The following is a 57,671-nucleotide window of genomic DNA, read 5'->3' as shown; positions in this document are numbered from 1 at the left end:
TGCTTCGGCAATCAGATCCTGGGGCGCGCGCTCGGGCGCAGCACGTACAAGATGAAATTCGGCCACCGCGGCATCAACATCCCGGTGGTCGAGCACGAGACCGGACGCATCTCGATCACCGCGCAGAACCACGGCTTCGCGCTGGAAGGTGAACAGGGCGAACGTTTCGACACCCCGTTCGGCAAGGCCGAGGTCAGCCACATCTGCGCCAACGACGGCACCGTCGAGGGTGTGCGACTGGTGGACGGTCGCGCGTTCTCCGTGCAGTACCACCCGGAGGCCGCCGCCGGACCCCACGACGCCGCCTATCTCTTCGACCGTTTCGCCGGTCTCATGGAAGGAGCCTCCTGATGCCTCGCCGCGAGGATCTCGAGCACATCCTGGTCATCGGCTCCGGCCCCATCGTCATCGGCCAGGCGTGCGAATTCGACTATTCCGGCACCCAGGCGTGCCGGGTGCTGCGGTCCGAGGGACTGCGGGTGTCTCTGGTGAACTCGAACCCGGCGACCATCATGACCGACCCGGAATTCGCGGACGCCACCTACGTGGAGCCGATCACCCCCGAATTCGTCGAGAAGGTCATCGCCAAGGAACGCCCCGACGCGATCCTGGCCACCCTCGGCGGGCAGACCGCGCTCAACACCGCGGTCGCGCTGCACGAGAACGGGGTGTTGCAGAAGTACAACGTGGAGCTGATCGGCGCGGATTTCGAGGCCATCCAGCGCGGTGAGGACCGGCAGAAGTTCAAGGACATCGTCGCCAAGGTCGGCGGCGAGAGCGCGCGTTCGCGCGTCTGCTTCACCATGGACGAGGTCCGCGAGACCGTGGCCGAACTGGGCTTCCCCGTGGTGGTCCGGCCGTCGTTCACGATGGGCGGGCTCGGCTCGGGCATGGCCTACAACGACCGGGACCTCGACCGCATCGCAGGCGGCGGCCTCGCCGCCTCGCCCACCGCGAACGTCCTCATCGAGGAATCCATCCTCGGTTGGAAGGAATTCGAACTCGAGTTGATGCGGGACAGCCGCGACAATGTCGTGATCGTCTGCTCGATCGAGAACGTGGACCCGATGGGCGTGCACACCGGTGACTCGGTCACCGTCGCGCCCGCGATGACGCTCACCGACCGCGAATACCAGAAGATGCGTGACCTGGGCATCGCGATCCTGCGCGAGGTCGGCGTCGACACCGGCGGCTGCAATATCCAGTTCGCCGTCGATCCGGCCGACGGTCGACTGATCGTCATCGAGATGAATCCGCGCGTGTCGCGGTCCTCGGCGCTGGCCTCCAAGGCGACGGGTTTCCCGATCGCCAAGATCGCCGCCAAACTGGCTATCGGCTACACGCTCGACGAGATCGTCAACGACATCACCGGGGAAACCCCGGCCTGTTTCGAACCGACGCTGGACTACGTCGTGGTCAAGGCGCCGCGGTTCGCGTTCGAGAAATTCCCCGGCGCCGACCCGACACTGACGACCACCATGAAATCGGTCGGCGAGGCGATGTCGATCGGCCGCAATTTCTCCGAGGCGCTCGGCAAGGTGCTGCGTTCGCTCGAGACCAAGGCGACCGGGTTCTGGACCCAGGACGACGGGCAGTGGGCTCCGGTCGACAACAATGTCCAGGCCGCCGTCGAGGCGATCCTCGAGGATCTGCGCACGCCGACCGAAGGACGCATCTACCAGGTAGAGCGGGCGTTGCGCCTCGGCGCGAGCATCGAGGTGGTCGCCCAGGCGTCCGGTATCGACCCCTGGTTCGTCGCCGAGGTCGCCGGACTGGTCGAGCTGCGCGGTGAGATCCTCGACGCACCGGTACTGGACGAACCGCTGCTGCGTCGCGCCAAGCATTACGGACTGTCGGACCGTCAGCTCGCCGCGCTGCGCCCCGAACTGGCCGGCGAGACCGGCGTGCGCGTGCTGCGCCATCGGCTCGGCATCCGGCCGGTCTTCAAGACCGTCGACACCTGCGCCGCCGAATTCGAGGCCAAGACCCCGTACCACTACTCGGCCTACGAACTCGATCCCGCCGCCGAATCCGAGGTCGCGCCGCAGCGGGAGCGCGACAAGGTGATCATTCTCGGCTCGGGACCGAACCGCATCGGCCAGGGCATCGAATTCGACTACTCGTGTGTGCACGCGGCGCAGACGCTGTCGGCCGCCGGCTACGAGACGGTCATGGTCAACTGCAATCCCGAGACCGTCTCCACCGACTACGACACCGCCGATCGCCTCTACTTCGAACCGCTGACCTTCGAGGACGTGCTCGAGGTCTTCCACGCCGAATCCGAATCCGGCACCGTCGCGGGCGTCATCGTGCAGCTGGGCGGTCAGACCCCGCTCGGCCTCGCGCAGCGGCTGACCGACGCGGGCGTTCCCGTCGTCGGCACCAGCGCCGCCGCCATCGACCTGGCCGAGGATCGCGGAGAATTCGGTGAGGTGCTGGTCGCCGCCGGACTGCCCGCGCCCAAGTACGGCACCGCGACCACCGTCGCGCAGGCCAAGAAGATCGCGGCGAGCATCGGCTACCCGGTGCTGGTGCGGCCGTCCTATGTGCTCGGCGGGCGCGGCATGGAGATCGTCTACGACGAGAATTCGCTCGAGGGCTATATCTCCCGCGCGACCGAACTCACCCCCGATCGCCCGGTGCTGGTCGACCGGTTCCTCGAAGACGCCATCGAGATCGACGTCGACGCCCTGTGCGACGGCGAGGAGGTCTACCTCGGCGGAGTCATGGAACATATCGAGGAGGCCGGTATCCACTCCGGCGACTCCGCCTGCGCCCTGCCCCCGATCACGTTGGGGCGCAGCGATATCGAGGCGGTGCGCCGGTCCACGGTGGCGCTGGCCAAGGGGATCGGCGTCAAGGGCCTGCTGAACGTGCAGTACGCGCTCAAGGACGACGTGCTCTACGTGCTCGAGGCCAACCCGCGTGCCAGCCGCACCGTCCCGTTCGTCTCCAAGGCCACGGCGGTGCCGCTGGCCAAGGCGGCGGCCCGGATCACCATGGGCGCGACCATCGCCGAACTGCGCAAGGAAGGCATGCTGCCCGGCGAGGGCGACGGCGGCCACGTTCCGCTGGACGCACCGGTCGCGGTCAAGGAAGCGGTGCTGCCGTTCCATCGCTTCCGCCGCGCCGACGGCAGCGGGGTCGATTCGCTGCTCTCCCCGGAGATGAAATCCACCGGCGAGGTCATGGGCATCGACGCCGATTTCGGTACCGCCTTCGCCAAGAGCCAGGCCGCGGCCTACGGCTCGCTGCCCACCGAGGGCACCGTATTCGTCTCGATCGCCAACCGTGACAAACGGGCCATGGTCTTCCCGGTGAAACGCCTGCACGACCTCGGGTTCCGCATCCTCGCCACCGAGGGCACCGCGGAGATGCTGCGCCGCAACGGCATTCCGTGCGAGCAGGTCCGCAAGCATTCCGAACCGGATACCGCCGCCGACGCCGGGGATCGGCTGCCCAGCATCGTCGACCAGATCCGCGACGGTGAGATCGACATGGTGTTCAACACCCCGTACGGCAATTCGGGGCCGCGCGTCGACGGTTACGAGATCCGCACGGCCGCCGTCGGCGTCGACATCCCCTGCATCACCACGGTGCAGGGCGCCGCCGCGGCCGTGCAGGGCATCGAGGCGAGTATCAACGGCGGTATCGGGGTGCGCTCCCTACAGGAGCTGCATTCGGTGCTGCGTGGCTGATTCCGACCCTATGAAGGAGGCGGTTCGATGAAGACGTTCGGTGACCGATTACTGCGCGCCACGGCGCATTTCGGCCCGGTCTGTGTCGGCATCGATCCGCATCCCCAGCTGCTGGAGGCCTGGGGCCTGACCGACGACGCCGACGGCGTGGAGAAATTCGCGGAGATCTGCGTCGAGGCCTTCGACGGCACCGTCGCGCTGGTCAAGCCGCAGGTCGCCTTCTTCGAGCCCTACGGTTCCGGCGGTATCGCGGTGCTGGAGCGGACGATCGAGGTGCTGCGCGCCTCGGGCACGCTGGTGCTCGCCGACGCCAAACGCGGCGATATCGGCTCGACCATGGACGCCTACGCCAGGGCCTGGCTCGGTGACGGATCCCTCGGCGCCGACGCGGTGACGGTGTCGCCCTATCTCGGATTCGGATCGCTCTCGCCCGCGCTCACGCTGGCCGAGGCCAACAACCGTGGGGTGTTCGTGCTGGCCGCGACCTCCAATCCGGAGGGCGGTCAGGTGCAGCGGGTGGTCGCGGCGGACGGGCGGACCATCGCCCAGTCCATCGTCGACGAGGCGACGCTGTGCAATGCCGGTGCGGAATTCGGGTCGGTGGGCGTCGTCGTCGGTGCGACGTTGACCGAGGCTCCCGATGTGTCGGCCCTCAACGGCCCGATCCTGATGCCCGGTGTCGGTGCGCAGGGCGGCGGCCCCGACAGCGTGCGCGCGCTGGTGCCCGAGGCGATGCTGCGTTCGGTGCTGCCCGCGGTCTCGCGCGAGGTCCTGCGCGAGGGCCCGTCGGTATCGGCACTGCGTGCCAGGTTGAACGCGATTCAGGACGAGTTCGCGTTCCTGCGTTCCTGAGCTCCCCACTGCCACGTCGCGGCCCTCTGGCGGGCAGCCAGGTGGCACTCCGGGCCGGTTGGGCGCGCTCGCGGACCACGTGTGGTCGGCGGTGCCCGCCCGTCGGGCTCGGTGGACGCCTCGACGCATCGAATACGTGGATGCAAGGCCCCGGATTCCTCGGAATCCGGGGCCTTCGTCGTCTCGGATCCGGCTCCCGGAGAGTGATCCAGGACACGTATGGGGACATGTGTTCGATCCGACACGCGGGAAGTTGCGCCGACACGCCGACAATTTCCAGAAAGTTCCTGGTCGGGCGGGTGTGTGGTTGCTGGGGGTCCGCGCAGCGCTACCGCTATCGCTCCGCTATCCCTCATATTTCCGGTATATCCCCAGGTCGCGGGGTGTTTCATGGGAATGGCGGTACGATCACGGCAGCGAGCGAGGCATTGTGCGGATTCGACCGCTCGCGCCGAGGTGACAGTCGGAATCATGCGCTGACCTGGGGGGCGGGTTCGCAATTGCAGGACGTCGTGGGTACGGTCGCTGAGACTGTCGGGTTACCGGCAGGAGTTTATGCAATGAACGATGAGACGGAGGAACCGTGGCCCTTCCCCAGCTGACTGACGAGCAGCGCGCCGCTGCTTTGGAGAAGGCGGCGGCCGCTCGCCGCGCTCGGGCGGAGCTCAAGGAGCGTTTGAAGCGTGGTGGCACCGACCTGAAGAGCGTGCTCAAGGATGCCGAGACCGATGAGATTCTCGGCAAGATGAAGGTTTCGGCGCTGCTGGAGGCCCTGCCCAAGGTCGGCAAGGTCAAGGCAGCCGAGATCATGACCGAACTGGAGATCGCTCCCACCCGCCGTTTGCGCGGGCTCGGCGATCGGCAGCGCAAGGCGCTGTTGGCCCGGTTCGACTTCGACGCCTGATTACGAGGGTGGTCGAACACACGCGGAAGGGTCGACTGGTTGTACTGGTCGGCCCCTCGGCCGTGGGCAAATCCACGGTCGTGCGGTGCGTGCGGGAATTCCTGCCCGAACTGGTCTTCAGTGTGTCCGCGACAACCCGGGCCCCCCGGCCCGGGGAAGTCGACGGACTGGACTACCGGTTCGTCTCCCGAGCCGAATTCGACGCCATGATCGAGGCGGGCGAACTGCTCGAATGGGCGGAGATCCACGGCGGACTGCAGAGGTCGGGCACCCCGGCAGGTCCGGTACGCGAGGCGCTGGCGGCGGGCAAGAACGTGCTCGTCGAAGTGGACCTCGAAGGTGCCCGTTCGGTACGTCGGGCGCTGCCCGAAGCCATACTCGTCTTCCTGGCCCCGCCGAGCTGGGACGAACTGGTCTCCCGGCTCACCTCTCGCGGGACCGAATCCCCCGAGGTGATCGCACGTCGGCTGGAGACCGCGAGGATCGAATTGGCGGCCTGTGACGAGTTCGACATCGTGATCGTGAACGACGAGGTGACCAGCGCCTGTGAGCAGTTGGTATCGTTGTTCGTTAGCACTATTTCGAGATAGGCTGCGCGCTCTTCGTCGTCGTCGGCACGAAACCGGGCCGACGACCGTCGGGCCGCGATCCCGAGACACGAGCACCCGCTGATCTCAGTACCCATCGATTTCACCGACGAACCGCAGGAGCCTCCTCAGTGAGCGAAAAGACCGTGCACGTGTACGACACTCCGATCGGCCTGACCAACCCCCCGATCGATGAGCTGCTCGAGCGCACGTCGTCCAAGTACGCGCTGGTGATCTACGCGGCCAAGCGTGCACGTCAGATCAACGATTACTACAACCAGCTCGGCGACGGCATCCTCGAATACGTCGGCCCGCTGGTCGAGCCGGGTCTGCAGGAGAAGCCGCTGTCGGTGGCCATGCGTGAGATCCATTCCGATCTGCTCGAGCATTCCGAAGGCGAATAAGATCGTCGTTCTCCCCGCCGTAGGCGGGGAACAGCCACCCGGAGGGCCAGTGACCACACGGATCGTCGTCGGTGTCGGCGGAGGAATCGCCGCATACAAGGCGTGCGCGCTCGTCCGTCGTTTCACCGAGACCGGGCACGAGGTGCGGGTGATCCCCACGGAGTCGGCGCTGCAATTCGTCGGCAAGGCCACCTTCGAGGCACTGTCGGGGAACCCGGTGCACACCGACGTGTTCACCGATGTGCCCGAGGTGCCGCACGTGCGCCTCGGCCAGGAGGCGGACCTCGTCGTCATCGCCCCCGCCACCGCCGACCTGATGGCGCGCGCCGCCCACGGCCGCGCCGACGACCTGCTGACCGCCACGTTGCTGACGGCCCGATGTCCGGTACTGATCGCGCCCGCGATGCATACCGAGATGTGGGAGCATCCGGCGACGGTGGCCAATGTCGCGACGCTGCGCGAGCACGGCGCGATCGTCATGGAACCGGCGTCGGGACGGCTCACCGGAACCGATACCGGTCCGGGCAGGCTGCCCGAGCCCGAGGAGATCTTCGGGCTCGCCATGCTGTTGCAGGAACGCCCCGACGCGATTCCGCGCGATCTGGTCGGCCGCCGGGTGGTCATCACCGCGGGCGGTACCAGGGAACCGCTGGATCCGGTGCGTTTCCTCGGCAATCGCAGCTCCGGTAAACAGGGCTACGCGCTGGCCAGGGTGGCTGCCCAGCGCGGCGCTCAGGTCACCCTCATCGCGGGCAACACGATCGAGATGGCCGCACCCGCCGCCGTCGACCTGGTGCACGTCACCACCGCCGAACAGCTGAAAACCGCCGTCGACAAGCACGCGGTCGGCTCGGACGCGGTGATCATGGCCGCCGCGGTCGCCGATTTCCGGCCGACCAATGTCGCCGCCGCCAAGATCAAGAAGGGCGCGGGCGAACCGGATGTCATCGCGTTGACCAAGACCGACGACATCCTCGCCGGTCTGGTGCAGTCGCGACGTGACGGCCAGCTGCCGGGCACCTCGATCGTCGGATTCGCCGCCGAAACCGGTGACGAGCAGGGCGATGTACTCACCCACGCGCGCGCCAAACTCGCGCGCAAGGGCTGTGACCTGCTGGTCGTCAACGCGGTCGGCGAGGGCAAGGCGTTCGAGGTCGACACCAACGACGGCTGGCTACTCGGGGCCGACGGCACCGAACAGGCCCTCGATCACGGATCGAAGGCCTTGCTCGCCAGTCGGGTGCTCGACGCGCTGACGGTCCTGCTGCACGCCTGAGTCGCGACGATCGATATCGTTGCGACGCCGAGGATCCCGGCCACGGGCGTCCGGTCGGGATCCGGGGTTGTGGATATACGGCCGGAAACCCGCGCGTGAACCGTCTGGGTCGGACGAGGTAGGTCCACACTTTGCGTCGAAGATTTGGAATAGTCTGAGTTCAAGGGTTGCGCTGTGGCGCGGTCGCACTACTGTCGTGGCCCGATACGAGAAATCCGTCGAGGAAGAGGGAACAACTGTGCCCACGTCTGGCAGCCGCCTATTCACCAGTGAGTCCGTGACCGAGGGTCATCCGGACAAGATCTGTGACGCCATCAGCGATTCCATCCTCGACGCCTTACTCGCGCAAGATCCGCGCAGCCGGGTGGCGGTGGAGACGCTCGTGACCACCGGCCAGGTCCACGTCGCCGGTGAGGTCACCACCTCGGCCTACGCCGATATTCCGAAAATCGTCCGCGACAAGGTCCTCGAAATCGGATACGACTCGTCCGCAAAGGGTTTCGACGGGAACTCCTGCGGCGTGAATATCGCGATCGGCGCGCAGTCGCCCGATATCGCCCAGGGCGTCGACACCTCGCACGAGGCCCGTGTCGGCGGCGAGGACGACGCCATCGCGCGTCAGGGCGCCGGTGACCAGGGGTTGATGTTCGGTTTCGCGACCGTCGACACCCCCGAGTTGATGCCGCTGCCGATCGCACTGGCCCATCGGCTCTCGCGCAAACTCACCGAGGTGCGCAAGACCGGTGTGCTGCCCTACCTGCGCCCGGACGGCAAGACCCAGGTCACCATCGAATACGACGGTGATCGCCCGGTCCGGCTCGACACCGTCGTGCTCTCCACCCAGCACGCCGCCGATATCGATCTCGACAATATGCTCGCCCCCGATATCCGCGAGAAGGTCGTCGACGCGGTGCTGGCCGACCTGAACGTGCCGACCCTCGACATCTCCGACGTGCGGCTGCTGGTCAACCCGACCGGCAAATTCGTGCTCGGCGGCCCGATGGGTGACGCGGGTCTGACCGGCCGCAAGATCATCGTCGACACCTACGGCGGCATGGCCCGTCACGGCGGCGGCGCGTTCTCCGGCAAGGATCCGTCGAAGGTCGACCGCTCGGCCGCCTACGCCATGCGCTGGGTCGCCAAGAATGTCGTCGCGGCCGGACTGGCCGACAAGGTCGAGGTCCAGGTGGCCTACGCCATCGGCAAGGCGGCGCCGGTCGGTCTGTTCGTGGAGACCTTCGGCACCGAGAAGGTCGATCCGACGCGTATCTCCACCGCCATCACCGAGGTGTTCGACCTGCGTCCGGGTGCGATCATCCGCGATCTGGACCTGCTGCGCCCGATCTACGCGCAGACCGCCGCGTACGGCCACTTCGGCCGCACCGACGTCGATCTGCCCTGGGAGAGCACCGACCGCGCGGACAAACTGCGCGCGGCCGTCGGCCTCTGAAACCAGCAGGTACGGGTCGTCCCGGAGTGAAGGGGGCCGTGGCGAAAGCCCCCGGCCCTCCCTCGGACCCCGGGTCCGAGGGAGTCACGCCGACCACCACATCGACAGCAGCGGGACTACCCATCGCACGGGTACTCCCGCTGTTGTCGCCTGCCCACCTCGACCGGGATTTCGACTACCTGGTCCCGCCCGAGTTCGACGACATCGCCCAGCCCGGCGTGCGCGTCCGTATCCGTTTCGCGGGCAGACTCGTCGACGGGTACCTGCTGCGTCGGCTCGCGCACACCGAGCACACCGGGAAAATGGTGAAACTCGAGCGCGTGGTCTCCGCGGAACGCGTGCTCACTCCCGAAATCCTCGACCTCGCCACCGCCGTCGCCCATCGCTACGCCGGCACCCGCGCCGACGTGCTCCGCTTGGCCGTTCCGCCCAGGCACGCTCGGACCGAGAACGGTGGGAGCGCGAAGAAGAGCGCCCCCGATCCGAGCGTGCCGGTGGAGGACCCCGAGTTCCACGAGCAGCAACGGGACTCCGGCGATCACGAAGCATCGCCGCACACGCTCGACGGTTCGACTGTGGAGAATGTCCCGGGTGCCACCGAAGAGGCCGTCGATGGCATATCCGATAGCGCTGACCTGGACGACGATGACCGGGTAGCTCGGCAGCGGTCGGTGGCGAGTCCGGCCGACGCCGCGCTCGCGGACGTCGGGATCCGAGGTGTGGGATCGGCGAGTGCGGGCAACGCCGCGCTGCCGGGAACCGAGACCTCGGATGCCGCGACGGCCAATCCGGACCACCCCGCACCTGCGGGAATCGGCACTTCCGATCCGGTGACCTTCGATCCGGAGCCGTGGGACCGCTACGTCCACGGCCGGGCATTTCTCGCGGCGCTCGGGCAGGGCAAGGGGGTGCGCGCGGCGTGGCAGGCGCTCCCCGGCGAGGACTGGGCTCGACGGCTGGCCGAATTGGCGGCCACGGTCGTCGGTGCCGGGCGCAGTGCGATCCTCCTGGTGCCCGATCAGCGGGACCTGGACCGGGTGCTGGCGGAATGTACTCTGCTGCTGGGGGATTCGGCGGTCGGACTGGCGGCGGGGTTGGGCCCGGCGGCGCGCTACCGGCGCTGGCTCGCGGTGTTGCGGGGGAGTGCGCGGGTGGTCGTCGGCACGCGTGCGGCGGTGTTCGCCCCCGCCGCCGACCTGGGATTGATCGCGATGTGGGACGACGGTGACGACACCTACGCCGAACCGCGCGCGCCCTATCCGCACGCGCGTGAGGTCGCGATGCTGCGCGCGCACGAATCCGGCGCCGCCTTCGTCGCCGCAGGATTCGCCAGGACCGCCGAGGTGCAGGCGGTGGTGGACTCCGGCTGGGCGCACGATCTGGTCGCCGACCGGTCGGTGTTGCGCAAGCACACCCCTCGGATCAGCGCGCCGGGTGATTCGGATCTGGCGCTCGAACGCGATCCGATCGCACGCGCCGTGCGCATTCCCGGCATCGCCTTCGCGGCGGCGCGGTCGGCGTTGAAGGAAGGCGCGCCGGTCCTGGTCCAGGTGCCGCGTCGCGGCTATGTGCCCGCGCTCGCCTGCACGAAATGCCGGACCCCCGCGCGTTGCAGGCATTGCAACGGACCGCTCGCGCTGCCCGAAACCCGTGGCGGCCGCAATGATCCGAACGCGGCGCACAGTCCGAGTTGCCGGTGGTGCGGGATCGTGGAGGCCGGGTTCCGCTGTCCGGTGTGCGCGTCACGCGCGCTGCGCGCGGTGGTGATCGGCGCGCAACGCACCGCGGAAGAACTCGGGCGCGCTTTCCCCGATGTGCCCATCCGTGGTTCGAGCGGCGGCGCGCTGCTCGACACGGTGGAACCGGGTCCGCAGGTGGTGGTCGCCACGGTCGGCGCCGAGCCGACGGTGCGCGGCGGCTACGGCGTGGCGCTGTTGCTGGACAGTTGGGCGCTGCTCGGCCGGGCCGATCTGCGCGCGGGCGAGGACGCGTTACGCCGTTGGATGTCGGCGGCGGCCCTTGTGCGCGCGCACGGGCAGGTGATCGTGATGGCCGAACCGTCGATTCCGACCGTGCAGGCCCTGGTCCGCTGGGATCCCGTCGGACACGCGCGCGCCGAGGTCGACAGTCGCGCCGAGGTCGGATTTCCGCCCGCGGTCCGGTTGGTCGCGATCGACGGTTCCACCGAAGCCATCGCCGAATTGCTCTCCACCGCGGCACTACCCGATCATGTGGAAGTGCTCGGCCCGGTACCGCTTCCGCCCTTCGCCCGGAAACCGTTCACGGGTGATTCACCCGTCGAGGTCGAACGCATGATCCTGCGCGTCGATCGTCGCGAGGGTGCGGCCCTGTCCAAAGCGCTGATCACCGCGCAGGCCATTCGCAGCACGCACCGCACCGATGCCCCGCTGCGCGTGCAGATCGACCCGGTCGATATCGGCTGAGCGGTCCGGACGCGTTGCTACGGCGTGCCGACCGGTCTGCCGGTGAGAAACGCGGTCATCGCCTCGGCGACGGCTTCCGGACGGTCGAGCATCGAGAGGACGTAGGCATCGTCGATCTCGACGAGTCTCGCATTCGGGATCAGGTCGGCCAGCCGTCGGCCGTGGTCGCGTGGCATCACCTTGCCCGCGGACGACCACAGGATCAGCGCGTCGCCCGAGAAATGCCGCAGTGCTTCGGTATGGGCGACGAGCTCGGCCTTGTGGAATCCGGATCTGGTGTAGGAGAGCACATCCCGGCGAATGCGCTTGTCGCGCAGCCCGGGTTCGGTCCAGCCGCGCACCAGGTCGTCGGGCAGGCTCCGGCGCGTCATCCAGCCGAACAGCACCGGGGTGTCACGCAACCACCGGACGCGTAATTGCCGCAGGGCCAGCGAGACTCCGCCGGGCAGATAGCTGGCCACGGTGGCGGTCTTACCCGGCAGGCCGGGTGGGAAGTTGTCGAACGCCTCGCAGGGCAGCACGATCAGGCGGCCGACGCGTTCGTCGAGTCCGTAGGCCGTCAGGAACAGGCCGCCGCCCCAATCGCTGTGCACCAGGGTCGTGTCGCGCAGGTCCAGGGCGGTGAGGAATTCCGCGATGAGCACGTTCAATCCGCGCATGCTCAGATCCGCGCCGGGAAGCATCGGTTCGGGATGCGCGCCCAACGGCAGATCCGGCATCAGATAGCGGAAGCCGTCGGGCAACCGGTCGATGACGCCGTCCCATTGCGTGTGATTGATGAGCAGTCCGTGCAGGAGGACGACCGGTGGGCCTTCTCCGCGTTCGGCGTAGTGGAGTGGACCCGCTGTGAGCTGGACTGTCGGCATGTGGACTCCATTCTGGGACCGCTGTCGGGCGATGCTCCGCGCGCCGTGTCCGCGAGCGGAGCTGCCCGGGTGGCAGGTAGAGCATTTGCTCTAGAGTGCTTACTCTAGTCTGGGAGTGTGACCGAGCAGATGTCAACAACCACCAGGGATCGCCTCGTGACGGCGACGGCGGAACTGATGCGAAGGCAGGGGTACTCGGCGACGACGGTCAAGCAGGTCACCGTCGCCGCACACGCCCCGATGGGATCGCTGTATCACCACTTCCCCGAGGGAAAACCACAGCTGGCGGCGTCGGCGCTACGCACATCCGGCGCCGCGTACATCCAGCTCCTGCCCCTGCTGATGGATCCGTACGACGACCTGCGCGAGGCGATCCCCGCCGCCTTCGCCGCGGCCGCCGAACAGATCCGGGACTCGGGCTGGATGAATATGTGCCCGGTCGGGACCGTCGCGGGCGAGATCGCCGACAGTGAACCCGGACTGCGCGAGGTCACCGCCGAGGTCATCGGCTCCTGGGTCGAATCGGGGTCGGACTATTTCGTGCGCCGCGGTCTCGCCGCCGCCGACGCCCGTGAGCTGATCTTCGCGGTGCTCGCCGCGTTGGAGGGCGCCTTCATCCTGTGCCGCACCCTCCGGTCGGTCGAACCGTTGCACGCCGCGGGGCGTGCGATGGCGTCGCGGGTGGAGGTGATGGTCGCGGCGTCGGGCGGCTGAACCCAGAGTGGGCGTCGTCACCGGGAATGATCCCCGACTTCCTTGCGTTCGATGCATTGTCGATATATCGTCGATAGTATGAAACGAACACGAGAGCCTGAGGAGGCCGAGATGAACACCCTCGACAATCAAGATTTCGGACGGCGTGGACGCCGTCACGGTCACCACCGCGCCGATATCGAATTCGGCCCGGATTTCCACGGCCGTCGCCGCGGCCCACGCCAGGGCTTCGGTCCCGGCTTCGGCCCGGGGTTCGGCCCCGGTTTCGGGCCGGGCCCGCAGTTCGGACGTGGACGCGGTCGCGGTGGCCGAGGTAGGCGCGGTGACGTCCGCGCCGCCGTATTGCTGCTACTGACCGAGCGTCCGATGCACGGATACGAGCTGATCCAGCAGATCCGTGAGCGCAGCGACGATGTCTGGCGTCCGAGTCCGGGATCGATCTACCCCGCGCTGGCCCAGTTGGAGGACGAAGGTCTCGTTCTCATCGAGAAGGTCTCGGGTCGTAAGACCGCGAAACTGACCGAGACCGGGACCGCGTACGTCACCGAGAACCGCGAGGATCTGGGCGACCCGTGGGCCGATGTCAAGACCGATGTGGGCGCCCAGGCCATCGACCTGCGCGGACTCGTCGGACAGCTGATGGGCGCGGTCGGGCAGGTCGCCGCGGCGGGTACGCCCGAACAGGCGGAGAAGGCGGCCGAGGTGCTGACCGAGGCGCGTCGCGCGCTCTACCGCATCCTCGCCGACGACGACGCTACCGAGAAGTAACCCCCGGACCTGTCCTGCGCGTGTGCCTTTCACGCCATTTCGGTTCATCATTGTGAGATGGAACAGCCGAAGGGTGTGTTGGGTTGGGGAGTATCACAGTGGGGCAGGTCGATGCTGATCTGCGTCATGGCCGGAGCCGTCCTGTTCGGCTCCGGCGCGGCGCGGGTGCACGCGGATCCGAGTTCGAACCACGCGCCCCCGGAGATACCGACCGCGAGCGCCCCCGCGCAGCCCGATCACCTGGCCGCGGCCGTCTATCAGAAATTCCATTGGAACGTCGTTCCCGCGGGCGTGAACAACGTCGACTGCGTACCCGCTGACCCGTCCTCGCGACCGGTGATCCTCGCGCACGGCACCGATTCCACCGCGTACTCCGATTGGTCGGCCATCGGCACGCTACTCGTCGACGCCGGAATCTGTGTTTTCGCATTGAACTACGGCGCGGCACCGGGCGCGAACACCTACGGCACCGAGGATATGCGGGTCAGTGCCGCCCAGGTCGGGGATTTCGTCGATCTGGTGCTGGCGCGGACCGGCGCCGACCAGGTCGATCTGGTCGGATTCTCCCAGGGCGCCAACGTGACTCGGTACTACATGAACAAACTCGGCGGCGCGTCCCACGTGCGGCAGTGGGTCGGACTGGCGTCGCCGAGTTACGGCGGGGTGATGTACGGGCTGGCTCCGGTCGCGCAGATGATCCCCGGGGCATTGGAACTGTTCGCGCGGGTGACCTCGCAGGCGGTGATACAGCAGGCGCAGGGATCGGCGTTCATGCTCGAACTCAACGCGGGCGGCGACACGGTTCCCGGACCGAGATACGTAACGGTCGGCAGCCGCGTCGACGAGATGATCCAGCCGTTCGAGAATATCGCCCTGCGGGGCACAGGCGCGGAGAACCTCGTGCTCCAGGATCTGTGCCCTGAGGATCTGACCGGGCATTTCCACATGGTCTACGACCCGTTCGTGGGGGAATTGCTGCTCGACATCCTCGACCCGGCGCGCGCCCCCGCGCCGGTGTGCCGTCCGGTGCCGCTCGGTACCGGCATTCCCGAGGTGATCATCGCGGGCAATTCCTGACCGCGACCGACGTGAACGGCCCCGTGATTCCGTCCGGAATCGCGGGGCCGTTCCGCGCGGGTGGGTCAGCAGTTGCTCGGCGCCGGTTCCCCGCGGAACCGTGCTTCGATGAAATTCCACGCTCCGGGGAATCCCGCCACCGCCGTGGTCATGTGCTCGGAGATGTCGTAGGTGACGAAGGTCAGGTGCGCCCCCGCCGCGCAGTATCTGTCGGCGACCTCGGCGGCGGATTGGAACGGCGTCAGTTCGTCGTAGATGCCGTGCCAGTAGTACAGCGGCGCGGTCGGCACGTCGGGAAAACGGCGGACGCTGTTCTCGCGCAACACCGCCCGCGCCTCCGGGTTGTCCATCAGGCTCTTGGTCGCGGCCATCTGCTCGGCATTGCGCAAGGCGCCGTTGGCCAGGATGAAACGCCTGCATTCGTCGTGGGTGAACTCCCGGAACCACAATCCGGTCTCGTTGAGCTGGGCCGAGATCGGCAACCGCGTCGGATACTCCCGCTCCAGGCCCATCGCCGCGGCGAAGGCGAGCCCGAAGCCGGGGTGCGGTCCGAAACCGATCCCGAGCGCCATCTCCTCGACATCCACCGGGATACCGCCCGCCGCGACGCCGACCAGTGGCAGATCGGGGGCGTAGGTCGGCTGCAACGCGGCGGCCCACGCGCTCGCCATCGCGCCGCCGGAGTACCCGGCCAGCGCGACGGGCGAATCCCCGAGTCCGAGGCCGGTCGCCCGCTTGAGCGCCCGCACGCTGTCGAGGGTGACCATTCCGCTCAGCCGTGCCGCGCCGTAGGCGACCGTCGGCCCCAGGTAGTCGGGCAGTGCGATGGCCCAGCCGCGCCCGAGCGGAAGTACCGCGCCGAGCGCGTCCAGGGTCTCCTCGTTGAACAGCGAATACGACGGATTGCATTTGGTGCCGAGCGAATTGATCAACGCCTGGTAGGAGACCAGCGGCGGGTTCACCGCGCCCTCGGGGATCAGCACGGTCGTCACGCCCATGATGGGATCGCCCGCCGAGTTGGTGGACCGGAACGCGACGTTCCAGTAGTCGACGCCCTGGAACGGGCCGGTGTCGACCTTGCGTGTGCGCACCACGTCGCCGGGCTGGAGCGCGGCGAGATCGTCGGGGGCGTGGAAGAACGGGTCGGGGTTCGGCGTCGGATAGAGGGGTTCGCTCGACGCCGTCGAATGGGTGGACATGGCGAGGCCGACGAAACAGACGGCGGCGATCAATGCCCTGAACCAGGTACCGGTCATGAGGTCGATCCTTGGAAGTCGGGGCCGGTCAGCAGTTGCTCGGCGCGGATTCGCCGCGGAAGCGGGCGTCGAGCCAGCTCACCGCGGACGGGAAGCCGAGTACGGCGGTGGCGAGGTGATCGGGGCTCGGATACAGCTCGGACCAGAGCCTGACCCCGGCCTGGCAGTAGCGGCGATTGGTGCGGTCGACGGATTCGACCGGGATCAGCGGGTCGGTCGGGGTGTGCCATTCGAAAACCGGCACGGTCGGGGTGCCGTCGAACAGTTCGAGACTGTTCTCGCCACTGACCTGCCATACCCGCTCGTCATCGATCAGCGACGTGGTCGAGGCGAGCGCGCCCGCGCTCTGCATGGCGCCGAGCGCGATGAGTTCGTAGGTGCAGGCGTTGGCCATCGACGCCCGGATCTGCTTGCCCTGCTCGTTGAGCTGATCGCTGATCGGGAGCCGGTCGGGGTATTCGCGCTCCAATCCGAGCGCCGCGCCCATCGCCAGGCCGAACATCGGGTGCGGCGCGAGGCCGAGCCCGCGGGCCATGAGATTGATATTCATCGGAACGCCGCCCGCCGCCGCGCCGACCAGACGCAGTTCGGGGGCGTATCGAGGTGCGAGCGCGGCGGCCCACGCGGTGGCCATGCCGCCGCCGGAATAGCCGAGCATCGCGGCCGGGCTCTCGGCGAGGTCGAGTCGGGGAACGCGCTGCGCCGCGCGGATTCCGTCCAGGGTGATCTGTCCGCCCAGCCGTGCCGCGCCGTAGGCGGCGGTGGGGCCGAGGTGATCGGGCAGCGCGATACTCCACCCGCGCAGCAACATGGTGTTGAGCAGCGGGACCGCGCGGTAGAGCAGGTTCGGGTCGTAGTCGTAGAGCCCGTGATAGACCGAGCATCGGGTACCGAGACCATTGATGATGTGCTGATACGACAGCAGGGGAGCCCCCGGTCGGTGCTCGGCGGGGGTCAGCACCGTCGTGGTCGCCGCGATAGGTCGGCCCTGGGAGTTCGTCGAACGGAATTTGATCAGGGTGACCGTCGCGGTCGGGAAGTACGGCAGCGGCGGCTCGGAACGCACATCGATGACGTCACCGGGCGCGGCGTCGGCGATGCCCGCCGGTGTGGCGAAGAACGGGTCGGGGTCCGGGTCCGGGTAGACGGGCTGGGCCATGACCTGGCCCTGACAGGTCAGCCCCGTCGCCGCACCGATCATCAACGCGCAGATCAGGATTCGGGTCCTAGTGAGCTTCATGGACGGTCCCTGTGGCAGTAGGTGCTATCGGGAAGCGGAGTCCGGTGGCCCGCTCGGATTCCTCCCACAACCGTTGCCGCAGTGCGGGATCGCGCGAGAGCGAACTCGACGGGGTCGCGGCGACCGGGCCTCGGGTGTGCATCAGCCGGGTGGGGCCCCAATAGGTTCCCGGGTCGGCTTCCGGTGCGGTGGCAGCGAACAGCATCGATCGCGCCGCGGCCGCCCTGGACTGTCCGACGAGTCCGATGAAGGGTTCGGCCACCAGATCCAGCGGCGTGCCGGTCCTGGCGACCAGCCCGGTGGGGGCGACTCCCGGATGGACAGCGTAGGACCTGGTGGCCGATCCGGTGCGTTCGAGTCGGTCCTGTAATTCGCGGGCGAACATCAGCGTCGCGAGTTTGGACTGCGCGTAGGCGCCCGATCGGGAATAGCGGCGGCGTTCGAACTGCAAATCATCCAGATGTAATGCGCGTATCCACTTGTGGGAAATGCTGGAGACCGACACGACGCGGTCGGTGATGCGGTCCAGCAGCAGTCCGGTCAACGCGAAATGCCCCAGGTGGTTGACGCCGAACTGCATTTCGAAACCGTCCGCCGTCCTCGCGAACGGGATGTTCATCAGACCGGCATTGTTGATCAGAACATCGACTTCGCCACGCCGGTCGGCGAATTCGCGAACCGACGCGAGGTCGGCCAGTTCGAGTCGCTCGACGACGATATCTCCGTCGATGTCGCGCGCGAATTCACGCGCCCGCTCGACGTCGCGGCATGCCATCACCACCGTCGCCCCGCGGTCGGCGAGCGTCGCGGTGACGACTCGGCCGAGACCGCCGTATGCCCCGGTGACGACGAAAGTTCGGCCCTGTTGGTCCGGTATCAGGCCGGGGTTCCACGTCATGGGGGCAGACACTATGGCAGCCTGCGAAACCCGAGCAATGGTTGCTGGGCAAGCCCCAGTGGCGTCACACCCGCCATTGTTGTGTCTCCCAAATACCCTGATTGCGAATGCGATTCGTCACGACCTGTCCTAGCCTGACGCACAGTGACACCGCAGCTCGCGCTGTGTGTCGCCCCACTTTGTCCGCTAACTGTGTCGCATCGACGGTGTCGTGCCGTCGCCGTCCGGCCGGTGCGACGCGATGGGGCCGGCGATTCGAATTCTGCCGCCGTCGTGTCTGGTTCCACGGTAATGACGCATGCCGTTACCGCTGATGCAGGAGATGTTTGCCCATGGCGAATGAGAACGAGCTTCGCGCCTATATGAAAAAAGCGATCAAGGAATTGCAGACCACCCGGGGGCGGTTGGCGGATCTGGAATCGAGGGCGCACGAGCCGATCGCGATCGTCGGGATGGCATGTCGCTATCCGGGCGGCATCGAATCGCCGGAACAGCTGTGGCGCGCGGTGGCCGACGGCGTCGACCTGGTCTCGGACTGGCCGCGCGATCGAGGCTGGGACACCGACGGGCTCTTCGACGCAGAACCGGGCATCGAGGGCAAGACCTATGTCCGGTCCGGTGGATTCCTGGACGGCGCAACAGAATTCGATCCGGCGTTCTTCGGGATCGGGCCGCGCGAGGCCCTCGCCATGGATCCGCAGCAACGGCTGGTGCTCGAGACCGGCTGGGAGGCGTTCGAACGGGCCGGTATCGATCCGACGACCGTGCGCGGCAGCGCCACCGGTGTCTTCGTCGGCATGATGACCGATGCCCAGACCCCGCCCGCGCACACCATGGGCAAGGATCGCCACGGCGTCCTCCCGTTCCTGATGACGGGCCAGGCGGCGAGTATCGCCTCCGGCCGCATCGCCTACACCCTCGGGCTGGAGGGGCCCGCCGTCACCATCGACACCGCCTGTTCGTCGTCGCTGGTCGCGGTGCACCAGGCGGCGCGGTCGCTGCGCGCGGGGGAGTGTTCGCTCGCGCTCGCGGGCGGGGTCACGGTGATGGCGACCCCGTCGGCGTTCATCGCGTTCTCGGCCCAGCGCGCGCTCGCGGGCGACGGCCGCTGCAAATCCTTCGCCGCGGCCGCCGACGGCACCGCCTGGGGCGAGGGCGTGGGAATGCTGCTGCTGGAGCGCCTTTCGGAAGCTCGACGGCTCGGGCATCCGGTGCTCGGCCTCGTCCGGGGTACCGCGGTGAATTCCGACGGCGCGTCGAACGGGCTCACCGCGCCGAACGGATTGTCGCAGCAGCGGGTGATCAGGACCGCGCTCGCGGACGCGGGTCTGGAGGCCCGCGACGTGGATGTGGTCGAAGCGCACGGCACCGGAACGACACTCGGCGATCCGATCGAAGCCCAGGCGCTGCTCGCGACCTACGGTCAGCAGCGCGGCGATCGCGATCCGCTGCTGCTCGGGTCGATCAAATCGAATATGGGCCACACCCAGGCCGCCGCGGGCGTCGGCGGCCTGATCAAGATGGTGATGGCGATGCGTCACGAACTCGTCCCGCCGACCTTGCACGTCGACGAACCGTCACCGCATGTGGACTGGGCCTCGGGCGCGGTGCGCCTGGTCACCGAAGCGACACCGTGGCGGCGGTCGGACCGGTCGCGGCGGGCGGCGATCTCGTCGTTCGGGATCAGCGGAACCAACGCGCACGTGATCGTGGAGGAGGCGCCCGCCGAATCGGTCGCCGCGCCCGCCGTACCCGTCGATCCGGTGGTGACGCCGTGGGTGGTGAGTGCGAAATCCGAGGCGGCACTGGCCGCGCAGGCGGCGCGGCTGGCCGACTTCGTCGCGGCGGCCGACTCCGCGACAGCGGACCTCGCGACGGCCGATATCGGTTACACGCTGGCCGACGCGCGGGCCCGATTCGAGCACTGCGCCGTCGTCATCGGCGGTGATCGGGCGCAGTTGCGGGCGGGACTGCGGGCGCTGGCCGACGGTGTCGGCACTGCTGCGGTGGTGCGCGGCGCGGCGGGCGGACCGGCCTCGGTGGCGGTGATGTTCCCCGGCCAGGGCGCGCAGCGCGTCGGCATGGGCCGCGATCTCTACGAGCGCTATCCCTTCTACCGCAACGTCTTCGACGAGATCTGCGCCGCCTTCGACGTGCATCTGGACAGGTCGCTGCGTGACCTGGTCCTCGGCGGCGAGGACACGGAATCGGTCGATCTGCTCGATCGCACCGAATACACCCAGCCCGCCCTGTTCGCGACCGAGCTCGCGGTCTATCGGTTGGCCGAATCGTGGGGTCTGCGCGCGGATTTCCTGATGGGACATTCCATCGGCGAGATCGTCGCGGCCCACGTCGCCGGGGTGTGGTCGCTCGCCGGCGCGGTCACCCTGGTGGCGGCGCGCGGCAGGCTGATGCAGTCGCTGCCCACGGGCGGCGCGATGATCTCGGTCGCCGCGGGCGTCGACACCCTCGCCGGACTGCTCGACGAATTCGGTGACGTCCTCGGTGTCGCGGCGGTCAACGGGCCGCGAGCCACGGTGCTGTCCGGCCGGGATGCCGCGATCACCGCCGTGGCCGGCAAACTCGAGGCCGACGGCGTCACGGTGCGCAGGCTGCGGGTCAGCCACGCGTTCCATTCCCCCCTGATGGATCCGATCCTGGACGAATTCGCCGAGGTGTGCGCGAATCTGACCTACGGGACGGCGGTTGTCCCGGTCGTCTCCGCGCTCACCGGGCGCGTGGCCGAGACGGCCGAGCTGAGTTCACCCGACTACTGGGTGCGGCACCTGCGCGAACCGGTGCGATACCTGGACGCGGTGCGCTGGGCCCACGACACCGGCGAGGTCACCTGTTTCGTCGAGGCGGGGCCGGGCACGACCCTGTCCGGGCTGGTGCTGGGAGGCGTTCCCGAGGACCGGGCCGACGCCGTCACCGTCGCCCCGCTGCAACGACCGGGGTCGGCGGGCGAGATCGCCTTCGTCCACGGACTCGCCACCGCCTACACCGGCGGCGCACCGGTCCGCTGGACCGCCGCCTTCGCCGAGACCACCGCGCGGCGGGTCGACCTGCCGACCTACGCGTTCCAGCGGGGCAGGTTCTGGCTCGAGAGCGCTTCCGGCGGCGATATGCGCCAAGCCGGTCTCGGCGCGACCGACCACCCGCTGCTCGGCGCGGCGATCAGTCGCGCCGACGACGGTGGTCTGCTGCTGACCGGACGGCTCTCGCTGCGGACGCACCCGTGGCTGGCCGGGCACCGGATCGGTGGACAGGTGCTGCTGCCCGGCACCGCCTTCGTCGAACTGGCCTGCCACGCGGGCGAACTCGTGCACACACCGGACATCGGCGAACTCGTGCTCGAAGCGCCGCTGGTCGTGCCGGAGAGCGCGGCGGTCGAGGTGCAGGTCGTCGTCGGCGCGACGGGTGCGCAGGGCGCGCGGACCGTCGCGGTGTACTCCCGGCCGCAGGGTGCGGGCACGAATGTGGCCGAAGGTCGCTGGCTGTGCCACGCGAGCGGCAGCCTGGTTCCCGCGTCCGCCGAACAGCGCGTCAGCGGTGACCTCGGCGCCTGGCCGCCCGCGAACGCGGTGGCACTGCCCGCGAACGACCCCTACGACGGGATGGCGGCGGCCGGATACAGCTACGGCCCGGAATTCCAGGGGCTGGGGCGAGTGTGGCGTCTGGGGGAAGTGGTCTTCGCGGAAGTCGCCCTCCCCGAGCCGATTCGCGGCGACGCCGAACACTTCGGCATCCATCCGGCCCTGCTCGACGCCGCGCTGCACGCGATGATCCTGGCCGGGACGATCGGCGTATCGGGCAGCGGCGGAATCCGCCTGCCGTTCGCCTGGGAAGGTGTCCGCGTGCGCGCCGTCGGCGCCGCGGCGCTGCGGGTGCGCATCGCGCCGCGCGGGCCGGATCGCGTCGAGTTGGAACTGGCCGACACCATGGGCGGGATCGTCGCGACGATCGACGCGCTCGTCATGCGGGAAATCCCCCGCTCGGCACTCGGCGCCGCCGCCCCGGTCGCCGACGACGCGCTGTTCGAGACCACCTGGGTACCGGTGCCGCACGGCACGCGCACGGACGGAACCTGGTCCGGCGACGACTCGAACCTCCGATACACGCACTCGAACAACGACTTCCGGGTCATACCCCTGTTCTCCGACGCCGCCGGACCGTCCGGCGACGACCTGCCCGACGACGTACACGCCCGGCTCGCGACCCTGCTGTCCCGACTCCAGGATCTGCTCGCCGCCGACGATTACGACCACCCGGCACTGATCGCGGTCACCTGCGGCGCGGTGGCCGTGCACGGCGCCGAGGACGTCCCCGACCTGGCGGGCGCGGCGGCCTGGGGACTGCTGCGCAGCGCGCAGACCGAGAATCCCGGCCGTGTCCTGGTTCTCGACGTCGACGACCGCGCCGACTTCCGCTCGGCCGTCGCCCTCGCCGCCGAATCCTTCGACGAGGGCCAGCTCGCGCTGCGGCACGGCGAACTGTTCGCCCCCCGACTGACGCGCGCCGGAGCCGATACCGTCGGCTCGGCCGCGCTCGTCGAATCACCGTCCTGGCAGCTGGTGACACGGGGCAGGGGCACCCTGGACGGCGACAATATGATCCTGTCCGACGTGCCCGACACCGCGGCGCTGGAGCCGGGACAGGTGCGAATCGCGGTGCGGGCGACGGGGATCAACTTCCGCGACGTGCTCATCGTGCTCGGCATGTATCCGATCCCCGATACGCCCGTCGGCGGCGAGGGCTCCGGAATCGTCGTCGAGGTCGCCCCCGACGTCACCGACCTCGCGCCGGGGGACAAGGTGATGGGCATCTTCACCGGCGTCGCCGCGACGGTGGTCTCCGACCATCGGACCCTGATCCGCGTTCCCGAGGGATGGTCCTTCGAACAGGCGGCGGCCACGCCGATCGTCTTCGCCACCGCCTACTACGCACTCGTCGATCTCGCGGCCGCGCGGCCGGGGGAAACCCTGCTCGTGCATGCCGCGACCGGCGGTGTCGGCATGGCCGCGGTGCAGCTCGCCCGTCATCTCGGACTCGACCTCTACGTCACCGCGAGCACAGGCAAATGGAAAGTGCTGCGCGACATGGGCTTCGCCGACGATCGGATCGGTGACACCCGCACCGTCGACTTCGCGGACAAGTTCGCGGCCGCGACCGACGGCCGCGGCGTCGACATCGTGCTCGACTCGCTCGCGGGTGACAAAGTGGACGCGTCGCTGGGACTGCTGCCGCGCGGCGGTCGCTTCATCGAGATGGGGCTCACCGATCTGCGCGACCCGCAGACGGTGGCGGCCGATCACCCCGGCGTGCGCTACCGCAACTTCCTGCTGATGGAGGCCGGTCCGCAACGTCTGCGGGAGATCCTGGCCGAACTGGTGCGGCTCTTCGACACCGGCGCGTTGCGCCCACTTCCGGTGACCTCCTGGGACGTGCGCCGGGCCCCGGCCGCGTTCCGCCAGCTCAGTCAGGCACGCCATATCGGCAAGTACGTGCTCACCGTGGCACCCGGACCGGACCCGGCGGGCACCGTGCTGGTGACCGGCGGTACCGGCGGACTCGGCGCGCTGATCGCCAAGCACCTGGTCACCGCGCACGGTGTCCGTCATCTACTGCTGGCGGGCCGACGCGGTCGCGCCGCCGACGGCGCGACCGAACTGGAAGCCGAACTCACCGCGCTCGGGGCCGAAACATCCATCGTGGCCTGCGATCTCGGTGACAGGTCGGCGGTCGACGCGCTGCTCGCCGGGGTGGACGAACGTCATCCGCTGACCGGAATCGTGCACGCCGCGGGCATCGTCGACGACGCGCTGCTGTCGGACCAGAACGGTGAACGGCTCGCCCGGGTGCTGCGGGCCAAGGCCGATTCGGCCTGGCATCTGCACCGGGCGACCCGCGATCTGCCGCTGTCGATGTTCGTGCTGTACTCCTCGGTCGCCGGACAACTCGGTTCCCCCGGTCAGGCGAACTACGCCGCCGCGAACGCCTTCCTCGACGCCCTCGCCCAGCATCGCGTGGCCGCGTCTTTGCCCGCGACCGCGCTGGCGTGGGGTCTGTGGGAACGCGCGACCGGCATCACCGGCCACCTCACCGACCGTGACCGCATGCGGATGCGCCGTGACGGCCTGATCCCGCTGGCCGACGCCGAGGGCGTCGCCCTGTTCGACACCGCACGCGGCACCGGCCACACGGCGCTTGTGCCCGCGCGGCTCGATCTGGACGCGCTCCGATCGCTGGGCGAGGCGTCCGAGATGCCGCCGGTCCTGCGCGGCCTGCTGCGTGCCCAGCGCCGTGCCGCCGACGCGAGCGTCGCCGAGGCGGCCGCCCTGGTCGCCGGTCTGACCGGGCTCGGGCCGGTGGAACAGGAACGCGTGATCCTCGGCGTCATCCGGTCGCACGCCGCGGCGGTGCTCGGCCACGAATCGCGCGAGGCGGTGCCGCCGGACACGGCGTTCACCGAACTCGGATTCGATTCGCTGGGTGCGGTCGAATTCCGTAACCGGCTCAAAGCGGCGACCGGGGTGAAACTGTCGACCACCGTCGTCTTCGACTACCCGAACGCCGCCAAACTGGCGCGCTACCTGCGCGAGGAGATCGCACCGGAACGGGACCCGGTGCAACATCTCGTCGTCCGGTTGGACACCGTGGCGCAGGAATGCGCCGAACTCGACGGCGAACAACTCGGCGTGATCGTGGCCCGCCTCGGCGAACTGGCGCGCCGACTCGGCGGGGGCACCGGCGAAACCGTCGACGACATCGATGACGCCGACGACGACGAACTGTTCGAACTCATCGATCAGGTTCGCCCCGCGAGCCTCGGCTGAAAGGGCGACCGTGGCGAACGAAGCCGAACTGCGCGATTATCTCAAACGCGCGGCACACACCATCAAGGAGACGCGACAGCGCCTCGACGAGATCGAATACCGGGCCCGCGAGCCGATCGCGGTCGTGGGGTCGGCCTGCCGGTTCCCCGGCGGCATCGACTCACCGGAGCTGCTGTGGGAGGCGCTGCTCGAGGGCCGCGACCTGATCGGCGACATGCCGGAAGATCGCGGCTGGGATATCGACGGGCTCTACGATCCCGACCCGGACAAATTCGCGAAGTCCTACACCAGGTCCGGAGGTTTCCTGGACCGGGCGGGCGCGTTCGACGCGGGCTTCTTCGGGATCGGTCCGCTCGAGGCGCGGGCCATGGATCCGCAGCACCGACTGCTGCTCGAAGTGGCCTGGGAGGCGATCGAACGCGCCAGGATCGATCCGTCGACCCTGCGCGACGGACCGACCGGCGTATTCGTCGGGCTCAGCGAACAGGGGTACGGATTCGGCTCGGCCCAGCAGTGGGACGGCGCGGAGACCTATTTCTTCACCGGGAACGCCGCCGCGATGGCGGCGGGACGGATCGCGTATCTGCTCGGTCTGGAAGGTCCCGCGCTCACCGTGGACACCGCGTGCTCGTCGTCGCTGGTCGCCGTGCACCAGGCGGTGCAATCGCTGCGCCTGGGCGAATGCGCGACCGCGCTGGCCGGTGGCGCGGCCGTGATCGCCACACCCGCGCCGTTCGCGCTGTTCTCGCGCCAGCGGGCATTGGCGCCGGACGGACGCTGCAAGTCCTATGCCGCCGCCGCGGACGGCACGGCCTGGGGCGAGGGCGCGGGACTGCTGCTACTGGAACGACTTTCGGACGCGCGCGCCAACGGCCATCCGATCCTGGCGGTCATCAGGGGTTCGGCGATCAACGCCGACGGCGCGTCGAACGGACTGACCGCGCCGAGCGGGATCGCGCAACGCCGAGTCATCCGGGCCGCGCTCGCGGCCTCCGGGCTCACCACCGCCGAGGTGGATGTCGTGGAAGGGCACGGCACCGGAACGGTACTCGGCGATCCGGTCGAGGCCCAAGCCCTGCTCGCCACCTACGGTCGCGGACGCGGCGACAGCACCCCGCTGCTGCTCGGTTCGATCAAATCCAATATGGGCCACACCCAGTCCGCGGCGGGGGTGGCCGGACTCATCAAGGTCATCGAAGCCATGCGACACGGCGTCGTCCCGGCGACCCTGCACGTGGATACCCCGACACCGCACGCGGATTGGGACGACGCCGGGGTCCGGCTGGTCACCGAGCCGACGCCCTGGCCCGAGGTGGACCGGCCGCGCCGCGCGGCGGTGTCGTCCTTCGGAATCAGCGGCACCAATGCCCACGTCATCGTCGAACAGGCCGCCCCTGCCGCCGCGACCACCGCTCCTGCTTCTGCCACCACCACCGCTGCCACCACCGCTGCCACCACCACCACCGCTGCCTCCGCTGCCTCCGCCGCCGCTGCTGCCACCGCCACCGCCGCCGCCGCTGCCACGACTGACGCCGCTGCCGTTGCCGCCGCCACCGGAGGCGACGCTGCCACTGCCGACAGTGTCACCGCCACCGATCCGCTGTCCGCGATCCGAGGTACCGCCCCCACGGCGTGGGTTCTCTCGGCGAAATCCGAAGCCGCGCTGCGGGAACAGGCAGCCCGGCTGGCGAGCACGCCGCCCGCCGACCCCGTCGACATCGGGTACTCCCTGGTGCGCACCCGCGCACGATTCGATCACCGCGCGGTGATCGTCGCGGCCGACGCCGACGAACTGCGGCGTGGCGTGGACGCGCTCGCGGCGGGCACCCGCTCCGCGGCGCTGGTCCGTGACCGCCGTCGCGGCTCGGGGAAGATCGCCATGCTGTTGTCGGGCCAGGGCAGCCAGCACACCGGGATGGGGCAGCGGCTCTACCGGGCCTATCCGGTCTTCCGCGCCGCCTTCGACGAGGTGTGCGAGTTGTTCACCCCGCATCTGGAGCGCCCGCTGCGCGAGGTGATCTTCGACGCGGCGGCCGCGGATTTGCTCGGTCGCACCGATTACACCCAGCCCGCGCTGTTCGCGATCGAGGTCGCGCTGTTCCGGTTGCTCGAATCCTGGGGAATGACACCGGATTTCCTGGTGGGACATTCGATCGGGGAGTTGGCGGCCGCGCATCTGGCCGGGGTGCTGTCCCTGCCGGACGCCGTCACGATGGTCGCGGCCCGCGGACGTCTCATGCTCGGTCTTCCACGCGGGGCGATGACGTCGGTGCGCGCTTCCTACGACGACGTCGTCGCGGGTCTGGCCGAATCCGGGCTCGACGTCGCGGTCGCGGCGAGCAACGGCCCCAACGCCACCGTGGTCTCCGGCGCGCCCGAGGCGATCGAGGCCGCCGAAGGGTACTGGCGAAGCCGAGGACGCCGGGTGAAACGCCTGGACACCGAACGCGCGTTCCATTCGCCGCAGGTGGACGGGATACTCGACGAATTCGCCCGCGCCATCGCGGATATCCGGTTCGGTGAGCCGGTCCTGCCGATCCTGTCCACGGTCACCGGGGCGCTCGCCGGACCCGCCGACATGTCCACGCGCGATTACTGGGTACGCCAGCTACGCGAACCCGTGCGCTTCCACGACTGCCTGCGCCACGTCGCGGACGCGGGCGCCTCGGTCTTCCTGGAAGTGGGTCCGGCCGACATTCTCTCGGCCATGGTCTACGAGACGGTGACCGATCCCGACACCGTCGCCGTTCCCGCGCTGCGACCCGGCATCGACGAGGCGACCTCGGTCACCAGGGCCGCCGCCGCGGCGTGGGTGCGCGGGGCCGCGCTGGACTGGGTCGGCACCTTCGCGGGCAGCGGTGCGCGCACCGTCGACCTGCCCACCTACGCCTTCCAACGCGAGGTGTACTGGGCGCAGACCGATCGTGCCGTGCTCACCGAATTGATCGGCGCGGAAGGCGCGCAGCTCGCCGTAGGTGCTGACGTCTTCGTTCGAGTCGACACCGCCGAGCGGAGCGGAGCCGCCGAACTCCCGATCGAGGTGGCCGAGGCGGATCGCGCGGAATACGCCGTGCGACTGGTGATCTCGCAGATCCGCGAGATCCTGGTCGATCTGGCGGAAGACGATGTCGCCCTCGACGCGACCATTCTGGAGATCGGCCTCACATCGCTGTCGGCCCTGGAACTGCGGGCCAGGATCAACGCCGCCGCCGGGACATCGATCACCCTCGAGGACCTCTTCCTGCATCCGACCCCCCGCGCCCTCGCCGACCTGCTGACCGACCGGCTCTGGCCCGCCGAACCGGTCGTCGTCGGCGCACCGTGACACGAAGCCCGAGGTGAATCCATGGAGAACCAGCTGACCAGCGGCCGCACCGCCGCGCGCCGGGCCCTCGGCTTCGACCAGGCGGTGCCGCGTTCGCTCGCGCATCGCAGCGCCGTCGCCGAGGTCTTCGTCACCGACACCGCGGCCGTCGGCGACGAATTCCTCGCGGCCGTGCAACTTCCGCGCGCGCACTCGCTGTGGTTCGACCGCCTCGTCACCTACCACGATCCGTTGGCGGTACTCGAGGCCGTCAGGCAGTCGCTGCTCGTCATCGGACAGCGGTACCTGCGCGTTCCGGTCGACGCCCCGGCGAGTCTGCAACGCATGGGTCTGTGCGTGGAGGATCTCAGCCTCTTCCACGACGACGAACGGGCCCCGCTCGAGGCCGTGGTGCGCATCCGCTCCGACCGGAACCCCGCCGATTCCGGGTACTTCCGCGATATCTCGTTCGATGCCACCGTCACCGTCGACGGCGCGGCGGCGATGACCGTGCACGGCGGCGGCATCGCCTTCCCCCGCGACGCCTACGACGAGCTACGCGCGCTGCAACAGGACAGCCGCGACCCCGGCACGATCACCGAGGTCGACTCTCTCGACCCGAATCTGCTGGGCCGCAGGGATCCTCGCAATATCGTCCTCGGCCGAGCGGGGGAGCGCCTGCTGCTCGTCGTCGACCAGCGCCATCCCAGTTTCTTCGACCACCCCTACGACCACGTGCCGGGCCCGCTGCTGATCGAGGCCTTCCGGCAGGCGGCGCTACTGGCCGCGACCGAGGCGAACCAACTCGCCGCCCCGATCGCCGCCGTCACCGAATTGCGTGCCGAATTCACCGAATTCATCGAACTCGACGCCGACATCGACTGCGCCACCGAGATCGTGCCCGGATCGGCGCCCGGTTTCCCGCTGGTGTCGATAGGACTGCGGCAATACGGCAAGCAGATCGCCCACGGCACCGTCGAGTTGTCGTCGTATCCGTCGATCACCCACCGATAGGAACAGGAATCCCATGAGGCGTACGCAGATATCCCGCAGATTCGCCGTGGTCGGCGGTGGTATGTCCGGACTCGCCGCGGCCCATCGGCTCTACGAGGCAGGCCACCGGGTCGATCTCATCGAAGCCGACGGAGTACTCGGCGGCCGCATGGGTTTCGACATGTTGGGCGAACGCCCGATCATGGTGGGCGGCAAGAATATCGGCCGCCGCTACACCCAGGTCAGGGCCTTCGTCGCGGCCATGGGCGGCGCCGAATACGAACAGTTCGGCATCAACAGTTCACAGATCATCGACGGCGAACTGACCACACTCGACAACCCCGGCGTGATCGGACTCGTCCGTCACCTGCTGCGCATCGGCACCCCCGCCGATGTCGTGACGATGCTGCGCTACGGCGCGCGGGTCCGGCTGTCCGCCCGCAACCGCTACCTCGGCTCACCGCATTTCACCCGCGTCGGCGCGGCACTCGACAACGCCACACTCGACACCTATTTCACCCCGGGGCTCGGTCGTCATGCCTTGCGGCCCATGAGTTTACGGCTCAATGCCGCCGAACCGGACGAAGTCTATCCGGGCACCTTCGGTGTGCATCTCGGCATGGTGATGGACCGCTACGATCAGTTGGTGCGCGGTTTCCAGCCGGTCGTCGACGATTTCGCGAACCGGATCACCGTCCGACTCGATACCAGGGTCGATGGCATCGTGCTCGACGACGGTCACGTGCGCGGACTGACCCTGTCCAGCGGTGCGGGCGCCGCCACCCGCCAGGACTACGACGGCGTGGTGCTCGCGACCCCCGCGTTCGCGACAGCCGCGATCGTCGCCGACGGCCTGCCCGCGTTGGGCAAACTCCTCGGCGAGGTCGCCTATCACCCCTCCACCGTGGCCGTCGTCGAATACGACGGTGAGATGTTCACCAGCGCCGTGCGCTCGATCGCCTTCGACACCGGGCCGTGCAGTGCGGCCGGAGTCTACGGAATCGACGACCGCCACATCGTCCGCTACACCTTCAGCGGTGCGCAGGCGCGCCCGGTCCCGAGTTCAGGAGTCCTCGGCGCCTGGATCGACGCCGCCGAGAAACAGGTCACCGACCACCTGAAAACCACACCGCCGCAGCGTGTTCGGACGCGAACCCGCAGTTGGGAGGCCGCGCACTGCGCCTACGTCCCCGACCACGGTGAATTCCTCTCCCAGGTCGCGACCCAGGTCGCCGCCGTCCCCGGCCTGGAACTGGCGGGCGACTACCTGCTCGGCGCGCAGCTGGAAGCCTGTTTCCGCTCCGGCGCGGCGGCCGCGCGTCGCTTGCACGGCTGAGTCCGCGCCCGGGCTCGATGGCGTCAGCGGTGAGTCGCCGCCGCGGTCTCGGTCCTCGACGGCCGCTCGGCCGCGTCCGGTTCGCGTACCACCGGTAACCGCAGGGTGATCGGGTCGGTGACGGGTGTGGTCTGGATGAGGTCGACGAGGTTGGCGTTACGCGGGTGTGCGTCGTCGAGGACAGGCTCGCCGAGGCCCACCTTCTGTTGGATCCGTTTCATCCAGGCAGGGGCCCACCAACAGTCGTCGTCGAGCAGTTTCATGGTCGCGGGGACCAGGAGCATGCGCAGGACAGTTGCGTCGATGAGTAGGGCTGCGATCATGCCGAAGGCGATGTATTGCATCATCACCAGGTCGGAGAAGGCGAACGCGCCGACGACCACCAGCAGAATCGCGGCGGCGGCGGTGATGATGCGGCCGGTGTGGGCGGTGCCGATGCGCACGGCCTCGGTGGTGGACGCGCCTTGGGCGCGGGCTTCGACCACGCGTGAGAGCAGGAATACTTCATAGTCGGTGGACAGGCCGTAGATGATGGCCATGATCACCACGAGCATGTTCGATTGGATCGGTTGCGGGGTGAAGTTCAACGGGCCCGCGCCATGTCCGTCGATGAAGATCCACGTCAGAATGCCGAGAGTGGACCCGAGGCCGAGCGCGCTCATGAGAGCGGCTTTGATCGGCAGCACCAGTGAACCGAAGGTCAGGAACATCAGCAGGGTCGTGATGAGCACGACCGCGGCGATCATCCACGGCATCCGGGACAGCAGTGCGTCGATGCTGTCTTTCTGCATGGCGGGGACCCCGCCGACGAGCATGCGTACGGCCTCGGGTTGATCGAGGCCACGCAGGTAGTCGATGGTAGGTCCGGCGTCGTTCGAATCGGTGAGCGCGGCCGTGGTCCGGAATACCTCGGGCTGCTCGGCCGAACGGGAGGGGACGCCGAACGGTTCGGCGAGGCCCGGTGCCTGACCGGCTTGTTTCCATAATTTGCCGATGGCGTTGGTGTCGGTGGAGACGAAGACCAGTTCGATTGGGTCGGATTTGCGCAGCGGAAAGGTCCGGTCGAATTCCTGTTGGGCCAAGCGGGTCGGATTGTCGGGTGGTAGGTACTTTTCGCTGAATCCGCCGAAGGCCAGGTTGCCGATGGGCAGGATCAGCAGCACGAGTGCCAGAATCAGCGGCACGGCGACTTTGATCGGATGTCTCATCACCCAGCGAGTGCTGCGTCCCCAGAACCCGTTCTCGATCTCCTCGGCGGGCTTGGTCTTGCGGAACCGCTTGATACCGAGCATGTCCACGCGCGGGCCGAGAACGGCCAGGATCGCGGGCAGGATGGTGATGGCAGTCAGCGCGGCCATCGTTACCGTCGCGATAGCCCCGTAGGCGATAGATTTCAGGAATCCCTGTGGGAAGAGCAGCATCCCGCCGAGGCTGGCGACAATCATCGTCGCAGAGAAGACGACTGTGCGGCCCGCTGTCATTACCGTGCGGCGCACGGCGGTGGGCGTGTTGTAGCCCTCGGCCAGTTCTTCTCGGAAGCGACTCACTATGAACAGTCCGTAGTCGATGGCCAAGCCGAGCCCGATCATCGACACCACCGGGGAAACGAAGGAATGGACTTCGGTGAACTCGGTGAGGAATTCGACGATGCCGAAGGCCCCGAAGACAGTGAGTCCACCGACGATGAGCGGTAGCGACGCGGCGACGAGTCCACCGAAGATGAAGAACAGCAGTATCCCGACCGCAGGAAAAGCGAGTATCTCCATGCGGTGCAAGTCGGCGGCAATGGTGTCGGTGAGAGTGCCGGCCAACGGTTGCAGACCAGCGACCTGTGTGTCGACGCCGGGAATGGTGAAGACATCCTTGACCGCGCGGTAGTTGCGCACCATTGTGGTGTCGTCGTCACCGCGGATCGCGATCGCGGCGAAGGCGTGCTTGCGATCCGCGCTCGCGATTTGGGATCCGCTGAGTTTGCCCGTCTCGGTGGGCCAGTACGCGGCGTTGATCCCGGTGATCTGCTCGGGGTATCGCCGCGGAAGCTCGTTGAGGTGGTCGACGATCTTGCGCGCGAACTCCGGATCGTCGACGGTCTTGCCCTCGGGTGCGGTGTAGAGAATCAAGACGTCGGCATAGTGATTACGCCCGAACGCCGCGTCGGCGAGTCGACCGGCCTCCGACGACTCCGAGGTCGGGTCGAACAACCCACCGGAACTCAGGTGGTCATCGAGCCCGATCCCGTATCCGGCCAAGCCCAGCATCGCCGCGGCCACCAGTCCGATGACCACGAAACGGATGCGCGAGACCAGATCACCCCACCACGCGAACACCCCGGCTCAACGAGCGACGGGTTCCGGGTAGTTCCCGCGATCAGCGAATTCTCAGGAAGCAAGTCCCCCATGCTGTTTGGGCTCGGGGGTGGATGGGGGCCGTCCCCGGCGTACAGCGCCGTCCGGTATGTCCGATACCCTCGAAATTCCCGCGAGATCCAGGAGATACACGCTATGAAATCCCGCTCGAGAACCTGGCGGTTCACCCAGTTCGCAGGCGGTGCGCTGCTCGTCAACGCCGCGCTGCACTCGGCCAAAGGTCTCACCGGACAACGATTCCCCACCCCCTTCTCCAGCCCGCCGGGAGTCGGTCTGTCGACCCCGGGACAGAACATGGTGTGGGGCGCCATGAATCTCGCGATCTCCGGAGCGCTGCTGCGCCGCCTTCCCCGCACGACCGCCGAGAAGGTCACGGTGGTGACCGGAGGCGTGCTGATGGGCTTCTACCTGCGCCACTACTTCAGCGGTTTGGAACTGGACGAGACCGCTCGCGCCTGATCGCCTCGCGCCGATCCACCCGACGGCGGGCTCCCGGACAGCGCTTTCTCGGAGAAGTAGCCGCACCCCACCCCCACACCGCCGAACAGGTCTTTTCGGGGTAGCCGGACGGAGGTGACAACACCCCGCCCGGCCACACGAGTTTTCTACCAGCTTTTCGATCTCTCCGTGGGGACCTCGGCCGAACTTTCCCACGGCACGCCGAGCGCCACGTGTCAGTGTCCGCGCGCCGCCGCGTATTCCGGGAATCGCTCCGAAAGTGCCGCGTCGAACGCGCTGGCTCGCTCGAACGAATCCATCACGTTGAAGCGACCGCGTTCGAGATACCAGTGCATGAGCGCGGCGGCGGCTCCCGGACGTCCCTGCGTCAAGCACAGCACGACCGTCCCCCGCAGCCGGTCGGGCCGGATGTTCTCCGGATTCGTGCGCGGCGTCGGTACTCTCGCCAGCCCGATAAGTTTGTCGATCGAGTCGCGCTCGGAAAACCACTTCGACACCGGTCCGGAAACATAGCGTAGGAACTTTCCGACGCCACTTGCGAGTCCATCCGCGTCGGATACCGGGAAGACGAGCGCGGTGTTCTGCGGTCTGGCAAGTGATCCGAATCCGACGTGCTCGACACAGTCCAGGAAATCTCGGTCGATCGGCTCCAGGTCGAGTTGTGCCTCCGGAGATAGCTCGCGCGCGAATTCGCCGATCAGCGCGGATACCAAGTAGGTATGGCCGCTGATCACGACGCCACCGTCGCGACGCTGCGCGATGCGGGCCGAGACGCGCTGCATCGTGTAGGGCCGTGCACCGTTCTCCCGACGGAACCACAAACGGCCACGGTTGTCGTCCAGATCTTCGTCTACGAATCCGGCGGCCGCGATTCCCGATGAGAGTGAGTCGGAAATCAACCGCGTCAGATAGTGAATCTGTCCCGGATCCATGTCCCATCCCTTCGCTCGTCCACTGCGCGGCGCACCGATGTACTGCCCGGCGTGCGGGAATTCTGAACGGCCTGGCGACCGCTCATCCTCGGCGCCGAATACGGTTTGGACGAGGACCTGCCGGACCATACGGGAATCTATACCGGATGCCTGCCCGCGAAGACACCGATGTGTGGCACCGCAACCTCGCGGGCGGCCGTGTGCGCTGCGGGCGGCAGTAGTACGAGTGGACCGGGGTGGTCGGGGACGAAGGGCCGTTCGCGCGGCTCTCTAGAATAGAGCGACCGCTGTGCCGCCATCACCTGACGACGACCCTGACGAAACGCTTCCGGGAGCTACTTGTGACCATTCAGCCCGTTCGCCTGTTCGGCGATCCGATCCTGCGTGCCCGTGCGGCGGAGGTCACCGAATTCGATCGTGAGCTGCGTCAGCTGGTCACCGACCTGACCGACACCATGCACGACGACGGCGGTGTCGGGATGGCGGCGCCGCAGATCGGGGTGGGGCTGCGGGTGTTCGTCTACGACACCGAGGACGCGGCGGGGCACCTGGTCAACCCCACCTACACGGTGGTCGGCGACGAGGAGCAGGTCGGCGCGGAGGGGTGTCTGTCCATTCCCGGCCTGCGCTACGACACCCGTCGCGCGCTGCGGGTACACGCTTGCGGATTCGATCTGACGGGGGCGCCGGTCGAGTTCACCGCCGAGGGGCTGCTCGCCCGCTGTGTCCAGCACGAGACCGATCATCTCGACGGCGTGCTGTTCATCGATCGACTCGATCCCGCCGACCGCAAGGAGGCGATGCGCACCATCCGGGAATCCGACTGGTTCAACGCGGGCGTCACCGTGCGCAGTTCGCGCGCGCTCGGCGCGGGTAACGCCGGACCGTTCGGGCGGGGTCGCTGATGCGCATCGTCTTCGCGGGGACGCCCGAGCCCGCGGTGCCGTCGCTACGGCGCTTCGTCGAATCGCGACGTCACGAGGTGATCGCCGTGGTGACCAGGCCCGACGCGGTCGCCGGGCGGGGCAGGAAGGTCACCAGGTCGCCCGTCGGACAACTCGCCGACGAACACGGGATCCCGGTGCTGACCCCGCGTCGCCCCTCCGAGCCCGAGTTCGTCGAACAACTCCTCGCGCTGGCGCCGGACTGCTGCCCGGTGGTCGCCTACGGTGCGTTGCTGCCGCAACAGGTGCTCGACATCCCGCGCTTCGGCTGGATCAATCTGCATTTCTCGCTGCTGCCCGCCTGGCGCGGCGCGGCGCCGGTGCAGGCCGCAATCGACGCGGGCGACGAGATCACCGGCGCCTCCACCTTCCAGATCGAGGCGGGACTGGACACCGGTCCGGTCTTCGGTGTGGTGACGGAGAAGATCGCGGTCACCGATACCGCGGGCACCCTGCTCGCCCGGCTCGCCGAAACCGGGGCGCGCCTGCTGGAGACCACCATCGACGGCGTGGAAGACAATACGCTGCAAGCGATTCCGCAATCCACCGACGGCGTTTCCTACGCGCCGAAGGTTGTCGCCGAGGACGGTCACATCCGCTGGGATCAGCCCGCGCTCGCCATCAGCAGGCGCATCCGGGCCGTGACGCCCGCACCGGGCGCGTGGACCGAGATCGACGGACTGCGCCTGAAGGTCGGTCCGGTGGAGATGGTCGAGGAGGCCCTTCCTGAACGTGCCATCGAAGTGCGTAAATCCGGGGTCTTCGTCGGCACCGCCACCACGGCGGTCCGGCTCGACCAGGTGCAACCGCAGGGCAAGCGCATGATGGCCGCGCTGGACTGGGCACGCGGTGCCCGGCTGGCGCCCGGCGCGGTGGTCGAGTGAAGGCCGAGGATCGACCACACGGCTCCGATCGTCCCGACCGGCGACCCCGTCGCGCTCCCGAAGCGCCACGCCGACCGGATGGAGAACCCGCGCGCGGTTCCCGCTCCGGGCAAGAACGGACCGCCGCCCGCAAGCCAGGGAAAGGCGCCGTCGACGGCGGTTGGCTCGCTCGCACGCAATCCACGAAAAGTGACATCGCACAGCATGAATCGGAACGTCGGGGCAGGAATTCCGCCCCGCGTTCGCGCCCGGGCGCAGCCGCACCACGACGAGACGACTACCCGCGCGGCGACGCGCCACGAACCCGACCGGAGCGGTGGAATATGAACACACAGCGTAATTCGGGGGACGAACAGTCGCGCGGCGCGGGCGGGGGAGCGTCGGAACGCGAGGGTGGGGCGAATTCGCCGGATGCCCGTCGAGGCGGTTCCCGGGACGAGCCCGGCCGTTCCGGTGAGTTCCGCGACCGGCGGCGCGATCCCGAGGCGTCTCGGGGCGGCGCGTCGCGTGATGAAGGCAAGCGCCCCGCAACCGGGCGTCCGAATGCTGTCCGACCGCAGGAGGCCGGTGGTCGTTCCTCCGGTGGCGGGCGTGGTAACGACGATGGCGCGCGTGGCGGGCGGGAACAGGCATCGCGTGGTGCGAACCGTGCACGAGGCGGCGATTCCGCGGCGGCGGGCGGCAAGCGGGATTCGACGGGTTCGGCGAACGCGGGGCGACCCGGTGTGTCGAAGGGTGCACGCGGCGGCAGAGCGGCTTCGGAAGGTCGCGGCAAGAAGCAGCAGGTCCGCTCGGGAGCGTCGAAAGACGCGGGGCGGCAGCATGTGCAGAAACAGCGCGGCCCGGTGGGCGATCCCGTTCGACTCGTCGCCCGCGATGTACTGCGCGCGGTGCGGGAACGGGACGCGTACGCGAACCTCGTGCTCCCCGCGCTGCTGCGCGAACGCAAGATCTCCGGTCGCGACGCGGCCTTGGCGACCGAACTCGCGTACGGGGCGAGCCGTTCACGCGGTCTGCTCGACGCGGTGATCGCCGCGGGCGCTGGCCGCCCGGTCGAGGAGATCGACGGCCCGCTACTCGACGTGCTGCGACTCGGCGTCTACCAGTTGCTGCGCACAAGGATCGGCGCGCACGCGGCGGTGGACACGTCGGTGGATCTGGCTCGCGCCGAATTCGGCACGGGCAAGGCGGGATTCGTGAACGCCGTGCTGCGCAGGGCGGGGGAGAAGACCGCCGAGGAATGGGTGGAGGCGCTCGCGCCTGCCGATCCGGTCGGGCACATGGCCTTCGAATTCGCGCATCCGCTCTGGATCGCGCAGGCCTTCGCCGACGCACTCGGCGCGCGCGCCGGGGAATTGCGCGATCTGCTCGCGGCCGACGACGCCCGTCCCTCGGTGCACCTGGTCGCCCGTCCCGGTGAGATCAGCGCCGAGGAACTGGCCTTGGTCACCGGCGGCGAGGAAGGCCGGTGGTCGCCGTACGCGGTGTATCTCGACGGCGGCGACCCGGGCAAATTGGATCCGGTGCGCGAGGGTCTGGCGGCGGTGCAGGACGAAGGTAGCCAGCTGGTCGCGCTCGCGCTGACCCGCGCCCCACTCGAAGGTCCGGACAGCGGTCGCTGGCTCGACCTGTGCGCGGGTCCCGGCGGCAAGGCCGCGCTGCTGGGCGCGCTGGCCGATATCGACGGGTTCCGCGTCGACGCGGTGGAACCGGCCGAACATCGTGCCGAACTGGTCCGCAAGACCACCAAGGATCTGCCGGTCGACGTGCACGTGGTCGACGGCCGCGACAGCGGACTGACCCCCGGCTACGACCGCGTTCTGGTCGATGCTCCGTGCACCGGCCTCGGCGCGCTGCGTCGTCGGCCCGAAGCGCGCTGGCGCCGGACCCCGGCCGATGTCCGCGATCTGGTCGTCCTCCAGCGTGAACTCCTGGCCGCGGCGTGGGAACTGCTGCGCCCCGGCGGGGTGGTCGTCTATTCCACCTGTTCACCGCATCTGCCCGAGACGGTCTCGATCGTCGCCGATTTCGCCCGCCGCACCGGCGCGGTGCAACTCGACACCAGGGAACTCCTCCCCGGCGTCACCGATATCGGCGAGGGGCCGGCAGCCCAGCTCTGGCCGCACCGGCACGGCACCGACGCCATGTTCGTCGCGGCCCTGCGCAAACCCGTTGAGCCGGTGAACTGACCGGATTCCCGCGTTCCATTCGTCCAAGCCGGGCCGCCGTCGACGCGGGAGACTGGGTTCATGGCTCTGAGTTGGCAGCAGGTCGTCTCGATGGCGACCGAACTCCCCGAGGTCACCGAGTCGACGTGGTGGCGTAGTCCGGCGCTGAAGGTGGGTGCGAAGGGGTTCGCCCGATTACGCACGGAGGCGGAGGGCGGTCTGGCGCTGCGGTGTGAGCTCGAGGAGAAGGCGGCGCTGCTCGCCTCGGGCGACCCGGCGTTCTACACGACCCCGCACTACGACGGGTATCCCTACATCCTGATCGATCTCGACCGGATCGCGCCCGAGCAGCTCCGGGAGATGCTCGACGCCGCCTGGTGGCTGGCCGCCCCCGCGAAACCGCGCGGGCGACGCGAAAGCACCCGATAGGACCTCGGGCGTTCCGCGTTCACTCGCGCTGGGACAGTTCCCGCAGGCGGGCGAGGGTTTTCGCGAGGATTCGCGAGACGTGCATCTGCGAGATGCCCATCTGCTGGGCGATCTGGGTCTGGGTCATGGATTCGAAGAACCGCATGGTCAGGATGCGGCGCTCGCGTTCGGGCAGTCCGGCCAGCAGCGGCCGGATCGCCACGTATTCCTCGACGCGGTCGAACTGCGATTCCTCTTCGCCCAGGGTGTCGAGCAGGGAGGCGTCGGTATCGCGCCCGAGCGAGGCCGCGTCGATCGAACTGGGCTGATAGGCGTTACCCGCGATGACGGCCTGGGTCACCTCGTCCGGGTCGACGTCGAGTTCGGCCGCGATCTCCTTGGCCGTCGGCGAACGCCCGAGCGTCTGTGACAGCGAGTCGATCGCCGCGCCGATCCGCAGGTGCGTCTCCTTGACCCGCCGCGGAACCCGCATGGCCCAGGTGTTGTCGCGGAAGTACCGCCTGACCTCGCCCATGATGGTCGGCACCGCGAACGACAGGAAATTGGAGCCGCGGCTCACATCGAAGCGGTCGACCGCGTGCACCAGACCGACGCGCGCCACCTGGGTGAGGTCGTCGAACGGTTCGCCGCGCCCGCTGAACTTGCGCGCGATGTGATCCGCGAGCGGGATGCAGCGGCTGATCAGTTCCCCGCGGATCGCGGCGTGCCTGGCGGTGCCGGGCTCGGCCACGGCGAGACGTTCGAAGATGGCGGCGAGGTCGTCGTATCCCCCCGAGACCGACCCGACCTCCTGGACGGTCTCGGCATCTTCGGCCTCGTCGGGGTCCTCCGCGCTGTCGGCATCCTCGGCGCCTTCGGAGTTCGAGGTGTTTTCGGGGTGTCCCGGGTTCTCGGCATCCTCGCCATCGGTGATCTCGACGCGCTCCTCGGTGGTCACCGAATCGGCGTCGCGCTCGTGCTCGATGTCGTGCTCCTGCTCGGTGTCCTGCTCCGCCACTACGCCTTCCCCCGGACCCGACGGAACTCGACCGTCGTCGGATATCCGGAAGCCGTCGAGTCGTAGGGGTTCTGGGTAGCTTCGACCGAATCGGTCAGGGTGCGCAGGACATGCCACCCGAAGCTGCGCTGGTCGGGTAGCCCCTCATTTGCCGCGATTCCGCTGACGTGCACGAGCAGCTCGGCCTCACCGATGGTGAACCGGCACAGCAGGCTCGTCTCCGGCAACGCGACCGCGATCAAGGTCGAACACACCTCGTCTACCGCGAGTCTGATGTCGGCTACCTCGTCCAGCGTGAAATCGCTGAGTAGGACGAGGGTTTCGGCGAGCCCGCGCACGATGGGCAGCTGTGTGACCGATGCGGCCACCCGAATCTCCACCGGGGTGCTGTAGATCCCCTGTTCCGCCGAAATGTTGATCACCCTGAGAAGGCTACCCACTCGCGGCGCGGGCAATCACCGTTTGTGCTGCGCGCGCCCATCGATGTCCGGGTCCGCGCCTGCGGATCCGGGGTTCTACCGGCCTCGGTACACTCCCGCGATGTGACCTTCTCTCGCCCGGCCGAGCCGATGATCGCCCCGTCCATACTCTCCGCCGACTTCGCGCATCTCGCGGACGAGGCCCGCGCCGTGTCGGGCGCGGACTGGCTGCACGTCGACGTCATGGACGCGCATTTCGTGCCCAACCTGACCCTCGGTCTGCCCGTGGTGCACAGCCTGCTGAAGGCCACCGACATCCCGCTGGACTGCCACCTGATGATCGAGGATCCGGGCCGGTGGGCGCCGCCGTACGCCGAGGCGGGCGCGCACAACGTCACGTTCCACGCCGAGGCGACCGACGATCCGATCGCGGTGGCCCGCGATATCCGCGCGGCGGGCGCGAAGGCGGGGCTCTCGGTGAAACCGAACACACCCATCGAGCCGTACCTGGAGATCCTGCGGGAATTCGACACCTTGCTGGTGATGAGTGTGGAGCCGGGATTCGGCGGGCAGTCGTTCATCACGCACGTGCTGGACAAGGCGCGGATCGTGCGCAGCCTGGTCGACGCGGGGGAGCTGCGGTTGATCGTGGAGATCGACGGCGGTATCAACGCCGACACCATCGAGCAGGCCGCGGAGGCGGGAATCGACTGTTTCGTCGCCGGATCCGCGGTGTACAACACGGCAGATCCCGCGGCCACGGTCGAGGCGCTGCGACGCAAGGCCGTGGCGCACCGCGCCTGAGCTCGGCAGCGCACCGCGCCTGAGCTCGGCAGCGCACCGCGCCTGAGCGTCGCTCGAATTCCGTTAGCGCGCCGGTGATTTGCGCGTGCCGAGGGTGCGAGCCGCCTCGATCACCGCCTCGAGCGGTGGCAGGGCGGCCGCGCTGTCGGGCGGCGGCTCGATCCAGGTGCGGTAGCCGGTGCGCTCGTCCTCCGGCGAGGGCAGCACGACCTGGCAGCCGGTGCAGGCCACGGTCGCGTACAGCCGGAACAGTTCGGCGGAGACCGCCGCCCCGAGTCCCTCGGGTTGTGCCGGGCCGGTGATGAAGGTCCAGCGCTTGGCCCTGGGATGGTCGACGACGGGCGCGACAATGCCCGCTCGGCTCAAGTGCGCGCGCACCTGTTCGCCGAGGTCGCTCGGCATTGTTATCGCGCCGTAATGGGTTCCTATATGAAGCAGGATTCGCCGCGATGTCGGATCGATCGACGCGGGCATATGGAATTCGCGTCGATACTGCACGCAACGCACTTCCAGCGTCGAATCGAGAGAAATGGTCACGCGACACCCCCGGCTGTGCAGAACTCGTTCGGACCCACGGGTTTCATACTTCCCTCGAGTGTTGGTGTTCGTCGGTGTCGTACTCCCCGGTAGTGGCGGCACCACGGGGCGAAGAGCTCCACGCTGAACTGCTCGGATCAGAAGTTGAACGGTAGGAATGGGCTACATAACAATATTGCGTCCGTCACGGTCGGCGCGCAAGTTGAAAGTGTAAGCGTGTTCGGGATGGGTACCACCCGGTAATCGATGCTAGCGCGGGTGTGTGAAATTCATCCGCTCGGTTTCCAAAACGTGTCTCAATGATTGTCGCCGTCGGATGAACGGCGACACTCCGCCTTGTTCCGGGAGAGTTGTCCGGTCGTTACCGGGGAATTCGGCACGCATTCGGTCGGTTTTGTCCCCCCGGTGGTTCGGCGGTCGCCGCCGACCCGCGCCCGCCGCCTACGACTCGGCGTCGTTAGGCTGGTCAGGGACCACGATCGCCGCGTGCCCCGGGAATAGCGGCACGGGTTCCGGCTGTTTCGCAGTTCGTACGTACACCACGCGACAGGAGTGTCACCGATGTTCACAGGCATCGTCGAGGAATTGGGCGAGATCGTCGCGGTCGAACGGTTGGCCGACGCCGCCCGCCTCACGATCAAGGGCAAACTGGTGACCTCCGATGCCGGGCACGGTGATTCGATCGCGGTCAACGGCGTCTGCCTGACCGTCGTCGATGTCGTCGACGGCGATTCGTTCACCGTCGACGTGATGCAGGAGACGCTGAATCGATCCAGCATCGGCGGTCTCGACACCGGATCGGGAGTCAACCTGGAGCGCGCGGCGGCGCTGAACAGCCGTCTCGGCGGACACCTGGTGCAGGGGCACGTCGACGGCACGGGCACGGTGCTCGCCCGCACGCCCTCGGAGAACTGGGAAGTGGTGCGGATCTCGCTGCCCGACGCCGTCGCCCGCTATGTCGTCGAGAAGGGTTCCATCACCGTCGACGGCATCTCGCTGACGGTCTCCGGTCTCGGCATCGCGGACGAGCGTGCGGCCGACGGCAGCCTGGACTGGTTCGAGGTCTCGCTCATCCCGACCACCCTGGCGATGACCAATCTCGGCGCCGCGAGCGTCGGCACCACGGTCAACCTCGAAGTGGACGTCATCGCCAAGTATGTGGAGCGCTTACAGCAGCGTGGCTGATTCCGTCGTGGGCGATCCCACACCGGCGGACGCGCCGACCCGCGCGCACGGTCAAGGCCTTACTGTAGTGAGGCACCTATTTCGAGATGGAGCGCAACAGACGTGACCAGGTTCGACACCATCGAGCGCGCAGTCGCCGATATCGCCGCCGGTAAAGCCGTCGTTGTCGTCGACGACGAGGACCGCGAGAACGAGGGCGACCTCATCTTCGCGGCAGAGAAGGCCACCCCCGAACTCGTGGCCTTCATGATTCGCTACACCTCCGGATATATCTGCGTGCCCCTGATGGGTGACGACTGCGACCGTCTCGGACTGCCGCCGATGTACGCGCAGAACCAGGACAAGCACGGCACCGCCTACACCGTCTCGGTCGATGCCAGGGAGGGCATCACCACGGGTATCTCCGGCGCCGACCGTGCCACCACCATGCGTCTGCTCGCCGACCCCAACGCCAAGGCCGACGACCTGACCCGCCCCGGTCACGTCGTGCCGTTGCGCGCCAAGGACGGCGGCGTACTGCGCAGGCCCGGTCACACCGAGGCCGCGGTCGACCTGTCCCGGATGGCGGGTCTGCGCCCGGCCGGTGTGATCTGCGAGATCGTCAGCCAGAAGGACGAGGGCCACATGGCCCGCACCGAGGAACTGCGGATCTTCGCCGACGAGCACGATCTGGCGCTGATCTCCATCGCCAGCATGATCGCTTGGCGCCGCAAGCACGAGAAGCAGGTCATCCGGGTGGCCGAGGCGCGTATCCCGACCGCGCACGGTGAGTTCATGGCCGTCGGTTACCAGAGCATCTACGACGAGGTCGAGCACGTCGCGCTGGTGCGCGGCGATATCACCGATGGCGAGGACGTCCTGGTCCGCGTGCATTCGGAATGCCTGACCGGCGACGTCTTCGGCTCGCTGCGCTGCGACTGCGGACCACAGCTGGACGGCGCGCTGGAATTGGTGGCGGCCGAGGGCCGCGGCGTGGTGCTGTACATGCGCGGACACGAGGGGCGCGGCATCGGCCTCATGCACAAATTGCAGGCCTACCAGCTCCAGGATTCCGGTCACGACACCGTCGACGCGAATCTCGAACTGGGCCTGCCCGCCGACGCGCGCGACTACGGCACCGGCGCTCAGATCCTGGTCGACCTCGGAATCCGGTCGATGCGGCTGCTCACCAACAATCCGGCCAAGCGGGTCGGTCTCGACGGCTACGGTCTGCGGATCACCGAGCGGGTGCCGATGCCGCTGCGCGCCAACGCCGAGAATCTGCGCTACCTGCGGACCAAGCGCGATCGGATGGGCCACGACCTGATCGGACTCGACGAACTCGATCTGGGCGAGACCGCGCAGTAGGGGAGCCGACAGCAATGCCAACCACGCACCGAAAAGGCGGACAACGATGAGCGGCACCGGCGTACCCAGCTTCGAGCTGTCGGATGCCAAGGATCTCAAACTCGGCATCGTGGCCTCGCGCTGGCACACCACCATCTGCGACACCCTGGTGGCGAATGCCGAACGGGTGGCGAAGGAAGCCGGCGTCGAGCAGGTGACCGTGGTGCGCTGCGCCGGTGCGATGGAACTGCCCGTCGTCGCCCAGGAGTTGGCTCGCACCCATGACGCCGTCGTCGCGCTCGGCGTGGTGATCCGTGGCGGCACACCGCATTTCGAATATGTCTGTGACGCGGTGACGGCCGGTCTGACGAGGGTTTCGCTGGACGAGTCGACCCCGGTCGCCAACGGCGTGCTGACGACGAATACCGAGGAGCAGGCGCTCGACCGCGCCGGGCTGCCGGGTTCGGCCGAGGACAAGGGCGAGCAGGCCTGCGCCGCGGCGCTCGATGCCGCGCTCACGCTGCGCGCCCTGAGACAGTCGGCGTAGACGGATGCCTGCCATCGACGTGTCGAAGCGCGATTCCCCGGCGGACGAGGCCGATCCGGTGTGGGATCTGGAAGTGCGTCCGCGCCGGGCGGTACTGACCGCCCGGATCGTGGCCGTGAAGCTGATCATCGTGTTCGGTATCGGCGGGATCTGGTTGCGTTCCGGCTCGACCGGCGTGACCTTCCGGGTGATCGACCAGGTCGCGATGGTGTCGATCGGCCTACTCCTGGCCGCGGGGGTGCTGATGCTCACCCGGCCTCGGGTACGGGCGGGCAAGCGCGGTGTTTCGGTGCGTAATGTGCTGGGCGACAACGAATTCGGGTGGGAACATATTCGCGGTGTGAGCTTTCCCGACCGGAAGTCCTGGGCTCGCCTCGAACTCGTGAACGACGACTACGTCCCGATGCTGGCGATTCGGTCCAACGACGGCGAGCGCGCGGCGCGGGCGATGGACCGGTTGCGCGAACTCGGTCGCGAATACGGCGTCACCGAAGAACATCCCAACCCCTGACCGACCCCCGGCCCGTATTCTCGCGGCCATGATGCCGGGCGCGCAGGTCCTCGCCGACGCTTTCGCCGACGACCCACTGATGACACTGTTCTGGCCCGATCCGCTGCGCCGTCGACAGGCGTTGCCGTATTTCTGGGAATCACGCATCGCCTCGCGGCTGCGCAGGGGGCTGGTCGACACCGTCCACGACGAGGCGGGCGACCCGGCATGTATCGCGCTGTGGGAGCCGGAACATGTCGAGTCGCCGATCGCGAAACCGTTCACCCTGCTGCGGGCGCTCGGCCGTGGCCTGCCCCTGGCATTGCCCGCTGTCCGCCGCATCGACGCCACTCGACCGCGCACGCCGCACCTGTACCTGGCCGCGATCGGCACACGCCCGGATCTCCAGGGCCGTGGCCACGCGTCGGCCCTGCTCGCGCGGCGATTGACCGAGGAGGTGCCGCAGGCCTTCCTCGTCTCGACGAGATTCGAGAATGTGGCGTTCTACGAACGGTTCGGCTTCCGGCGCGGGGACGATCTGGTCCTCGACCCCGCCACCACCATCTACCCGATGTCGCGCGCGAGGTAGGCGGTGACGGTCGCTGGATAGTGCCGCCGGTCGGGGTCAGCGTGGACTGTCGCCCAGCACCGCACCCTCGCGACGGGGGTCCGCGCCGCCGATCCAGCCGGTGCCGTCCCGGTGCAGGGCGCTGAGACCGCTGGATTGCGGGGCGACCGACACCTGATGACCCAATTCCCGCAATCGCCGCACCAGCGGGTCGTGATCGCCGTTGTCGGAGGCGTCGATGGCCGGATGTTCGCCGCCGACCCCGGTGGCCGGGCCGTTGCCCGCGCCGAACGACACCGCCGAGACCGCCTGTTGCGGATCCAGCGCCCAATCCAGCATGCCGACCAGTGTTTTCACCACGAACTGGATGATGACCGAGCCACCGGGGGAGCCGGTGACATAGGTCAGGTCACCGCGTGATCCGTCGGGCGCGCGATCGAAGACCAAGGTGGGGCTCATCGAACTGCGCGGACGTTTGTTCGGCTGTAGCCGGTTGGCGACCGGGATGCCGTCCGGGCCGAGCGGATCGGCGGAGAAGTCGGTGAGCTGATTGTTCAGGACGAAGCCGTCGACCAGGTGGAACGAGCCGAAGGCCGATTCGACGGTGGTGGTCATCGCCGCGGCGTTGCCGTATTTGTCGACCACCGAGATATGGCTGGTTCCGTGCTCGGGCGGTTGCGGGCCGACGCCGAGGGGGACCGGACCGAGATCGCCCGGCTGCGCGGTGCCCATGCTGCGTCCGAGGCCGATCAGCCCCGATCGCTGCCTCAGGTAGTCCTTGTTCACCAGTGATTGGGCCGAATTACCCGGCAGCGGAACGAAATCGGTGTCGGCGACGTATTTGTTGCGGTCCGCGTAGGCCAGCCGCTCCGCCTCCGAGATCAGATGTACCGCCTCGGCGCGCGGCTTACCGCCGTTCGCGTCGACACCGTCGGGCCGCAGCGCGGCGAGATCGAAATTCTCCAGGATGCCGAGCGTCGCCGCGACCGTCGATCCACCGGAGGAGGGCGCGGGCATACCGCAGATCTCGCGTCCCCGGTATTCGGTGCACAGCGCCGTGCGTTTCTTGGCCTGGTATCCGGCGAGATCGGCCGCGGTGATCTGTCCCGGGGTGCGTCCGCCCGCGCCGGAACCGACGGCCGCGACGATGTCCTCGGCGATGGCGCCGGTGTAGAAGGCCTGCGCGCCCTCGGAGGCGATGGCGCCGAGGGTTTTCGACATCGCGGGATTGGTCAGCATGGTGTCGACGGTTTTCGGGCTCCCGTCGGGGTTCAGGAAATACGCCTTCGCGCTGTCGTCACCGGCGAGATCCTTCGCCGACTCGGCGATCTGGCCCGCGAGCCTGGCGCCGATGGGGAAACCCCGGTCGGCCAGCCCGACGGCTGGATCGAACAGTTCGCGCCAGGTGAGTTTGCCGTGTTCCAGGTGCGTCTGTTCGAGCAGGCGCAGCACTCCGGGCACGCCGATCGAGCGGCCGCTGGCCCGGGTGTTCGGCGCGGGTTCGGTCCGGTTCGTGTCGCTGACCCAGCGCAGGTAGTTCTCGGTGGCCGCGGCGGGCGCGGTCTCGCGGCCGTCGTAGGCCTCGATGTTGCGGCTCGCGGCGTCGTAGTAGAGCAGGAACGCGCCGCCGCCGATTCCCGAGGCCTGCGGTTCGACCAATCCGAGGACCATCTGCGCGGCGACGAGCGCGTCCGCGGCGGTGCCGCCGCTGCGCAGTACCTCGCAGGCGGCCTTGGTCGAGATCGGATTGGCGGTGGAGACCGCGAAACTGCCGGTGCGCACCGCGCTCATCCCGGAGCGGTACCCGGAGGCGATCTCGGGATTGGTGCTGATGTTGGTGGAGGTGTTCGCGCCGCCCGCCGACGGTGCCGCCGACACCGGGGTGCCGTTCGGTGTCGCGACGCATTCGGCCGCCGAATCGTCCTCGGAGGAACAACCACTCAGCAGTCCCACGGTGAGCAGCGTGGCCGCCGTCATCCCGGTCCAGGCGTGCCGTGCTCGCGTCATCCCCCGACTGTAACCGTCGCTCCCGGTGGGGACGTCGGTTTCGGCGGCATTCCGGGGCGCGCTCGGATACCCGGCGCGGCGGGCGGGCGCACGTCGCCGTGCGGCACGAATTGATCTGTGCGACATCAGTTCTCGTCCTTCTATGCGCCCCCGTCGGATGCGGCGGATCCTCGGGGGTGGGCGGGAGTGGCTCGTGCTTCTCCGGAGCGTGGAGGCTCGGCGGTTCCGAACATGGATACCCGTTCGTCCGCCGGAATCACCCGGGCAGTGCCGTCCTGGGGGTGCGCGAAGCCGAGTGTCGGTGGTGGTGCGGGGGCCGAGTGTCGCTGGTCGTGCGCGAAGCCGGGCGTCGTTCGTCCGTCCGGATCACCCGGGCGGCACCGCCCTCGGTGGTCGTGCGAGGCCGAGCGTCGTCGGTCGTGCGCGAGGTCGCGCGTCGGCCGGAATCCCCTGGTCGTGGCCGATGCTGGAAGTTGACGGTGTGCGTCCCTCCTGCCCGCTGATCCGCGCACGCTCCACTCTCGACGGACCGGCGAGTGCGCCGAGGTCGGCGCGCGGATTCATGCAGGTCGGATGATGATCCCGCACGCGATTTCCTCGAAAAGTGAGCTGGATCACACTGTAGCGGACTATCATGTCCGGACGCGGGATGTGAATTAGCGTTCCGTCTCGTGCGTCCGAGGGGGCGTGTTCGAACTGGGAGTTGCCCGTGGTTACTTTCACAGATTCCGCTCGATTCCATTCGGCGGTACCGATGCCGGGCCCCGTGCGCGAGGCGCGCGAAGCGGCGCTCGGACTGGCCGGATTCGGAATTCTCTACCCGGCGGCGCTGGGGCTGACGCTCGGCGGTGACGCCGCCGTCACCGCGGCACTGCATTTCGCGCCGAGTCTGCTGATCGGGCTGCTCGCGTTCGGCTTCCGCTCCGGCGACGCGTCGTTGCGCAAGAGCGTGCTCGTGCTCGCCACGGTGCAGATCCTGCTCGGCCTGCACATCATCGGCGCCACCGACCTCGGGGTGATCGTCGTGCTCACCGTGCTCTACGTGTGGGGTACCTCGGCGATGCTGATCTACCTGCTGCGGCGTCCGCAGGCCGTGGCGTGGTTCACCGACGACGAACAGGGCTGACGCGCCGACCGGATCGGGCGGCTAGGTCCGCCGCCGACGCGGGAGCTGTCGGACCGCGTCGATAGGCTTGTCCGGTGGCAGATCCAGCGACGTACCGTCCCGCGCCGGGCACGATTCCGGTGCAACCCGGTGTCTACAAATTCCGGGACGCACACGGTCGGGTCATCTACGTCGGTAAGGCCAAGAGTCTGCGCGGCAGGCTGAATTCCTATTTCGCCGACGTGGTGTCGCTGCATCCGCGAACCAGGCAGATGGTCACCACCGCGGCGTCCGTGGAATGGACGGTCGTCTCCACCGAGGTGGAGGCGCTGCAACTCGAATACAACTGGATCAAGGAATTCGATCCGCGATTCAACGTCAGGTACCGCGACGACAAGTCCTATCCGGTGCTCGCGGTGACCTTGAACGAGGAGTATCCGCGGCTGTTCGTCTACCGGGGCGCCAGGAAGAAGGGTGTGCGCTACTTCGGGCCCTACGCGCACGCCTGGGCCATCAGGGAGACCCTCGATCTGCTGCTGCGCGTCTTCCCGGCCCGCACCTGCTCCAATGGAGTCTTCAAGCGCCACAGCCAGATCGGGCGTCCTTGCCTGCTCGGCTATATCGACAAATGCTCGGCGCCCTGCATCGGCCGGGTCAGCGCCGACGAGCACCGCCGGATCGTGGAGGACTTCTGCGACTTCCTCGCCGGACGCACCGACAGGATGGTCCGCGAACTCGAGCGCCGCATGCACGACGCCGCCGAGGAACTGGATTTCGAGACCGCCGCGCGGCTGCGCGACGATGTGCAGGCGCTGCGCCGGGCGCTGGAGAAGCAGGCGGTGGTGCTCGGCACCGGAACCGACGCCGACGTGATCGCCTTCGCCACCGACGAATTGGAGGCCGCGGTCCAGATCTTCCACGTGCGCGACGGCCGGGTGCGCGGTCAGCGCGGCTGGGTGGTGGACAAATCCGGCGACGCCGTCGACGCGCCCGAGGGCGGCGGCGAGATGGCCGCGCTCGTCGAACAGTTCCTCACCCAGTTCTACGGCGAGCAGGCCTCCTACGTCGACCAGAGCCCCGACGAACAGTCCGCGGCGGTGGTGCCACGCGAGGTGCTCGTCCCCGATCTGCCCGCCGACGCCGACCAGATCCAGGAATGGCTCGGCAGCCTGCGTGGTTCGGCGGTGCGTTTGCGGGTGCCGCAGCGCGGGGACAAGAAGGCACTCGCCGAAACCGTGGAACGCAACGCGAAGGAAGCGCTGGCCCAGCACAAACTGAAACGCGCGGGCGACCTGACGTCGCGGTCGGCCGCGCTCCAGGACATCCAGGACGCTCTCGAACTCGACAGCGCGCCGCTGCGGATCGAGTGTGTGGACATCAGCCACGTACAGGGCACCGATGTCGTGGCCTCGCTCGTCGTCTTCGAGGACGGCCTGGCCCGCAAATCCGAATACCGCCACTACACCATCAAGGAGGCGGCGGGAGACGGCCGCTCCGATGACGTGGGCAGTATCGCCGAGGTGACCCGTCGTCGGTTCGCGCGTCTGCGCCGGGAGCGCGACGAGGCGGAACGCACCGAACTCGACGCCGTCGGTTCCGGTGACCTCGATCCGAACGCCGTCGGAACCGGAGGCGTCGAGGACGAGGGCCTCGACCTCGTCTCGCGTCCAGGGATAGATCCCACCACCGGCCGTCCCCGCAAATTCGCCTACCCGCCCAACCTGTATGTCGTCGACGGCGGCGCACCCCAGGTCGCCGCGGCCGCGGAGGTGCTCGACGAACTCGGCATCACCGATGTTGCGGTCATCGGTCTGGCGAAGCGACTGGAGGAGGTGTGGGTGCCGGGCGAGCCGGATCCGGTCATCATGCCGCGTAACAGCGAGGCGCTGTTTCTGCTGCAACGGGTCCGCGACGAGGCGCACCGTTTCGCCATCACCTTCCACCGCAGCAAACGCTCGCGCCGGATGACCGCGTCGGCGCTGGACTCGGTGCGCGGGCTCGGTGCGGCGCGCCGGACCGCGCTCGTCACCCATTTCGGGTCGGTGGCCAAGTTGAAGGAGGCGACGGTGGAACAGATCACCGAGGTACCGGGCATCGGCGTAGCAACCGCGAAGGCCGTCCTCGCGGCATTGCGGGAGACCTAGCGGGCGCATCAGTGCACCCGCGGCCCCGGTATCGCGTACGTTGTGTGTCTGCGCCCGATACCGGAACCCGGTGCGGGATGATCGAGAGGCCCCCAAAACACAGATCCGGTAGGACATGACACGCGTCGAATCGAACAATAGTGCGGGCAGCCCGCGGCAGGTCGCGGGTAACCGGTTCCAAGAGCAGGTCGAGGTCGTCATCGTTACCGGGTTGTCCGGTGCGGGCCGTGGTACAGCCGCGCGGGTGCTCGAGGACCTGGGCTGGTATGTCACCGATAATCTGCCACCCGAATTATTCGGCCGCATGGTCGAACTCGGTGTCTCGGCCGAGCCACCGATCACCCGGTTGGCGCTGGTCATGGACGTGCGCAGCAGATTCTTCACCGACGATCTCACGGTGGTGATCGAGCAGTTGCGCGCCCTTGGCGTGCGCACGAGGGTGCTGTTCCTCGAGGCGTCCGACGATGTGCTGATCCGGCGCTTCGGTTTCGCCAGGCGGCGTCATCCGCTGCAGAGCGAGAGCGCCGACGGTACGTTGTCGGCGGGTATCGCCGCCGAGCGGATCCGGCTGTCCCCGGTCAAGACCGCCGCCGATCTGGTGATCGACACCACCGAACTATCGATCCACCAACTGCACAGGAAGATGGAGGAGGCATACGGCGGCGGCGCGCCTGCCGCTCTCCAGCTGACCGTGCAGTCCTTCGGTTTCAAATACGGGGTTCCGTTGGACGCCGACATGGTGTTGGATGTGCGTTTTCTACCCAATCCGCATTGGATTCCGGAACTCCGGGAACATTCGGGACAGGACACCGTGGTCAGCGAGTACGTGCTGTCGCGTCCCGGCGCGGCCGATTATCTGAGTACCTGCCGCCACCTGGTCGATCTGACGACGAATGGTTACCGCCAAGAGGGGAAGCGATACATGACGGTGGCAGTGGGCTGCACCGGAGGCAAACACCGCAGCGTGGCGATAGCCGAAGCGCTGGGGGAGGCGATCGGCGGGGAATCGGACGGTTCCGCGGATGTGGTCCGGATCGTGCATCGGGATCTGGGGCGCGAATGACGGGGTGGGAATCGAATCCCGCCGTCGTCGCACTCGGTGGCGGGCACGGCCTGTACGCGACGTTGACGGCGGTGCGCCGGTTGACGCGCAAGATCTGCGCCGTGGTCACGGTCGCCGACGACGGCGGTTCCTCCGGCAGGCTACGCGCGGAACTCGGCGTGCTACCGCCGGGTGACCTGAGGATGGCGCTCGCCGCGCTGGCCGAGGACCCCGACGGGGTGTGGACGAAAACCGTTCAGCACCGCTTCGGCGGGACCGGCGCGCTGGCGGGACATTCGGTCGGCAACCTGATCGTGGCGGGCCTCACCGAAGTGCTCGGCGATCCGGTCGCGGCGCTCGACGAGGTCGCCAAGATGCTGCGCATCACCGGCCGCGTGCTGCCCATGTCGCCGATCGCGCTCGATATCGAGGCCGACGTCTCCGGACTCGAGGCCGATCCACGGGTGAGCCGCTGCATTCGCGGACAGGTTGCGGTGGCGACGACGCCGGGCAAGGTGCGCCGAGTCAGGTTGATCCCGTCCGACCCGCCCGCGAGCACGGAGGCGACCTCGGCGATCGAGCACGCCGATGTGGTTGTGCTCGGCCCCGGTTCGTGGTTCACCAGCGTGATTCCGCATGTGCTCGTGCCCGAACTACGCGACGCGCTGGTGTACACGCGAGCGCGAAAAGTCCTCGTGTTGAATCTCGCGGCGGAGCCCGGCGAGACCGCGGGCTTCTCCGCCGAACGACACCTGCACGTATTGTCCCAGCACGCACCGGAATTCGTGGTAGACGAAGTTCTGGTCGACGCGAACAGCGTTCCTGAGGGCCGGGAACGCGAACATGTGGCCAGGGCTGCCGAACAGTTGCGGGCCCGGGTAACCTTCAGCGATGTCGCCGAAGCGGGGACGGCCCGGCATGACCCCGGAAAGCTCGCCGCCGCACTGGATCACCTGATCCGGCAACCTCGGCCGCAAATGGCAGGGCTTCGAGTCGAGGGACGGCACATGGGCGCGGATGTGCGGTCCGGGTTGGGTGGAAAGGAGCGCGTCTCGTGGCGATGACAGCCGAAGTGAAAGACGAGTTGAGCAGGCTCACGGTGTCGCAGGTGAGTTCCCGCAAGGCGGAGTTGTCCGCGTTGCTGAGGTTCGCGGGCGGCCTGCATATCGTCGGCGGGCGGGTGATCGTCGAGGCCGAGGTGGACATGGGATCCATCGCGCGACGGCTACGCCGGGAGATCTTCGAGCTGTACGGGTACGGGTCCGACGTACACGTACTCGGAGCGGGCGGCCTGCGTAAGACCTCGCGGTACGTGGTGCGGGTGTCGAAGGAGGGCGAGGCGCTGGCGCGCCAGACCGGCCTGCTCGACGTGCGCGGCCGTCCGGTGCGCGGATTGCCCGCGCAGGTGGTCGGCGGCAGTATCGCCGACGCCGAAGCAGCCTGGCGCGGTGCGTTTCTCGCGCACGGCTCGCTCACCGAACCGGGGCGCTCCTCGGCGCTCGAGGTCAGCTGCCCGGGTCCGGAGGCGGCGCTGGCGCTGGTCGGCGCGGCTCGGCGGCTCGGCATCACGGCCAAGGCCCGCGAGGTGCGCGGCACCGACCGGGTCGTGGTCCGCGACGGTGAGGCGATCGGCGCGCTGTTGACCAGGATGGGCGCGCAGGACACCCGGCTCACCTGGGAGGAGCGCCGGATGCGGCGCGAGGTCAGGGCGACGGCGAACCGGTTGGCCAATTTCGACGACGCGAATCTGCGCCGTTCGGCCCGTGCCGCGGTCGCCGCGGCCGCCAGGGTGGAACGCGCGCTGGAAATTCTCGGCGAGGACGTGCCCGACCATCTGGCCGCCGCGGGCAAACTGCGCGTACAGCACCGGCAGGCGTCGCTGGAGGAACTCGGCCAGCTGGCCGATCCGCCCATGACCAAGGACGCGGTCGCGGGCCGGATCAGGCGGTTGTTGTCGATGGCGGACCGGCGGGCCAAGGAGTTGGGCATTCCGGATACCGAATCCGCGGTCACCGCCGAACTACTCGACGAGGCGTAGCAGCGCCGCGTTCAGCACACCGATTGCCACGACCGGCCGGGCACACCGTGAGAACACACGGCGCGCCCGGCCGGTCGTGTTTCGTCCGTGTTGCGGTCGCGTCGTGCGAGCTCATGAATGCCAGGTGCATGTCGGGGAGATCGGCGCAGGGCATTAGGGTGAGTGGGGCATCGGAATGAATCCGCTTGAAAGCTGAGGAGCGATAACGTGACTGTCCGGGTAGGCATCAACGGCTTCGGTCGTATCGGACGTAACTTCTTCCGGGCGGTGGAGGCGCAGAAGGCGCTCGGCACCACCGACATCGAGATCGTCGCGGTCAACGACCTCACCGACAACGCGACTCTCGCCACGCTGCTCAAGTACGACTCGATCCTCGGCCGCTTGCCGCAGGACGTGTCCTTGGACGGCGACGACACCATCGTGGTCGGCGACCAGCGCATCAAGGCGCTGGCCATCAAGGAGGGCCCGGCGGCGCTGCCGTGGGGCGACCTCGGCGTCGACGTGGTCGTCGAGTCGACCGGTATCTTCACCGACGCCACCAAGGCCAAGGGCCACCTGGCGGCGGGCGCCAAGAAGGTCATCATCTCCGCCCCCGCCAAGGGCGAGGACCTCACCGTGGTCCTCGGCGTCAACGATCACCAGTACGACGGCAGCCAGAACATCATCTCGAACGCCTCGTGCACCACGAACTGCCTCGGCCCGCTGGCCAAGGTCCTCAACGACGAGTTCGGCATCGAGCGTGGCCTGATGACCACGATCCACGCCTACACCCAGGACCAGAACCTGCAGGACGCCCCCCACAGCGACCTGCGTCGCGCCCGCGCGGCCGCGCTGAACATCGTGCCCACCGGCACCGGAGCGGCCAAGGCGATCGGCCTGGTGCTCCCGGAGTTGCAGGGCAAGCTCGACGGCTACGCGCTGCGCGTGCCGGTCCCCACGGGTTCGGTCACCGACCTCACCGCGACGCTGCGCAAGTCGGCCACCGTCGACGAGATCAACGCCGCCTACAAGGCCGCCGCCGAGGGCCCGCTCAAGGGCATCCTGAAGTACAACGTGGACCCGATCGTGTCCAGCGACATCGTCACCGATCCGCACTCGTCGATCTACGACGCGCCGCTGACCAAGGTGATCGACAACCAGGTCAAGGTCGTCTCCTGGTACGACAACGAGTGGGGCTACTCCAACCGCCTCGCTGACCTCATCGGTCTCGTCGGCAAGTCGCTCTGACATATGGGCGTCAAGACACTCCAGGATCTCCTGGCGGAGGGTGTCGAGGGTCGGGGCGTACTCGTGCGCTCCGATCTGAACGTCCCTCTCGACGACAACGGACAGATCACCGATCCCGGGCGCATCATCGCGTCGGTGCCGACCCTGAAGGCGCTGGTCGAGGCCGGCGCGAAGGTGGTCGTCACGGCGCATCTGGGCCGCCCGAAGGGCGAACCGGATCCGAAGTTCTCGCTGGCGCCGGTCGCGGTGAAGCTGGCCGAACTGCTGGGCCGCAACGTCCAGCTGGCGGGCGACGTCGTCGGGTACGACGCGCTGTCGCGCTCGGAGGGCCTCACCGACGGTGACGTGCTGCTGCTGGAGAACGTGCGGTTCGATCCGCGCGAGACCAGCAAGGACGACGCCGAGCGGGCGAAGTTGGCCGCCGCCCTGGTCGAACTGGTCGGCGAGGACGGCGCGTTCGTCTCCGACGGTTTCGGCGTCGTACACCGCAAGCAGGCGTCGGTATTCGACGTCGCGCAGCTACTCCCGCACTACGCGGGCACGCTGGTCGCGGCCGAGATCGAGGTGCTGGCCAAGCTCACCGCCGAAGCGCAGCGACCGTCCGCGGTGGTGCTCGGCGGGTCCAAGGTCTCGGACAAGCTGGCCGTCATCGAGGCGCTCGCCCCCAAGGTCGACACCCTGGTGATCGGCGGCGGCATGTGCTTCACCTTCCTTGCCGCGCAAGGCTTCTCGGTCGGCAACTCGCTCAAACAGGACGAGATGATCGACACCTGCAAGGGACTGCTCGATCGCTACGCCGACGTCATCCATCTGCCGCGCGACATCGTGGTGGCCGACGGATTCGCCGCCGACGCGGAGTCGAAGGTGGTCGACGCCAACGAGATTCCCGACGGCTGGATGGGCCTGGACATCGGCCCCGAGTCGGTGAGCCGGTTCTCCGCGCTGCTGACCGAGGCGAAGACGGTGTTCTGGAACGGCCCGATGGGCGTGTTCGAGTTCGAGAAGTTCGCCGCGGGCACGCGAGGTGTCGCCGAGGCGATCGTCGTCGCGACCGGCAAGGGCGCGTTCACGGTCGTCGGCGGCGGTGACTCGGCCGCGGCCGTGCGCACCCTCGGCCTGCCCGAGGACGGGTTCTCGCACATCTCCACCGGCGGCGGCGCCTCCCTCGAATACCTCGAGGGTAAGGAACTGCCCGGCATCAGTGTTCTCGAAGACACAGCGGGAGAGGCCGAGTAATGGCACGTAAACCGCTCATCGCGGGCAACTGGAAGATGAACCTCAATCACCTCGAGGCCATCGCCCTGGTCCAGAAGATCGCCTTCGCGCTGCCGGAGAAGTATTTCGCCAAGGTCGACGTGACGGTCGTTCCGCCGTTCGTCGACCTGCGCAGCGTGCAGACCCTCGTCGAAGGGGACAAACTCCTGCTCACCTACGGTGCGCAGGATGTCTCCACCCACGACGAAGGCGCCTACACCGGCGAGATCAGCGGCGCCATGCTCGCCAAGCTGGGGTGCAGTTTCGTGGTCGTCGGCCACTCGGAACGGCGGCAATACCACCTCGAGGACGACGCCACCGTGCTCGCCAAGGCCAAGCAGGCGCTGAAGTTCGGGATCACCCCGATCGTGTGCATCGGCGAGGGCCTGAACGTGCGCGAGGCGGGCACCCACGTCGAGTACAACCTCGAGCAGTTGCGCGGTTCGCTCAAAGGTCTGACGGCCGAACAGATCTCGAAGGTCGTCATCGCCTACGAACCGGTCTGGGCGATCGGCACCGGCAAGGTCGCCACGCCCGCGGACGCGCAGGAAGTCTGCGGCGCCATCCGGAAGGAACTCGCCGAACTGGCCTCGCCGGAGATCGCCGCCGAGGTCAGGGTGCTCTACGGCGGTTCGGTCAACGCCAAGAACGTCGGCGAACTGGTCGGTCAGACCGATATCGACGGCGCGCTGGTCGGCGGCGCTTCGCTGAAGGGTGACGAATTCGCCACCCTGTCGGCCATCGCCGCAGGCGGGCCCCTGTAATTGGCGGCCGGGGCCGCGGGTTCGCGGCCCCCTTGTGTCTCGCGTCCGAGGGGTCGAGGCTGGCGACTTCGTCGCTTCGCCTCGACCCCTCGGACGCGAGACGGGCCGCGAACGTGGGGGGCGGGTTTTGTC

Annotated in this window: 44 protein-coding genes and 1 pseudogene (1 of these 45 running past the window's edge); 35 read left to right on the top strand and 10 right to left on the bottom strand. The window is 68.3% G+C overall.

Going from position 1 to position 57,671, the window contains the following annotated elements:
• The 9 genes from carA to JZ792_RS18420 all read left to right on the top strand — a co-directional run.
• Positions 1-351, top strand: partial view of a glutamine-hydrolyzing carbamoyl-phosphate synthase small subunit gene (gene carA, locus JZ792_RS18460; RefSeq protein ID WP_216911706.1) — the end only. 819 nt of this gene lie to the left of the window's left edge; the window shows 351 of its 1,170 coding nt (coding positions 820-1,170); the start codon falls outside the window, past its left edge; its stop codon occupies positions 349-351.
• Positions 351-3,698, top strand: coding sequence for a carbamoyl-phosphate synthase large subunit (gene carB, locus JZ792_RS18455; RefSeq protein ID WP_216911705.1), 3,348 nt, complete (start codon positions 351-353; stop codon positions 3,696-3,698). Before carA ends, carB begins: the two co-directional genes overlap by 1 nt.
• Before the next feature lie 27 nt (positions 3,699-3,725).
• Entirely contained in the window at positions 3,726-4,550 is an 825-nt protein-coding gene (pyrF, locus tag JZ792_RS18450) for an orotidine-5'-phosphate decarboxylase (protein WP_216911704.1), read from the top strand.
• Positions 4,551-5,133: 583 nt separating this feature from the next.
• The gene (gene mihF / locus JZ792_RS18445; protein ID WP_040708330.1) at positions 5,134-5,454 is read left to right on the top strand and encodes an integration host factor, actinobacterial type; all 321 of its coding nucleotides are present in this window, start codon (positions 5,134-5,136) and stop codon (positions 5,452-5,454) included.
• An 8-nt stretch (positions 5,455-5,462) separates the two neighbouring features.
• Entirely contained in the window at positions 5,463-6,044 is a 582-nt protein-coding gene (gene gmk, locus JZ792_RS18440) for a guanylate kinase (RefSeq protein ID WP_109526877.1), read from the top strand.
• A 128-nt stretch (positions 6,045-6,172) separates the two neighbouring features.
• Positions 6,173-6,445 (top strand): DNA-directed RNA polymerase subunit omega, encoded by a 273-nt coding sequence (gene rpoZ, locus JZ792_RS18435; protein ID WP_109526878.1) that lies wholly within the window; start codon positions 6,173-6,175, stop codon positions 6,443-6,445.
• 1 nt (position 6,446) lies between these two features.
• Positions 6,447-7,721 carry a bifunctional phosphopantothenoylcysteine decarboxylase/phosphopantothenate--cysteine ligase CoaBC gene (gene coaBC, locus JZ792_RS18430; protein ID WP_438804347.1) on the top strand — a complete coding sequence of 425 codons (1,275 nt, stop codon included), beginning with the start codon at positions 6,447-6,449 and terminating at the stop codon, positions 7,719-7,721.
• A gap of 238 nt (positions 7,722-7,959) precedes the next feature.
• Positions 7,960-9,171, top strand: coding sequence for a methionine adenosyltransferase (metK, locus tag JZ792_RS18425; protein ID WP_216911702.1), 1,212 nt, complete (start codon positions 7,960-7,962; stop codon positions 9,169-9,171).
• A 143-nt stretch (positions 9,172-9,314) separates the two neighbouring features.
• A complete protein-coding gene (locus tag JZ792_RS18420; RefSeq protein WP_438804346.1) occupies positions 9,315-11,615 on the top strand; it encodes a primosomal protein N' in 2,301 nt (766 codons plus the stop codon).
• Between the two features lie 17 nt (positions 11,616-11,632).
• Here the strand turns inward: JZ792_RS18420 and JZ792_RS18415 are convergent, their stop codons facing one another.
• Complete coding sequence (locus JZ792_RS18415; RefSeq protein WP_216911701.1) at positions 11,633-12,481, bottom strand: alpha/beta fold hydrolase; 849 nt, start codon at positions 12,479-12,481, stop codon at positions 11,633-11,635.
• A gap of 117 nt (positions 12,482-12,598) precedes the next feature.
• Between JZ792_RS18415 and JZ792_RS18410 the strand changes: the two genes are divergently transcribed.
• The 3 genes from JZ792_RS18410 (at position 12,599) to JZ792_RS18400 (ending at position 15,040) form a co-directional block, all read left to right on the top strand.
• The gene (locus JZ792_RS18410) at positions 12,599-13,195 is read left to right on the top strand and encodes a TetR/AcrR family transcriptional regulator (RefSeq protein ID WP_308165349.1); all 597 of its coding nucleotides are present in this window, start codon (positions 12,599-12,601) and stop codon (positions 13,193-13,195) included.
• A gap of 78 nt (positions 13,196-13,273) precedes the next feature.
• Positions 13,274-13,963 carry a PadR family transcriptional regulator gene (locus tag JZ792_RS18405; protein ID WP_254189997.1) on the top strand — a complete coding sequence of 230 codons (690 nt, stop codon included), beginning with the start codon at positions 13,274-13,276 and terminating at the stop codon, positions 13,961-13,963.
• A gap of 111 nt (positions 13,964-14,074) precedes the next feature.
• On the top strand, positions 14,075-15,040 hold the full coding sequence (locus tag JZ792_RS18400) for an esterase/lipase family protein (RefSeq protein WP_216911732.1): 966 nt from the start codon (positions 14,075-14,077) through the stop codon (positions 15,038-15,040).
• Positions 15,041-15,105: 65 nt separating this feature from the next.
• On the opposite strand, the gene JZ792_RS18395 is transcribed toward JZ792_RS18400, so the two are convergent.
• The 3 genes from JZ792_RS18395 to JZ792_RS18385 are packed head-to-tail and all read right to left on the bottom strand — an operon-like array spanning position 15,106 to position 18,434.
• Positions 15,106-16,296 (bottom strand): lipase family protein, encoded by a 1,191-nt coding sequence (locus tag JZ792_RS18395; RefSeq protein ID WP_216911699.1) that lies wholly within the window; start codon positions 16,294-16,296, stop codon positions 15,106-15,108.
• Positions 16,297-16,324: 28 nt separating this feature from the next.
• A complete protein-coding gene (locus tag JZ792_RS18390; protein ID WP_216911698.1) occupies positions 16,325-17,536 on the bottom strand; it encodes a lipase family protein in 1,212 nt (403 codons plus the stop codon).
• Complete coding sequence (locus JZ792_RS18385) at positions 17,523-18,434, bottom strand: oxidoreductase (RefSeq protein ID WP_216911696.1); 912 nt, start codon at positions 18,432-18,434, stop codon at positions 17,523-17,525. The genes JZ792_RS18390 and JZ792_RS18385 overlap by 14 nt, the downstream gene beginning before the upstream one ends.
• Before the next feature lie 332 nt (positions 18,435-18,766).
• Between JZ792_RS18385 and JZ792_RS18380 the strand changes: the two genes are divergently transcribed.
• The 4 genes and pseudogenes from JZ792_RS18380 (at position 18,767) to JZ792_RS18365 (ending at position 30,903) form a co-directional block, all read left to right on the top strand.
• Positions 18,767-25,270 carry a type I polyketide synthase gene (locus JZ792_RS18380; protein WP_216911695.1) on the top strand — a complete coding sequence of 2,168 codons (6,504 nt, stop codon included), beginning with the start codon at positions 18,767-18,769 and terminating at the stop codon, positions 25,268-25,270.
• Positions 25,271-25,304: 34 nt separating this feature from the next.
• Positions 25,305-28,595 (top strand): annotated as a pseudogene (locus JZ792_RS18375) (type I polyketide synthase); the annotation flags it as partial.
• Positions 28,596-28,616: 21 nt separating this feature from the next.
• On the top strand, positions 28,617-29,588 hold the full coding sequence (locus tag JZ792_RS18370) for an AfsA-related hotdog domain-containing protein (protein ID WP_216911691.1): 972 nt from the start codon (positions 28,617-28,619) through the stop codon (positions 29,586-29,588).
• A 13-nt stretch (positions 29,589-29,601) separates the two neighbouring features.
• Positions 29,602-30,903, top strand: a complete 1,302-nt coding sequence (locus tag JZ792_RS18365; RefSeq protein ID WP_216911689.1) for an FAD-dependent oxidoreductase — start codon at positions 29,602-29,604, stop codon at positions 30,901-30,903.
• A 23-nt stretch (positions 30,904-30,926) separates the two neighbouring features.
• Here the strand turns inward: JZ792_RS18365 and JZ792_RS18360 are convergent, their stop codons facing one another.
• Entirely contained in the window at positions 30,927-33,230 is a 2,304-nt protein-coding gene (locus JZ792_RS18360) for an MMPL family transporter (protein WP_216911688.1), read from the bottom strand.
• Positions 33,231-33,404: 174 nt separating this feature from the next.
• Here JZ792_RS18360 and JZ792_RS18355 point away from each other — a divergent pair, with 174 nt between their 5' ends.
• Positions 33,405-33,728: a hypothetical protein gene (locus JZ792_RS18355; RefSeq protein ID WP_216911686.1), complete on the top strand. Its 324-nt coding sequence runs from the start codon at positions 33,405-33,407 to the stop codon at positions 33,726-33,728.
• 215 nt (positions 33,729-33,943) lie between these two features.
• On the opposite strand, the gene JZ792_RS18350 is transcribed toward JZ792_RS18355, so the two are convergent.
• On the bottom strand, positions 33,944-34,660 hold the full coding sequence (locus JZ792_RS18350) for a hypothetical protein (RefSeq protein WP_216911684.1): 717 nt from the start codon (positions 34,658-34,660) through the stop codon (positions 33,944-33,946).
• 341 nt (positions 34,661-35,001) lie between these two features.
• Here JZ792_RS18350 and def point away from each other — a divergent pair, with 341 nt between their 5' ends.
• From def to JZ792_RS18330, 4 genes are all read left to right on the top strand, one after another.
• The gene (gene def, locus JZ792_RS18345; protein WP_216911683.1) at positions 35,002-35,565 is read left to right on the top strand and encodes a peptide deformylase; all 564 of its coding nucleotides are present in this window, start codon (positions 35,002-35,004) and stop codon (positions 35,563-35,565) included.
• Positions 35,565-36,488: a methionyl-tRNA formyltransferase gene (fmt, locus tag JZ792_RS18340; RefSeq protein ID WP_216911680.1), complete on the top strand. Its 924-nt coding sequence runs from the start codon at positions 35,565-35,567 to the stop codon at positions 36,486-36,488. The genes def and fmt overlap by 1 nt, the downstream gene beginning before the upstream one ends.
• 725 nt (positions 36,489-37,213) lie before the next feature.
• Positions 37,214-38,677, top strand: a complete 1,464-nt coding sequence (locus JZ792_RS18335) for an RsmB/NOP family class I SAM-dependent RNA methyltransferase (protein ID WP_216911679.1) — start codon at positions 37,214-37,216, stop codon at positions 38,675-38,677.
• Positions 38,678-38,737: 60 nt separating this feature from the next.
• Positions 38,738-39,085, top strand: coding sequence for an MmcQ/YjbR family DNA-binding protein (locus JZ792_RS18330; RefSeq protein WP_216911678.1), 348 nt, complete (start codon positions 38,738-38,740; stop codon positions 39,083-39,085).
• 19 nt (positions 39,086-39,104) lie between these two features.
• Here JZ792_RS18330 and JZ792_RS18325 read toward each other — a convergent pair whose 3' ends face one another.
• Entirely contained in the window at positions 39,105-40,082 is a 978-nt protein-coding gene (locus JZ792_RS18325) for an RNA polymerase sigma factor SigF (RefSeq protein WP_438804345.1), read from the bottom strand.
• Positions 40,082-40,504, bottom strand: coding sequence for an ATP-binding protein (locus JZ792_RS18320; protein ID WP_216911677.1), 423 nt, complete (start codon positions 40,502-40,504; stop codon positions 40,082-40,084). Before JZ792_RS18320 ends, JZ792_RS18325 begins: the two co-directional genes overlap by 1 nt.
• A 147-nt stretch (positions 40,505-40,651) precedes the next feature.
• On the opposite strand from JZ792_RS18320, the gene rpe reads away from it, so the two are divergent.
• Positions 40,652-41,305: a ribulose-phosphate 3-epimerase gene (rpe, locus tag JZ792_RS18315; RefSeq protein ID WP_216911728.1), complete on the top strand. Its 654-nt coding sequence runs from the start codon at positions 40,652-40,654 to the stop codon at positions 41,303-41,305.
• Positions 41,306-41,368: 63 nt separating this feature from the next.
• Here the strand turns inward: rpe and JZ792_RS18310 are convergent, their stop codons facing one another.
• Entirely contained in the window at positions 41,369-41,842 is a 474-nt protein-coding gene (locus JZ792_RS18310; RefSeq protein ID WP_216911676.1) for a hypothetical protein, read from the bottom strand.
• 561 nt (positions 41,843-42,403) lie between these two features.
• Here JZ792_RS18310 and JZ792_RS18305 point away from each other — a divergent pair.
• From JZ792_RS18305 to JZ792_RS18285, 5 genes are all read left to right on the top strand, one after another.
• Positions 42,404-43,027: a riboflavin synthase gene (locus tag JZ792_RS18305; protein WP_216911675.1), complete on the top strand. Its 624-nt coding sequence runs from the start codon at positions 42,404-42,406 to the stop codon at positions 43,025-43,027.
• Positions 43,028-43,129: 102 nt separating this feature from the next.
• Complete coding sequence (locus JZ792_RS18300; RefSeq protein WP_109526899.1) at positions 43,130-44,374, top strand: bifunctional 3,4-dihydroxy-2-butanone-4-phosphate synthase/GTP cyclohydrolase II; 1,245 nt, start codon at positions 43,130-43,132, stop codon at positions 44,372-44,374.
• A gap of 46 nt (positions 44,375-44,420) precedes the next feature.
• On the top strand, positions 44,421-44,900 hold the full coding sequence (gene ribH / locus JZ792_RS18295; protein ID WP_109526900.1) for a 6,7-dimethyl-8-ribityllumazine synthase: 480 nt from the start codon (positions 44,421-44,423) through the stop codon (positions 44,898-44,900).
• A 4-nt stretch (positions 44,901-44,904) separates the two neighbouring features.
• Positions 44,905-45,411 carry a PH domain-containing protein gene (locus JZ792_RS18290; RefSeq protein ID WP_216911674.1) on the top strand — a complete coding sequence of 169 codons (507 nt, stop codon included), beginning with the start codon at positions 44,905-44,907 and terminating at the stop codon, positions 45,409-45,411.
• Positions 45,412-45,439: 28 nt separating this feature from the next.
• Positions 45,440-45,979, top strand: coding sequence for a GNAT family N-acetyltransferase (locus JZ792_RS18285; protein WP_216911673.1), 540 nt, complete (start codon positions 45,440-45,442; stop codon positions 45,977-45,979).
• 36 nt (positions 45,980-46,015) lie between these two features.
• Here the strand turns inward: JZ792_RS18285 and JZ792_RS18280 are convergent, their stop codons facing one another.
• A complete protein-coding gene (locus JZ792_RS18280) occupies positions 46,016-47,965 on the bottom strand; it encodes a gamma-glutamyltransferase family protein (protein ID WP_216911672.1) in 1,950 nt (649 codons plus the stop codon).
• Positions 47,966-48,674: 709 nt separating this feature from the next.
• Between JZ792_RS18280 and JZ792_RS18275 the strand changes: the two genes are divergently transcribed.
• The 8 genes from JZ792_RS18275 to tpiA all read left to right on the top strand — a co-directional run bounded on the left by JZ792_RS18275 (position 48,675) and on the right by tpiA (position 57,539).
• The gene (locus JZ792_RS18275; RefSeq protein WP_216911671.1) at positions 48,675-49,091 is read left to right on the top strand and encodes a hypothetical protein; all 417 of its coding nucleotides are present in this window, start codon (positions 48,675-48,677) and stop codon (positions 49,089-49,091) included.
• Positions 49,092-49,165: 74 nt separating this feature from the next.
• A complete protein-coding gene (gene uvrC / locus JZ792_RS18270; protein WP_216911670.1) occupies positions 49,166-51,214 on the top strand; it encodes an excinuclease ABC subunit UvrC in 2,049 nt (682 codons plus the stop codon).
• A gap of 115 nt (positions 51,215-51,329) precedes the next feature.
• A complete protein-coding gene (gene rapZ, locus JZ792_RS18265; RefSeq protein WP_109526906.1) occupies positions 51,330-52,277 on the top strand; it encodes an RNase adapter RapZ in 948 nt (315 codons plus the stop codon).
• Positions 52,274-53,320 (top strand): gluconeogenesis factor YvcK family protein, encoded by a 1,047-nt coding sequence (locus tag JZ792_RS18260; protein WP_216911669.1) that lies wholly within the window; start codon positions 52,274-52,276, stop codon positions 53,318-53,320. The genes rapZ and JZ792_RS18260 overlap by 4 nt, the downstream gene beginning before the upstream one ends.
• Positions 53,317-54,294 (top strand): DNA-binding protein WhiA, encoded by a 978-nt coding sequence (gene whiA, locus JZ792_RS18255; RefSeq protein WP_198654415.1) that lies wholly within the window; start codon positions 53,317-53,319, stop codon positions 54,292-54,294. The genes JZ792_RS18260 and whiA overlap by 4 nt, the downstream gene beginning before the upstream one ends.
• A 207-nt stretch (positions 54,295-54,501) precedes the next feature.
• Positions 54,502-55,521: a type I glyceraldehyde-3-phosphate dehydrogenase gene (gene gap, locus JZ792_RS18250; RefSeq protein ID WP_216911668.1), complete on the top strand. Its 1,020-nt coding sequence runs from the start codon at positions 54,502-54,504 to the stop codon at positions 55,519-55,521.
• 3 nt (positions 55,522-55,524) lie between these two features.
• Complete coding sequence (locus JZ792_RS18245; protein WP_216911667.1) at positions 55,525-56,757, top strand: phosphoglycerate kinase; 1,233 nt, start codon at positions 55,525-55,527, stop codon at positions 56,755-56,757.
• Positions 56,757-57,539: a triose-phosphate isomerase gene (gene tpiA / locus JZ792_RS18240; protein WP_216911666.1), complete on the top strand. Its 783-nt coding sequence runs from the start codon at positions 56,757-56,759 to the stop codon at positions 57,537-57,539. Before JZ792_RS18245 ends, tpiA begins: the two co-directional genes overlap by 1 nt.
• Positions 57,540-57,671: the final 132 nt, after the last annotated feature.

Source organism: Nocardia noduli, assembly GCF_019038455.1.
GTDB lineage: Bacteria > Actinomycetota > Actinomycetes > Mycobacteriales > Mycobacteriaceae > Nocardia > Nocardia noduli.
The sequence above is the reverse complement of the archived record's forward strand: the minus strand, read 5'-3'. Positions and strand labels throughout refer to the sequence as shown.

Coding starts and splice junctions, on each gene's coding strand:
- carB (WP_216911705.1), top strand. CDS start 351: ATGCCTCGCCGCGAGGATCTCGAGCACATCCTGGTCATCGGCTCCGGC.
- pyrF (WP_216911704.1), top strand. CDS start 3,726: ATGAAGACGTTCGGTGACCGATTACTGCGCGCCACGGCGCATTTCGGC.
- JZ792_RS18415 (WP_216911701.1), bottom strand. CDS start 12,481: ATGCCGACAGTCCAGCTCACAGCGGGTCCACTCCACTACGCCGAACGC.
- JZ792_RS18405 (WP_254189997.1), top strand. CDS start 13,274: ATGAAACGAACACGAGAGCCTGAGGAGGCCGAGATGAACACCCTCGAC.
- JZ792_RS18400 (WP_216911732.1), top strand. CDS start 14,075: ATGCTGATCTGCGTCATGGCCGGAGCCGTCCTGTTCGGCTCCGGCGCG.
- JZ792_RS18395 (WP_216911699.1), bottom strand. CDS start 16,296: ATGACCGGTACCTGGTTCAGGGCATTGATCGCCGCCGTCTGTTTCGTC.
- JZ792_RS18390 (WP_216911698.1), bottom strand. CDS start 17,536: ATGAAGCTCACTAGGACCCGAATCCTGATCTGCGCGTTGATGATCGGT.
- JZ792_RS18385 (WP_216911696.1), bottom strand. CDS start 18,434: ATGACGTGGAACCCCGGCCTGATACCGGACCAACAGGGCCGAACTTTC.
- JZ792_RS18380 (WP_216911695.1), top strand. CDS start 18,767: ATGGCGAATGAGAACGAGCTTCGCGCCTATATGAAAAAAGCGATCAAG.
- JZ792_RS18370 (WP_216911691.1), top strand. CDS start 28,617: ATGGAGAACCAGCTGACCAGCGGCCGCACCGCCGCGCGCCGGGCCCTC.
- JZ792_RS18365 (WP_216911689.1), top strand. CDS start 29,602: ATGAGGCGTACGCAGATATCCCGCAGATTCGCCGTGGTCGGCGGTGGT.
- JZ792_RS18355 (WP_216911686.1), top strand. CDS start 33,405: ATGAAATCCCGCTCGAGAACCTGGCGGTTCACCCAGTTCGCAGGCGGT.
- JZ792_RS18350 (WP_216911684.1), bottom strand. CDS start 34,660: ATGGATCCGGGACAGATTCACTATCTGACGCGGTTGATTTCCGACTCA.
- fmt (WP_216911680.1), top strand. CDS start 35,565: ATGCGCATCGTCTTCGCGGGGACGCCCGAGCCCGCGGTGCCGTCGCTA.
- JZ792_RS18330 (WP_216911678.1), top strand. CDS start 38,738: ATGGCTCTGAGTTGGCAGCAGGTCGTCTCGATGGCGACCGAACTCCCC.
- rpe (WP_216911728.1), top strand. CDS start 40,652: ATGATCGCCCCGTCCATACTCTCCGCCGACTTCGCGCATCTCGCGGAC.
- JZ792_RS18305 (WP_216911675.1), top strand. CDS start 42,404: ATGTTCACAGGCATCGTCGAGGAATTGGGCGAGATCGTCGCGGTCGAA.
- ribH (WP_109526900.1), top strand. CDS start 44,421: ATGAGCGGCACCGGCGTACCCAGCTTCGAGCTGTCGGATGCCAAGGAT.
- JZ792_RS18290 (WP_216911674.1), top strand. CDS start 44,905: ATGCCTGCCATCGACGTGTCGAAGCGCGATTCCCCGGCGGACGAGGCC.
- JZ792_RS18285 (WP_216911673.1), top strand. CDS start 45,440: ATGATGCCGGGCGCGCAGGTCCTCGCCGACGCTTTCGCCGACGACCCA.
- JZ792_RS18280 (WP_216911672.1), bottom strand. CDS start 47,965: ATGACGCGAGCACGGCACGCCTGGACCGGGATGACGGCGGCCACGCTG.
- rapZ (WP_109526906.1), top strand. CDS start 51,330: ATGACACGCGTCGAATCGAACAATAGTGCGGGCAGCCCGCGGCAGGTC.
- JZ792_RS18260 (WP_216911669.1), top strand. CDS start 52,274: ATGACGGGGTGGGAATCGAATCCCGCCGTCGTCGCACTCGGTGGCGGG.
- whiA (WP_198654415.1), top strand. CDS start 53,317: ATGACAGCCGAAGTGAAAGACGAGTTGAGCAGGCTCACGGTGTCGCAG.
- JZ792_RS18245 (WP_216911667.1), top strand. CDS start 55,525: ATGGGCGTCAAGACACTCCAGGATCTCCTGGCGGAGGGTGTCGAGGGT.
- tpiA (WP_216911666.1), top strand. CDS start 56,757: ATGGCACGTAAACCGCTCATCGCGGGCAACTGGAAGATGAACCTCAAT.